The sequence below is a fragment of the Labrenzia sp. OB1 genome (assembly GCF_001624695.1).
Lineage (GTDB): Bacteria > Pseudomonadota > Alphaproteobacteria > Rhizobiales > Stappiaceae > Roseibium.
Genome location: NZ_JSEP01000001.1, coordinates 229931 through 287601, shown reverse-complemented (window position 1 = coordinate 287601; position 57671 = coordinate 229931). Strand labels below are relative to the sequence as shown.

At 59.7% G+C, this 57671-nt stretch carries 50 protein-coding genes (2 of these 50 running past the window's edge); 22 read left to right on the top strand and 28 right to left on the bottom strand.

Going from position 1 to position 57671, the window contains the following annotated elements; all coding sequences use genetic code 11:
* The 4 genes from OA90_RS01280 to OA90_RS01265 all read left to right on the top strand — a co-directional run.
* A protein-coding gene (locus OA90_RS01280; RefSeq protein WP_347876827.1) for a TRAP transporter substrate-binding protein crosses the window boundary here: on the top strand, positions 1–62 show its 3' end. Its footprint begins 838 nt before the window's first position; the window shows 62 of its 900 coding nt (coding positions 839–900); the start codon falls outside the window, past its left edge; its stop codon occupies positions 60–62.
* A gap of 125 nt (positions 63–187) precedes the next feature.
* Positions 188–1555, top strand: coding sequence for a glutamine synthetase family protein (locus OA90_RS01275; RefSeq protein WP_068405901.1), 1368 nt, complete (start codon positions 188–190; stop codon positions 1553–1555).
* 136 nt (positions 1556–1691) lie between these two features.
* A complete protein-coding gene (locus OA90_RS01270) occupies positions 1692–3080 on the top strand; it encodes an aldehyde dehydrogenase family protein (RefSeq protein WP_068405898.1) in 1389 nt (462 codons plus the stop codon).
* A gap of 306 nt (positions 3081–3386) precedes the next feature.
* Positions 3387–4550, top strand: coding sequence for an iron-containing alcohol dehydrogenase (locus OA90_RS01265; protein ID WP_068406594.1), 1164 nt, complete (start codon positions 3387–3389; stop codon positions 4548–4550).
* A gap of 108 nt (positions 4551–4658) precedes the next feature.
* Here OA90_RS01265 and OA90_RS01260 read toward each other — a convergent pair whose 3' ends face one another.
* Positions 4659–5693: an AraC family transcriptional regulator gene (locus tag OA90_RS01260; RefSeq protein ID WP_244274521.1), complete on the bottom strand. Its 1035-nt coding sequence runs from the start codon at positions 5691–5693 to the stop codon at positions 4659–4661.
* A gap of 144 nt (positions 5694–5837) precedes the next feature.
* On the opposite strand from OA90_RS01260, the gene OA90_RS01255 reads away from it, so the two are divergent.
* Positions 5838–6959, top strand: a complete 1122-nt coding sequence (locus tag OA90_RS01255) for an alpha/beta fold hydrolase (protein ID WP_156510346.1) — start codon at positions 5838–5840, stop codon at positions 6957–6959.
* Between the two features lie 118 nt (positions 6960–7077).
* On the opposite strand, the gene OA90_RS01250 is transcribed toward OA90_RS01255, so the two are convergent.
* The gene (locus tag OA90_RS01250; protein ID WP_068405893.1) at positions 7078–7590 is read right to left on the bottom strand and encodes a hypothetical protein; all 513 of its coding nucleotides are present in this window, start codon (positions 7588–7590) and stop codon (positions 7078–7080) included.
* Positions 7591–8036: 446 nt separating this feature from the next.
* On the opposite strand from OA90_RS01250, the gene OA90_RS01245 reads away from it, so the two are divergent.
* Positions 8037–10091, top strand: coding sequence for a methyl-accepting chemotaxis protein (locus OA90_RS01245; protein ID WP_156510345.1), 2055 nt, complete (start codon positions 8037–8039; stop codon positions 10089–10091).
* A gap of 241 nt (positions 10092–10332) precedes the next feature.
* Here OA90_RS01245 and OA90_RS01240 read toward each other — a convergent pair whose 3' ends face one another.
* The 4 genes from OA90_RS01240 to OA90_RS01225 all read right to left on the bottom strand — a co-directional run bounded on the left by OA90_RS01240 (position 10333) and on the right by OA90_RS01225 (position 14081).
* Positions 10333–10578, bottom strand: a complete 246-nt coding sequence (locus OA90_RS01240) for a hypothetical protein (protein WP_156510344.1) — start codon at positions 10576–10578, stop codon at positions 10333–10335.
* 13 nt (positions 10579–10591) lie between these two features.
* Positions 10592–12133, bottom strand: a complete 1542-nt coding sequence (locus tag OA90_RS01235) for a tripartite tricarboxylate transporter permease (protein WP_068405884.1) — start codon at positions 12131–12133, stop codon at positions 10592–10594.
* Positions 12134–12145: 12 nt separating this feature from the next.
* The gene (locus OA90_RS01230; RefSeq protein ID WP_068405881.1) at positions 12146–12577 is read right to left on the bottom strand and encodes a tripartite tricarboxylate transporter TctB family protein; all 432 of its coding nucleotides are present in this window, start codon (positions 12575–12577) and stop codon (positions 12146–12148) included.
* 514 nt (positions 12578–13091) lie between these two features.
* The gene (locus OA90_RS01225) at positions 13092–14081 is read right to left on the bottom strand and encodes a tripartite tricarboxylate transporter substrate-binding protein (protein ID WP_068406589.1); all 990 of its coding nucleotides are present in this window, start codon (positions 14079–14081) and stop codon (positions 13092–13094) included.
* A gap of 188 nt (positions 14082–14269) precedes the next feature.
* On the opposite strand from OA90_RS01225, the gene OA90_RS01220 reads away from it, so the two are divergent.
* The 3 genes from OA90_RS01220 to OA90_RS01210 are packed head-to-tail and all read left to right on the top strand — an operon-like array spanning position 14270 to position 17401.
* Positions 14270–14941, top strand: a complete 672-nt coding sequence (locus tag OA90_RS01220; RefSeq protein ID WP_068405878.1) for a response regulator transcription factor — start codon at positions 14270–14272, stop codon at positions 14939–14941.
* Between the two features lie 19 nt (positions 14942–14960).
* The gene (locus OA90_RS01215) at positions 14961–16331 is read left to right on the top strand and encodes a sensor histidine kinase (protein WP_208985931.1); all 1371 of its coding nucleotides are present in this window, start codon (positions 14961–14963) and stop codon (positions 16329–16331) included.
* On the top strand, positions 16328–17401 hold the full coding sequence (locus tag OA90_RS01210; protein ID WP_082836771.1) for an extracellular solute-binding protein: 1074 nt from the start codon (positions 16328–16330) through the stop codon (positions 17399–17401). Before OA90_RS01215 ends, OA90_RS01210 begins: the two co-directional genes overlap by 4 nt.
* 17 nt (positions 17402–17418) lie before the next feature.
* Here OA90_RS01210 and OA90_RS01205 read toward each other — a convergent pair whose 3' ends face one another.
* The 6 genes from OA90_RS01205 to OA90_RS01180 are packed head-to-tail and all read right to left on the bottom strand — an operon-like array spanning position 17419 to position 22602.
* Positions 17419–18546, bottom strand: coding sequence for an energy transducer TonB (locus OA90_RS01205; RefSeq protein WP_068405875.1), 1128 nt, complete (start codon positions 18544–18546; stop codon positions 17419–17421).
* Positions 18543–18944 carry a biopolymer transporter ExbD gene (locus OA90_RS01200; protein WP_068405872.1) on the bottom strand — a complete coding sequence of 134 codons (402 nt, stop codon included), beginning with the start codon at positions 18942–18944 and terminating at the stop codon, positions 18543–18545. Before OA90_RS01200 ends, OA90_RS01205 begins: the two co-directional genes overlap by 4 nt.
* Complete coding sequence (locus tag OA90_RS01195) at positions 18941–19327, bottom strand: biopolymer transporter ExbD (protein WP_068405868.1); 387 nt, start codon at positions 19325–19327, stop codon at positions 18941–18943. Before OA90_RS01195 ends, OA90_RS01200 begins: the two co-directional genes overlap by 4 nt.
* Positions 19317–20000: a MotA/TolQ/ExbB proton channel family protein gene (locus OA90_RS01190; protein WP_068405864.1), complete on the bottom strand. Its 684-nt coding sequence runs from the start codon at positions 19998–20000 to the stop codon at positions 19317–19319. The genes OA90_RS01195 and OA90_RS01190 overlap by 11 nt, the downstream gene beginning before the upstream one ends.
* Before the next feature lie 9 nt (positions 20001–20009).
* Entirely contained in the window at positions 20010–20450 is a 441-nt protein-coding gene (locus OA90_RS01185) for a hypothetical protein (RefSeq protein WP_068405861.1), read from the bottom strand.
* A gap of 55 nt (positions 20451–20505) precedes the next feature.
* Positions 20506–22602 carry a TonB-dependent receptor gene (locus tag OA90_RS01180; RefSeq protein WP_068405858.1) on the bottom strand — a complete coding sequence of 699 codons (2097 nt, stop codon included), beginning with the start codon at positions 22600–22602 and terminating at the stop codon, positions 20506–20508.
* A gap of 268 nt (positions 22603–22870) precedes the next feature.
* Between OA90_RS01180 and OA90_RS01175 the strand changes: the two genes are divergently transcribed.
* The 4 genes from OA90_RS01175 to OA90_RS01160 are packed head-to-tail and all read left to right on the top strand — an operon-like array spanning position 22871 to position 26819.
* Positions 22871–23959, top strand: coding sequence for a ChuX/HutX family heme-like substrate-binding protein (locus tag OA90_RS01175; protein ID WP_068405854.1), 1089 nt, complete (start codon positions 22871–22873; stop codon positions 23957–23959).
* Positions 23956–24852: an ABC transporter substrate-binding protein gene (locus OA90_RS01170; RefSeq protein ID WP_068405850.1), complete on the top strand. Its 897-nt coding sequence runs from the start codon at positions 23956–23958 to the stop codon at positions 24850–24852. The genes OA90_RS01175 and OA90_RS01170 overlap by 4 nt, the downstream gene beginning before the upstream one ends.
* An 8-nt stretch (positions 24853–24860) precedes the next feature.
* Positions 24861–25976, top strand: coding sequence for an iron ABC transporter permease (locus OA90_RS01165; RefSeq protein WP_068405844.1), 1116 nt, complete (start codon positions 24861–24863; stop codon positions 25974–25976).
* A 12-nt stretch (positions 25977–25988) separates the two neighbouring features.
* On the top strand, positions 25989–26819 hold the full coding sequence (locus OA90_RS01160) for a heme ABC transporter ATP-binding protein (protein ID WP_082836769.1): 831 nt from the start codon (positions 25989–25991) through the stop codon (positions 26817–26819).
* Between the two features lie 110 nt (positions 26820–26929).
* Here OA90_RS01160 and OA90_RS01155 read toward each other — a convergent pair whose 3' ends face one another.
* From OA90_RS01155 to OA90_RS01115, 9 genes are all read right to left on the bottom strand, one after another.
* Positions 26930–28399, bottom strand: coding sequence for a mannitol dehydrogenase family protein (locus OA90_RS01155; protein WP_068405841.1), 1470 nt, complete (start codon positions 28397–28399; stop codon positions 26930–26932).
* A 3-nt stretch (positions 28400–28402) separates the two neighbouring features.
* A complete protein-coding gene (locus OA90_RS01150) occupies positions 28403–29173 on the bottom strand; it encodes an L-iditol 2-dehydrogenase (RefSeq protein WP_068405838.1) in 771 nt (256 codons plus the stop codon).
* Positions 29170–30174, bottom strand: a complete 1005-nt coding sequence (locus OA90_RS01145) for an ABC transporter ATP-binding protein (protein ID WP_068405835.1) — start codon at positions 30172–30174, stop codon at positions 29170–29172. The genes OA90_RS01150 and OA90_RS01145 overlap by 4 nt, the downstream gene beginning before the upstream one ends.
* Positions 30175–30184: 10 nt before the next feature.
* Entirely contained in the window at positions 30185–31015 is an 831-nt protein-coding gene (locus tag OA90_RS01140; RefSeq protein ID WP_068405831.1) for a carbohydrate ABC transporter permease, read from the bottom strand.
* A 12-nt stretch (positions 31016–31027) separates the two neighbouring features.
* Positions 31028–31894, bottom strand: coding sequence for a sugar ABC transporter permease (locus tag OA90_RS01135; RefSeq protein ID WP_068405828.1), 867 nt, complete (start codon positions 31892–31894; stop codon positions 31028–31030).
* A 112-nt stretch (positions 31895–32006) separates the two neighbouring features.
* Positions 32007–33308 (bottom strand): sugar ABC transporter substrate-binding protein, encoded by a 1302-nt coding sequence (locus tag OA90_RS01130; RefSeq protein ID WP_068405825.1) that lies wholly within the window; start codon positions 33306–33308, stop codon positions 32007–32009.
* A gap of 165 nt (positions 33309–33473) precedes the next feature.
* Complete coding sequence (locus tag OA90_RS01125) at positions 33474–34430, bottom strand: sugar-binding transcriptional regulator (protein ID WP_068405823.1); 957 nt, start codon at positions 34428–34430, stop codon at positions 33474–33476.
* Between the two features lie 159 nt (positions 34431–34589).
* Positions 34590–36188 (bottom strand): EAL domain-containing protein, encoded by a 1599-nt coding sequence (locus OA90_RS01120; RefSeq protein ID WP_199823553.1) that lies wholly within the window; start codon positions 36186–36188, stop codon positions 34590–34592.
* Between the two features lie 311 nt (positions 36189–36499).
* A complete protein-coding gene (locus OA90_RS01115; protein ID WP_068405817.1) occupies positions 36500–37183 on the bottom strand; it encodes an HAD family hydrolase in 684 nt (227 codons plus the stop codon).
* Positions 37184–38017: 834 nt separating this feature from the next.
* Between OA90_RS01115 and OA90_RS01110 the strand changes: the two genes are divergently transcribed.
* From OA90_RS01110 to OA90_RS01090, 5 genes are read left to right on the top strand one after another with little or no spacing between them, the layout of a single operon-like run.
* Positions 38018–39169, top strand: a complete 1152-nt coding sequence (locus OA90_RS01110) for a helix-turn-helix transcriptional regulator (protein WP_068405814.1) — start codon at positions 38018–38020, stop codon at positions 39167–39169.
* A 22-nt stretch (positions 39170–39191) separates the two neighbouring features.
* A complete protein-coding gene (gene bcsA / locus OA90_RS01105) occupies positions 39192–41441 on the top strand; it encodes a UDP-forming cellulose synthase catalytic subunit (RefSeq protein WP_068405811.1) in 2250 nt (749 codons plus the stop codon).
* A gap of 20 nt (positions 41442–41461) precedes the next feature.
* Positions 41462–43732: a cellulose biosynthesis cyclic di-GMP-binding regulatory protein BcsB gene (locus tag OA90_RS01100; protein ID WP_068405808.1), complete on the top strand. Its 2271-nt coding sequence runs from the start codon at positions 41462–41464 to the stop codon at positions 43730–43732.
* A gap of 1 nt (position 43733) precedes the next feature.
* The gene (locus OA90_RS01095) at positions 43734–44840 is read left to right on the top strand and encodes a glycosyl hydrolase family 8 (protein ID WP_068405805.1); all 1107 of its coding nucleotides are present in this window, start codon (positions 43734–43736) and stop codon (positions 44838–44840) included.
* Entirely contained in the window at positions 44819–46606 is a 1788-nt protein-coding gene (locus OA90_RS01090; protein WP_068405802.1) for a tetratricopeptide repeat protein, read from the top strand. The genes OA90_RS01095 and OA90_RS01090 overlap by 22 nt, the downstream gene beginning before the upstream one ends.
* A gap of 146 nt (positions 46607–46752) precedes the next feature.
* On the opposite strand, the gene OA90_RS01085 is transcribed toward OA90_RS01090, so the two are convergent.
* The 7 genes from OA90_RS01085 to OA90_RS01055 form a co-directional block, all read right to left on the bottom strand.
* The gene (locus tag OA90_RS01085) at positions 46753–47508 is read right to left on the bottom strand and encodes an SDR family NAD(P)-dependent oxidoreductase (RefSeq protein WP_068405799.1); all 756 of its coding nucleotides are present in this window, start codon (positions 47506–47508) and stop codon (positions 46753–46755) included.
* Between the two features lie 41 nt (positions 47509–47549).
* Complete coding sequence (locus OA90_RS01080) at positions 47550–49001, bottom strand: aldehyde dehydrogenase (protein WP_068405796.1); 1452 nt, start codon at positions 48999–49001, stop codon at positions 47550–47552.
* A 49-nt stretch (positions 49002–49050) separates the two neighbouring features.
* Entirely contained in the window at positions 49051–49764 is a 714-nt protein-coding gene (locus OA90_RS01075) for an ABC transporter ATP-binding protein (protein ID WP_068405793.1), read from the bottom strand.
* Positions 49751–50485: an ABC transporter ATP-binding protein gene (locus OA90_RS01070; RefSeq protein ID WP_068406571.1), complete on the bottom strand. Its 735-nt coding sequence runs from the start codon at positions 50483–50485 to the stop codon at positions 49751–49753. The genes OA90_RS01075 and OA90_RS01070 overlap by 14 nt, the downstream gene beginning before the upstream one ends.
* The gene (locus OA90_RS01065; RefSeq protein ID WP_068405790.1) at positions 50485–51447 is read right to left on the bottom strand and encodes a branched-chain amino acid ABC transporter permease; all 963 of its coding nucleotides are present in this window, start codon (positions 51445–51447) and stop codon (positions 50485–50487) included. Before OA90_RS01065 ends, OA90_RS01070 begins: the two co-directional genes overlap by 1 nt.
* Positions 51444–52319 carry a branched-chain amino acid ABC transporter permease gene (locus OA90_RS01060; protein WP_068405787.1) on the bottom strand — a complete coding sequence of 292 codons (876 nt, stop codon included), beginning with the start codon at positions 52317–52319 and terminating at the stop codon, positions 51444–51446. Before OA90_RS01060 ends, OA90_RS01065 begins: the two co-directional genes overlap by 4 nt.
* An 82-nt stretch (positions 52320–52401) precedes the next feature.
* Entirely contained in the window at positions 52402–53619 is a 1218-nt protein-coding gene (locus OA90_RS01055) for an amino acid ABC transporter substrate-binding protein (protein WP_068405784.1), read from the bottom strand.
* A gap of 191 nt (positions 53620–53810) precedes the next feature.
* On the opposite strand from OA90_RS01055, the gene OA90_RS01050 reads away from it, so the two are divergent.
* From OA90_RS01050 to OA90_RS01035, 4 genes are all read left to right on the top strand, one after another.
* The gene (locus OA90_RS01050; RefSeq protein ID WP_068405781.1) at positions 53811–54722 is read left to right on the top strand and encodes an AraC family transcriptional regulator; all 912 of its coding nucleotides are present in this window, start codon (positions 53811–53813) and stop codon (positions 54720–54722) included.
* A gap of 337 nt (positions 54723–55059) precedes the next feature.
* The gene (locus OA90_RS01045; RefSeq protein WP_068406569.1) at positions 55060–56100 is read left to right on the top strand and encodes a TRAP transporter substrate-binding protein; all 1041 of its coding nucleotides are present in this window, start codon (positions 55060–55062) and stop codon (positions 56098–56100) included.
* A 68-nt stretch (positions 56101–56168) separates the two neighbouring features.
* Positions 56169–56756 carry a TRAP transporter small permease subunit gene (locus OA90_RS01040; RefSeq protein ID WP_068405778.1) on the top strand — a complete coding sequence of 196 codons (588 nt, stop codon included), beginning with the start codon at positions 56169–56171 and terminating at the stop codon, positions 56754–56756.
* Positions 56753–57671 carry the 5' portion of a TRAP transporter large permease gene (locus OA90_RS01035; RefSeq protein ID WP_068405777.1) on the top strand. It continues 398 nt past the right edge of the window, so the window shows 919 of its 1317 coding nt (coding positions 1–919); it begins with the start codon at positions 56753–56755; its stop codon lies off the right edge, out of view. Before OA90_RS01040 ends, OA90_RS01035 begins: the two co-directional genes overlap by 4 nt.

The following is a 57671-nucleotide window of genomic DNA, read 5'->3' as shown; positions in this document are numbered from 1 at the left end:
AGATCTTCAAGAAGTACAATCAGGACATGCAGAAGGCCGGACGGCCTTACCGCTACAGCTGATAAAGACCCGGGAATGCCGCCCCGATAGGGCGGCATGGCCGCACTTTCCGGTCCGGAGTTCAATGCTCCGGATCGGATTTTTCGGATTATAACGATACAAGACCCGCTCAACACGGACTCAAGCAATGCCAGGCAACCTGACCTTCGATACGTTGAAATCCCTAGTCTCCTCGGGCGAAATCGACACGGTGCTGACCTGCATCGTCGATATGCAGGGGCGGCTGATGGGCAAGCGGTTCCATGCCCGGCATTTCGTCGACAGCGCCTATAACGAGACCCATTGCTGCAACTACCTGCTGGCGACCGATCTGGAGATGTACACGGTCGAAGGCTATGCCGCGACAAGCTGGTCGGGCGGCTATGGCGACTATGTCATGAAGCCTGATCTCGCCACCCTGCGGCTGGTGCCCTGGCTGGAAGGAACGGCCATGGTGATCTGCGACGTGCAGGACCACCATACGCACGCGGACGTGCCGCATTCCCCTCGGGCGATGCTGAAGGCCCAGGTCGCCCGGATGGACGCACTTGGCCTGACGCCGGTCATGGCGACCGAACTGGAATTCTTCCTGTTCGAGAAAAGCCTGGAAGACATGCGCAAGGGCGGCTTCCGCGACCTTGAGCCGATTTCCGGCTACAACGAGGATTACCATATCCTGCAGACCACCAAGGAAGAGGATGTCATGCGCCCGGTGCGCAACTGTCTCTTCGATGCGGGTATCCCGGTGGAGAACACCAAGGGCGAGGCGGAGGCGGGCCAGGAAGAGCTCAACATCAAATACGCACCGGCTCTGGACACGGCCGAATATCACACCATCGCCAAGCATGCGGTCAAGGAAATCGCCTGGGCCAAGGGCCGCTCCGCGTCGTTCCTGGCAAAGTGGCGGCATGACAAGGTCGGGTCCTCCTCGCATGTGCACCAGTCGTTGTTCGACAAGGACGGCAACAACGTCTTTTGCGACGCCAAGGGCGAATACGGCATGTCGGAGACGATGCGCCACTATGTTGCCGGGCTGATCAAATACGCGCCCGACTACACCTATTTCCTGGCGCCCTACATCAACAGCTACAAGCGGTTCCAGAAAGGCACATTCGCGCCGACGAAGACCATCTGGTCGATCGACAACCGGACGGCTGGCTTTCGCCTGTGCGGGGAAGGTACGAAAGCCCTCAGGATCGAATGCCGCATTGGCGGGTCGGATCTCAATCCCTATCTTGCGCTTGCCGTCCAGATCGCCGCCGGGCTCAAGGGGATTGAGGAAAAACTGCCGCTCGATCCGCCGGCGACCGGGGATGTCTATGAGGCGCGCCGCGCGAAGGAAATTCCGCAGAGCTTGCGGGAGGCACGCGAGACCCTGCGCAAATCGAAATTCCTGCGCGAGACTTTTTCCGATCAGGTGATCGATCACTATGCGCGCGCTGCCGAATGGGAAATCGAGGAATTCGACCGGGCGGTCACGGATTATGAAATTGCGCGCGGCTTCGAGCGGGCGTAGCGGGAGAATTGCGGCGCGAGCTGCCTTGCTGCCCCTTGCCGGGTGTCAGAGTTCGCGGGCGTTCCCCGGTAATGTTCAGGTTCTGGAACCACACTAAACGAAATGCGCTTCATGAGGCGCGATAGAGGTCTTCAAAATGTCTGATGTGATCAAGCTGATCTCGCCGGTTGACGGATCGGTCTATGCGGAACGGCCGGCCCTCGATGGGACCGCGGTGGAAAAGGTGGTTTCGGCGGCGCGCACGGCGCAGCCCGGCTGGGCGGCTCTGCCGATTGCCGAACGGGTCGCCTATTGCGAGAAGGCGCTCGAAGCACTGAAGTCCATGAATGACGAAGTCGTTCAGGAACTGGCATGGCAGATGGGCCGTCCGACACGTTATGGCGGTGAGCTCGGCGGAACGATCGAGCGCACGGAATATTGCGCACGCACCGCCGCGGAAGCGCTGGCGGATATCGAGCGCACCGACAAACCGGGCTTCAAGCGCTATCTGAAGCGCGTGCCGCTGGGAATCGTCATGGTGATCGCTCCCTGGAACTATCCGTTCATGACGGCGATCAACACCATCATGCCGGCGCTGATGGCGGGGAATGTGATCGTGCTCAAACATGCCGCGCAGACCCTTCTTGTCGGCGAACGTCTCGCCAAGGCGTTCGAGATCGCCGGTCTGCCGAAGGGCGTTTTCCAGAATATTGTCCTGACTCACGCCGGTACAGAAAAGCTGCTCGGCTCGGGCGTGATCGACCACGTCAATTTCACCGGTTCCGTCGGCGGGGGGCGTGCAATCGAAAAAGCCCTGTCCGGCACTTTCGCAACGCTCGGCCTGGAGCTCGGCGGCAAGGATCCGGCCTATGTCCGCGCGGATGCCGATCTCGACTATGCGATCGGCAATCTGGTGGACGGGGCTTTCTTCAATTCGGGCCAGTGCTGCTGCGGCATCGAGCGCGTCTATGTGCATGAAAGCCTCTACGACCGCTTCGTCGACGGGTTCGTCGATCTGACCAGCCAGTACAAGTTGGGCAACCCACTGGACGAAGCCACGACGCTCGGCCCCATGGCCCAGGCGCGTTTCGCCGACTGGGTGCGCGAACAGACGCAGGAAGCGATGCGCAAGGGCGCGAAGGCGCATATTGATTTTTCGAAATTTTCCGAAGACAAGGAGGGCACGCCTTACCTCGCGCCGCAGGTGCTGACGAATGTCAATCACCAGATGTCGGTGATGCGCGAGGAAAGCTTCGGTCCGGTGGTCGGCATCATGAAGGTCAGGGACGACGAGGAAGCGCTGCAGTTCATGAACGACAGCCCTTACGGCCTGACAGCATCGATCTGGACGGAGGATGTCAACGCCGCCGCTCAGATCGGCGACAGGATCGAGACCGGCACGGTCTTCATGAACCGTTGCGACTATCTCGACCCGGCTCTGGTGTGGACCGGTGTCAAGGATACCGGCAAGGGCGCTGCTCTGTCGGAGATCGGCTTCCACAATCTGACCCGGCCGAAATCCTTCCACTTCCGCGTCGAGCATTAGGACCTGACTGAAAGTGACCGAGCGAGCCCGGACATCCTCAGCTTCAATTGAACCGAAGCGCCCGGGCTTGCTCCCCTCTCCCCCCTTGAGGGGGAGATGTCTCCGCAAGGAGACAGAGGGGGGTGTCGACCCTTCGGCAAACCCGGCACGGGAAAATGACGCACGGCCCGATACCCCCCTCTGTCCGCAATGCGGACATCTCCCCCTCAAGGGGGGAGAGGGGTGCGAGGGGCAATGCCGAGGACTGCAGCCGCTGTCGAACAGGCCTATTACGAACAACCAGAGCTTCAAACCCACGAGACACACATGAACGCACTTCCTTCCGTCAATTGGTCCTACCCCACTTCCGTCCGCTTCGGTGCGGGACGCATCAAGGAGCTGCAGGAAGCGGTCAGGGCCGCCGGCATGGCCAATCCGCTGCTGGTAACCGATCCGGGGCTTGCCGCCTTGCCGATGGTCGCGGACGCCATTGCGAGCCTTGAAGCGGCGGGCCTCAAGGCCGCGGTCTTCTCAGACGTCAAACCGAACCCGGTCGACAGCAATATTTCCGCGGGGGTCGCAGCCTACAAGGCCGGCGGCCATGACGGCGTGATTGCGTTTGGCGGCGGCTCGGGCCTCGATGCGGGCAAGCTGATCGCCTTCATGTGCGGCCAGAGCAGGCCGATCTGGGATTTCGAGGATATCGGCGACTGGTGGACCCGTGCCGATCCGGCCGGTATCGCGCCAATCGTCGCTGTCCCGACCACGGCAGGTACCGGGTCGGAAGTTGGCCGCGCGGGGGTCGTCACCAACGAGGCGACCCACACCAAGAAAGTGATCTTTCATCCCAAGATGTTGCCGGCCACGGTCATCTGCGACCCGGAACTGACGGTCGGTATGCCGCGTTTTATCACGGTGGGTACGGGCATGGACGCGCTGGCCCACTGCCTGGAGGCCTATTCCGCACCGATGTATCACCCGATGTCGGAGGGCATCGCGCTTGAGGGCATCCGTCTGGTTCTGGAAAACCTGCCGAAGGTTGCGGCCGACGGCGCTGACCTGGAAGCGCGCGGCCACCTGATGAGCGCGGCCGCCATGGGTGCGGTCGCCTTCCAGAAGGGGCTGGGCGCCATCCATTCGCTGTCCCACCCTGTCGGTGCGCTCTATGACACCCATCACGGCATGACCAACGCGGTGTTCATGCCCTATGTGTTGCAATTCAACCGGTCGGCCATCGAGCAGAAGTTCGAACGCCTCGCCGGTTTCCTCGGACTTGCGGGTGGTTACCAGGGCGTTCTGGAGACCGTCCTGAAACTGCGCGAGGACCTCGACGTGCCGCATACGCTGGCCGGTCTCAAAGTGGACGACAGTAAACGTGACCTGATAGCCGAGATGGCTATCGTCGACCCGACGGCCGGCGGCAACCCGGTTCCGCTGACGAAGGACGGCGCGCTGGAAATCTTCGACAAGGCGCAAAGCGGCACGGTCTGATTGCTGCACGAGGTGCTCAAGAACAGTCCCGGCCAGGCAATGCCTGAGCTGGGATTTTTTTGGCTGTGACAGCAGGACGGGCGCCGGTTGCTTGATCAGACGACGGCGTCAGGTCTCGGCTTTATCCGGTGCCCGGGCCGCCTTTCGCCAGGCGTCCGGGCTCTGGCCGGTGACGCGCTGGAACTCCTTGTTGAAGTTCGACTTGGTCGCAAAACCGGCCTCATACATGGCGGCCGTGATGGTCGAGTCTTCTTCGGTCAGTATCCGGCAGACCTCGCCGATCCGGAAATCATTCACGTATCGGGAAACATTCCCGCCGGTGGTGCGGTTGATTGCGCCGGAGACCTGCCGGGCGGGCAGTCCGGCGCGTCGTGCCAGCCGCGAAAGGTTCAGGTTTTCGTCCCTGAAGAGCTTCGCCTCCCGCATCAGGGCGTCGACGCGCTTGAGAATGTCGGCATCTTCAGCGGTGGAGACGGTCTGAGGTGCAGGCGGCGCGCTTGGGGAACCGGGCTGGCGTTCCTGTCCGGCCTGGCTGCGGGCAGCCACGGAAGCGGCAAGGCCGATCAGCAGCAACGTGAACAGATTGGCGTTGCTGACGAGGATCGCCGCGTTCTCTCCGCTGGTCCACTGGAAGTCCAGCAGGATCAGGATATCGAACAAGGCGGACAACAAGAGGCAGGCGGCCGCCAGGATCATCGCCCGGTAGGCGGATCCAGCGCTTTCCAGCCGCGCCAGATCCAGACCGTCCGGACCGGCATGGGCAAGCTTCAGGAGCGCTAGCGCATATCCGATAAAGAGCGCGATGATTGCAATGTCGATCAGCAACGGCTGAACAAGAAACAGGACGAAAACGGCGAGGGCAGCGAGCGGCGCCGCGGCGAGCCGGATGCGGCTTGTTTGCGCTTCATCCGCCAGACCCCGGAAGCATTCGTAAATGAGGGGAGGAAGTGCGACTGCCAGGACGGGAAGGACAAAGCGCAGCTCGGAGACGCCATAGCCCCAGCGCAGGCCGATGACGATGGACTGGATCGCGCACAGGCCGATCAGCATCAGGAAGGGCTTTGTCGACAAGGCGCCGCTGCTGCGCAGCAGATAGGCGAACAGCAACCACAGCAGCAGGGCGAAGACGAAGGGCAGAGGCACGAATATCAAGACGGTGGACCTGAAGCGCTGGTGAGTGGCGCGTCCTCGATCGCGTTCCAGGATGACTGGATCGCGATTCAGGACGCCCTTTGTGGAACCGTTAGCAAAACTGTCCGCAGTTCACCACCACTTGCAGGAGATGTCATGAAAGCCAAAGTCATTTTAGGGACGCTGGTCGTGGCTGCCGGACTGGCCACCCAGGCCCATGCCGGAAACGAGGTGCCGAAACAGTCCCTCAACGGGGCAGAGCAAGGGCATGCCGAGGGCGTCGGTGTCAGGCAGATCAAGATCGCGTCGCCGGCACGCGGCAGGGATCTTGATGTCACCGTCTGGTATCCGGCCGATGCTTCCGGTGAGGTCGTCGCGGTCGGTGCGGACAGGATTTTCGAGGGCACGGAAGCCTTCGCGGATGCGGCGCCCAGACCGGGCACCTATCCGCTCATCGTCTTCTCGCACGGGTCGGGTGCCTCGATCCACAAGATGAGCTGGGTGGCGACGGAACTTGCTGAAAAGGGGTTCGTCGTCGCCGGCCCAGATCATCCCGGCACCACGAGCGGGGACTCCACACCTGAGGACACGCCGAAACTCTGGGAACGCACCGACGACCTTTCCAACGTGATCTCGGCGCTGCTGGCAGATCCCGCCTGGGACAAGGTGATCGCGGCGGACAGGATCGGCGTTCTCGGGTTCTCTCTCGGGGGCGCGGCTGCGCTGGAACTTGCCGGAGCCCGTGCGGATCTCGAAGCCTATGCCCACTATTGCGAGGCCTATCCGGACATGGCGGATTGCGTGTGGTTCGCTGGTGGCAGGGGCTACAGGAACCGGGAGGCCATCGATGTTGACGTGTTGGACTTGCGCTCGGTCGACAAGGAACGGTTCGAGCAGTCCAATCTCGACCCGCGTGTCAGAGCCACCGTACTCGTCGATCCGTCTCTGGCCCTGGCATATGACGAGGCAAGCTTCGCCGGTATTCTCAGTTCCCTTCATTTCATTAACCTGGGCAATCCGGACACCGTGCCGGTCTCGGTCAAGGCGGACGGACTTGCCGGTCTTGCGCCTGATGCGACCCATACATGGATAAAGGATGCCGTGCATTTCAGCTTCCTGCCGGTTTGCGCGGAGGGGGCGGCTGAATTCATGAAATCCGTCGGCGAGACGGATGAACTGTGTACCGACGGCAACCATCGCTCGCGCGCCGATATCCACGCGGAGTTGGATCGTAACATCGCGGAGGCCTTTGACCGGATGCTGCAATCGCGCGACTGACACGTCTCGCAGTCTTCGGCAGGCCGCCGGGATGTTGAGCGACTTCCACGGGACGAGACACCCGCCCGCCTCAGGGGCGGACGGGTGCCTCGATTGAGGGGCAGGGTGTTCAAGGTGATCAGGCGTTCTGCCGATGCTCGATCAATTTGAGAACCGCGACCAGAACGATGCCATAGAGCACGTGGCCGACAAGGGCGACCCAGGTAATGCCGCTGAAGTTCAGGAAGAACGGCAGGCCGGCAACCGTCGTGATGCCACCGATGGCGAAGGCCCAAAGACCGAAGCCGTAGATCGCGGAAGGCAGCAGCCAGTGTGTGTTGCCGACCACCCGCTGCCAGAGCGGTGCGAACACGAACAACCAGCCGATGGGATAGCCGATCAGGCCGACGACATAGAAGTGGACGAAATAGCCGGCGAAATCACTGGCGGGCAGGCCCAGGCTGCCGAGCAGGCTGCGGGCCAGACCATGCGGGGACAGCGTGGCGAAGCCGAGTGCAGGGCTGAGGACCTGTCCCCACAGGTCAAAGGCAATGGTGGCAAAGAACCCGGAAATGAACATCAGGCCAAGCGTCCTGAAATTGACAGCCGGAACGCTGTGCGCCAGACGGGTTTCAGAAGGGATCGTAGTCATGACGGCGTCTCCTATTGAGGGAGTGAATATTCCTGTTGACGAAACGTGGGGCCTGCGACGATCACTTTGAAATAAATTGGGTCCCTGTTTTCCTGACGAATTTGTGAGGAGAAGTTTACCCGCCCGGCTTCGTGCGCAGCCTCGCCGAAGACTGGATTCAGAGGAAATTCCATTTCCCGCACGCGGAAATGGACATGCGCACTCATGGCACCGGTTCATCTCACTGAGGAATAAAACCTCCCCGGTTGGTCGATCATTTCAGTGGAGGAACACCGCATTGTTGAAATGCAGGATATGATCAAAATGCAAGATTCTACTGATAAATTACAATATTATATGGTTGAATATAACTATTTCTATCAGTTAAATTTCGAATATACTCGATTTATGGCTAATTATTAAAATGATTTCCAGAATACTCTTATTTATCTCTAATAGTTCAGGTTTTGTTTATTGTTGTTAACTATATTGAATTGAGATTTTTCAGAAATACTTGGAGGGTTCGTATGAGCGTCCGGATGCGAATTGGGCTTGGGTTTACACTTGTCGCTTTCTTGGTGGCATTCGTTGGTGGGTGGTCTTTGCTCAACTTTAATCGGGTTGGAACCGAAATTTCCCAACTTGAGGATATGAGCGGTGACGCTCTGCTCTCCTCCGAACTGAATGCCGATATGGCTAAGGTTCTTGTTAGTACGAACAATTATCTTCGATCAAGAAAACCGGAAGACTTTGCCAGGGCGGAAGAGTTTATCAGGCAGGTCTATGAAGGTGTGGAGCTGGCAAAAGTCGAGATAAACAAACCGGAGCGGGTTGTGTTCCGAGACAAGATTGCCACCGGTATCGATTTGTTCGAAAAATCTTTGCTGGATGTCTCGAAACTCTATAAAGAGCGTGACGAACTTGTACAGAATACTCTTGACAAGATTGGCCCGCAGGCGCGCAAGAAACTCACAGAAATTAACCAGACAGCGACCGCGGATGGTGACTACGAGACAGCCAATCTTGCTGGACAGGTTCAAGAGAACTTCCTTCTGGCCCGGCTGTATATGCTGAAATTTCTCGCGTCCAATGACCCGATTGATATTGATCGGCTTGAAGAAGAATTCGTGCAAGCGCGTGAGCGGCTGAAACTGCTTGACGACAGCATCGAAAATCCGATGCGCAAGAAGTTGCTGGCTGAAACCATTCCCATGGTGGATACCTATGAAAAAGCAGCGGAACGGGTACGGGATATCATCCTGGAACGCAACGAGACCCGCGACGGCGTCATGTTTGTGAATGGAGGTCTCGTGAGTGAAAACGCCACCCTGATGAAGGAAAGTGCAGGCAAGGACGCGGTTTTCCTCGCTGAACTTACCCAGGAACAAATGTCTTCGACCGAGTTGCAGGTCGGGATTGTATCGGGAATTGCATTCATTATCTCGCTGGTCCTCGCTTTCGTAATCTCAACAGGAATTACCGGGCCTCTCGGACGTCTGGTGAACGACGCCAACGAACTTGCAAGCGGCAACACGGAAGTTGCTTTCGCCGAGGCGAGGCGTTCCGATGAAATCGGGGCGGTCGCAAAGTCGATTGCCGGTTTCCTGGATACTGTCAAGGAACAGAAACGTCTCGAGGAAGAACAAAAACTGGCCCAGGAAGAGCGCGAAAAACGCAGCGCGCGGATTTCGGAGGCACTGACAGTTTTCGACAGTGAGGCCGGCGAAATGCTCAGGTCCATCTCGGATGCCTCGGGGAACCTGCAGTCAACGGCAACGAAGATGACGGCAACCGCCCAGGACACCAGTCATCAGGCAACCACTGTCTCAAGTGCTGCTGAAGAGGCGAGTGCCAATGTGCAGACGGTTGCAGCAGCAACCGAGGAACTGACTGCATCCCTGGTGGAAGTGAGCAATCAGGTCAATCATTCGACGACAATTGCCAGTAAAGCGGAAGCCGAAGCAAACAAGACGAACAAACAGATCGCCGGGCTTGCATCTGTCGCGGAGGATATCGGTGAGGTGATTGCGCTCATATCAAGCATTGCAGAGCAGACCAACCTTCTGGCGCTGAACGCAACCATTGAAGCGGCACGCGCCGGGGAGGCAGGAAAAGGCTTTGCTGTCGTTGCATCGGAAGTCAAGGAACTGGCTAGCCAGACAGGGAAAGCGACTGAGGAGATTTCGGCCAAAATTTCGTCGATCCAGGACGAGACCCGCGAAGCCGTCGACGGCATACAGGCCATTTCCGAGATCATCGCGGAAATGAACACGGTTGCGTCCTCGATCTCTGCCAGCGTGGAAGAACAGGCTTCGGCCACGACGTCAATTTCGTCGAATGTCGACCAGGCTTCCCGCGGGACCGGTGAAGTCAGTAAGAGTATCATCACGGTGTCGCAAGGCGCTGCGGAAACGGACACTGCCGCCGGCACCGTCGTGCAGGCCTCGGAGCTTCTGGCAAGTCAGGCGGCGGCTATGCGCAAGGTCATCGAAACGTTCCTGGGAGAGGTAAAGGCAGCTTAGTCCAACGTTCCCAGACTCAAAGCCTCCCTTTTGTTTCACAACTGGGGGGCTTTTTTCCGTTTCACCGGGCTCGGTCGGCCCTCACAGTCAATGCTCTTCGGGCGTAAACTCATAAATGAAGACGAAATGGCATGGGAAATGGCGCGGCTGGAAGCACCTGACAACGGCGCAGGTCGGATTTGGTTTCCGGTGCCGCGATGGTCCGGTCACCTGCCTAAGCGCCATCTTCGCTCAGGTTCCGTTACAGCGCGGTCGACGTGCTTTCGGGAGGCAGCCCGCACAGCCCGGCCATATAGTGAAGTCCCGCCTCGGCACAAAACACCCGCCCGCTTGGTGTGCGGACGGGCGTCTCGATTGGTGTTTGCGGTTGCTCCAGATCACCGGCGCTCTGCAGACGCCAGGTCAGTTTGCGAGCCGAGACCAGAACGATGCCGCAGGGAACGTGGCCGACCGGTGCGATCCAGGTAATCCCCCCGAAATTCGACAAGAACGGCAAGCCGTCAATCGATCGTCGAACCTTCCTCGTCCCTGGCCATGTGACGCATGCGGGCTTTCACAACCTTGCCGAAAATGATCGGCAGCAGGAAGCCGATGACGGCGAGGGTCCACAGGCCGATCGAGAGCGGGCTGTCGATCAGTGCGAACCAGTCGCCATTGTCGATGGTGATCGCGCGGCGGAGATTGTTTTCCATGGCGTTGCCGAGCAGGGTTCCCAGAATGATCGGCACCAGAGGCACGTCGAGCTTGCGCAGGACCCAGCCCATGACGCCGAAACCGATCATCACCAGCAGGTCGAAGGACGATCCCGATATGCCGTAGATCCCGACAAAACTGACCATCGCCACGATGGGCATCAGGATGCGCGGCGGGATCAGCAGGACCCGGGTGAACAGACCGATCATCGGGATGTTCATCAGGAGCAGCATGACGTTGGCGATGAAGAGCGCCGCGATCAGGCCCCAGACGACGTCAGGCTGCTGGGTGAAGAGCAGCGGGCCGGGGGTGATGTTGAGGGCCAGGAGAACGGCCAGCAGGACGGCCGTGGTGCCGGAGCCGGGAACGCCGAGGGCAAGCATCGGCACCAGGGCACCGCCTGCGGCCGCGTTGTTGCCGGCCTCGGGTGCCGCGACGCCGCGCGGATCACCGGTGCCGAAAGTGCCTTCCTTGTCCACCAGCTTCTTTTCGAATGTATAGGCAATGAAAGAGCCGAGCGAGGCGCCTGCTCCCGGCAGGACACCGGCGAGAAAGCCCAGGAAACTCGAGCGCAGCATGGTCGGGGTACAGGATTTGAGAAGAGACCAGCTCGGCATCAGGCGGCCGATGGTCACCTTGCTGCTGCTTGCGTCGGCTTTGCCGTGACGGTGTTCCAGAAACAGAAAGACTTCGGACAGGGCGAAAAGGCCGACAATCGCCACCAGGAAGTCGATACCGTCATAAAGATGCACCTCGCCGAAGGTGAAGCGCGGCACACCGGTCTGTGTATCGACGCCGACGGTGGCAAGACCGATGCCGAGCGCGGCTGCAAAGGCCGTCTTGGCCTGATTGGTGGAGGCAACGCCGCCAAGGGTCGCGAAGGCCAGGGTGAAGAGCGCGAAATACTCCGCCGGGCCGAACAGCAGGGCGATCTTGACAAGCTGCGGAGCCAGCAGGATCAGCCCCCATGTCGCCAGAAATGCACCGACGAAGGACGAAATGCCGGACAGTGACAGGGCTTCACCCGCGCGGCCGTTTTTTGCCATCGGATAGCCGTCGAGGCAGGTCATCATCGCCGGTTCGTCACCGGGAATGTTCAAGAGGATCGAAGAGATGCGGCCGCCATACATGGCGCCGTAATAGACCGACGTCAGAAGGATCAGCGACGGCGTCGCGCCGAGCCCGAGGGTGAAAGCCAGCGGGATCAGGATGGCAACGCCGTTGGAGGGGCCGAGACCGGGCAGGGCCCCCATCATTGTGCCTAGAAAACAGCCGAGAAGGGCCAGCAAAAGGTTCTGCCAGGTGAGGGCGATCACGAAGCCGTCGGCCAGCGAAGACAGGGTTTCCATGGAAGCGCTCCGTTAAAAGCCGAGGGGGCCACGGGCCAGCGAGAGGCCGAGGACAAGATGGAAGACCGCATAGATGCCGAGCGATGTCAGGCATCCGGAGACGACCGAGGAGACCGGTCTGGTGCCGAGGCGCCAGGTCAGGTAGGTGGCGGCGAGTGCGGTGGCGATGACGAAGCCGAGTTCCGGCAGCAGGATCGCGTAGAGGATCATGACCAGGATAGCGGCGCCGACTTCCATCAGGCGCGGCAGCGCGGGCCAGTGCGGCGCTGTGTCGGGCTTGAAGAAGATCACCAGGGACGACAGGCCCAGAACCGCCGCGATGATCAGGGGAAAGGCTTTCGGGCCGACGGCGTCGGAGAGAAAGCTTTCTTCGATGATAAGTGCGGCCCAGGCATATCCCAGCGCGAGGATCAGCCCGACCGCGCCAAAAATGCGGTCGCTCATTTTTCTTTCCTAACGGCGGTCCCAGCCGGGGTGCGGCAGACGCCTGAAACGGGATGTCAGATTACCAGGGCGTAAACTCATAAATGAAGATGAAATGGTTTGAGGCGAATTGGTCTTCATCAAGGAGCGAGTGCGCAGGAAATGTGGTTCATTTTCAAGCCTTTCGCGACGCAGAGGAGGACCAATTCGGTCAAATCCGAAGGACATGAAAATGGCTTCACCCCGTGTCGTCAGCGTGCTCGACCGGGCACGAAGCACGCTCCGCGCACGCTTCCTAACGGTGTTTTGCCATTTCCCATGCCATTTCGTCTTCATTTCTGAGTTTACGCCCTAGGCACTTCGGCGGTTCCCCTGAAAAACCCGGCAAGCAACACTGCCATCTTCATGAAAAGCCGGGCCACGGGCCCGTCTGAAAGCAGGGATGGCACATTAAAATTCGCGGATGGCTCTTGCCGGGAATAGAGCGGGGGCACATGACATGCACCCCCGCCCGGGAGACCGATGGGGGCGGCTGTTATTTAATGATGCCGATCTCTTTGGAAATTTTCTGGATCTGGGCGACAGAGTTCGCGACGAACTTCTGAAATTCCTCGCCCTGCAGATCGAGCGGCGCCAGACCGTTGGCGGCCATCACGCCTTTCCATTCCTCGCTGGCGTAAAGATCGCCGATCATGCCGACCCAGGCATTATAGGCATCGTCGGACATTTTCCCCGGCGCATAGAAACCGCGCCAGTTTGCACCGATGGCATCGATGCCCTGTTCCTTCGCGGTCGGGAAGACCTCGAATTCACCGGGAAGACGCTCGGGAGCGAGAACCGCGATCACCTTGATGTCGCCGCTGTCGACAAAACCCTTGGCTTCGGAGATGTCGCCGGTGAAGGCCTGAACCGAACCGGCGAGTAGCTGGGTAACCGCTTCGCCGCCACCGTCGAAGGCGATGTATTTGACCGAGCGCACGTCATCGATGCCGTAGGCGTTGGCCGCGATCAGCACTTTCAGGTGGTCCCAGCCGCCGACGGCGGAGCCGCCTGCAACAGAAACCGAGCTCGGGTCATTCTTGATCTGGTCGAGCAGCTCGGGCAGCGTGTTGACCGGGCTGTCGGCGGCAACGGCGATCACGCCGTAGTCCGCGCCAACGGCAGCAAGCCAGCGGACCTGGTCCATGGTGTTGCCCGGGTAGGCTCCCTGTGCCAGACGGGTTGCGGTTGCCGCTGAGGCCGCCACGATGAGGTCGTTGTCGTCATCGCGCTTGTTGACGACTTCGGCGAAGGCCACACCGCCGCCGCCGCCGGCGAGGTTCACAACCTGTACCGTGCTGTCGAGCAGTTTCTGGTCCTGCAGGGACTTGCCGACCTGACGGCAGGTGAAATCCCAACCGCCGCCCGGATTGGCCGGTGCGATGCATTCCGGGTTTTCCGGTTTGAATTCGGCTGCGGATACGCCGAATGCCGATGCGCCGAGAACGGCCGCCGCCAACAGAAGGCGGGTCGATTTGAATGCCATGATGTGTTTCCTCCACATGAGCCAGGCTTTTGGGTTGCCCTTGATATCCGCGAGACCGCACAAGCGGGTCCTCCCCACGGATGTCGGGCGAGCCTAGCGCCGAACCCTGTCACCAACCTGTCATGGGGCAGGATTGCTTGCATGGGGCGGAAAGCCGGGGCATGACAGAACGAGGGAGGACTTTATTCGTGCGTCTTTTGCTCGTTGAAGACACATTCGACATGGCGGAAGCGATCATGATTCGGCTTGAAAGGTCGGGCATCGCCTGCGACCTGGCCAAAACGCTGGAACAGGCAAGGGCCTGTGTTGAGGTGCAGCGTTATGACGTGATCGTTCTGGACATCAATCTGCCGGACGGGCTGGGGACCGCTCTCCTGAAGGAGATGCGCGCCGCCGGCGATCGCACGCCGGTGCTGATGCTGACGGCGGAGTTTTCCGTCGACGACCGGGTTTCATCGCTGAATTCCGGTGCCGACGACTATCTCGTCAAGCCGTTCGATCACAGGGAACTTGAAGCGCGCATCCGGGCGCTCTACCGCAGGGAGCAAAGCGACAAGGCGGAGGAGCTGACACTCGGCAACCTGACCTTCAACGCCTCGGCGCGGGTCGTCCGGCAGGCCGACAGTCCGATCGACCTGACCCGCCGCGAGTTCTCGCTCCTGGAAATCCTGATCCGCAACCGGGGCAAGACTGTCAGCAAGGAACGTTTGTTCGAGGGGGTCTTCAGCTTTCAGGACATGGATGTCGGTATGAACGCGCTGGAACTCTATATTGCCAGATTGCGCAAGAAACTCGCCGGTTGCTCGGTCAGGATCGAGACCCAGAGAGGACTTGGTTACAAGCTGGATGCCGATGCCTGACCTGATACGCAGACTGGAAATGACGTCGCTTACAGCCCGCGTCGCTCTCGGCGTGGCCGTGCTGCTGGTCATCGGCGGCGTCATCGTTTCCATCGCGGCCTTTGCCTATGGCCGGGAAGCGGCCCGCAGCGCCTTCGACCGTCTGTTGCTCGGCGCCGCCCACGATATCGCCTCGGCGATAACCGTTCAGGATGGAAAACCGGTGATCGAGCTTCCCGTCTCGGCGTTCGAACTTCTGGCATTTGCTCCCGATGACCGGATCGGCTACCGCATAATCGGACCTGACGGAACGACGCTCACCGGCTATGAAGAGATCGCGCTGCCGGAAAACCGCCGCGATCTGCGGGACGGTTATTTCGACGGGGCGTTTTTCGGCGAACCCGCGCGCTATGCCATCGTCTCCCGCCGCTTGGCCGAACGCACGCTCAACGGCACGATCAGGGTTATCGTCGGGCAGACGGTGCTGGCCCGCAATTCCATGGCCTATGACATCACACGCAAGGCGCTTTACGTGCTGGCCGTGTCCGGTCTGGCAATGATTCTGCTTGCGGTAGTGGTTGTCCGCTCGGTCCTCACACCACTGGAGAGGATCGCCGGGAGCCTGTCGGCGCGCGATCCCCATGACCTCACGCCAATGGATACCGACGTTCCCCGGGAAACCGCCGTCATGATCAACGCGCTGAACGGTTTCATGGCGCGGCTCGACCGGCAGATGAACTCGATGCGTCATCTGATTTCCGACACGGCGCACCAGCTCAGAACTCCCGTCGCGGCGCTGCGGGCGCAGGCGGATCTCTTTTCCGATGAAGTCGATCTTTCCCGCAAGGAGAAGATCGTCGAACGGATCCAGACCCGGTCGGCCGGGCTTGGCCGTCTGCTCGACCAGATGCTGAGCCAGGCGCTGGTCATTCATCGCGGCGACAGCGCGCGCAGGGAACGGGTGGACTTGCGCGATATCGCGCTCGATGTCTTCGAGGAGGGCGATCACGCGGTGCTGAACCCGGAGATGGATGTGGTTCTCGATATCGGTGAGAACCCTGTAGAGATGCTGGCGGACGCACCGTCCTTGAAGGAGGCATTGAAGAACCTTTTGAGTAACGCACTCAAACACGGCCGCGCTCCGGTCAGGATCGGGGCGTCACTGAACGACGGCAAGGCCGTGATCTGGGTGGAAGACGCGGGGGAGGGGCCGGACCGGCAGACGCTGGACGAACTCGGCTCCAGGTTCAACAGGGGCGGGCTTGCCCGGCAGGCGAGTTCCGGGCTTGGACTGGCGATTGCCCATTCCGTCGCTGTGTCCTTCGACGGGGAACTCGTTCTGGAGCGGACGGACCGGGAGCGGTTCCGTGCCGCCTTGCTGTTCGAAGCCGCGCCGGTGAGAGCGGCATGAAGACGATAACCCCATCCTTGCGAATTCTTCTGACCGGCTTCCTCGTGCTGCTGAATTGCGGTCCGGTCGCCGCGCAGGAAATGGTGGCCGACTTCGGGCCAGAGGGAGCCGGACAAACCCTGGTGCTGAGATCCACCACCGATATCGCGGTCTTCGGCCCGGTCGTGGAAACGTTTCTGCGAGCGCGTCCGAACGTCCGGCTACACTATGAGCAATGGGGCTCCAACGAACTCTACCGGCTGTCGCGGAGCGACTGCCGCAGCGGTGAGGCGGGCGCCGACATCGTCATCAGTTCGGCCGTTCACCAGATGGTGCAACTCGTCAACGAAGCCTGTGCGAGCGACTACCGCTCGCTGTTGACGGAAGAATTGCCGGGGGCGCTCAGATGGCGGAACGAGCTGTGGGGCATCACGCGGGAACCCGCGGTCATGGTCTACAACCGTGACCTTGTTCCTCAGGGGGACATTCCGCAGACGCGCTTCGACCTTCTGGATCTTTTGCGGCCCTCGGACACCCGGTATGCGGGGCGGGTCGCGACCTATGACATCGAGGAATCCGGGCTCGGCTATCTCTTTGCCTTTGCCGATGCCCAGGAGGCCTCCACCTTCGGCGCCTTGCAGGAATCCTTCGGGCGGACGCAGGCGATTTCCACCTGCTGTTCGGCGGACATCATCCGGGGCGTTGCCGAGGGGCAATATCTGATCGCCTACAATGTGCTCGGTTCCTACGCGCAGGGCTATCAGCAGCAGGACGAACGGATCGGCATTGTCCTGCCGTCCGATTATACGCTGGTGCTCTCGCGCGCCTTGATGATCCCGAAGGAGGCCGGGCAGAAGCCGCTGGCGGAAGCGTTTCTGGATTTCCTGCTGTCGCCGCAAGGCACCCTTGCGCTCAGAACAGCGCTGCTGATCAGTCCGCTGCTGGAAGCGGAAGACGGTAACGAGGGCGAGAGCCTGAGTTCAACAGCCCTGCGGCCTATTGGCCTGTCGCCGGCCCTCATGGTTGCCCTCGACGGCCTGACCCGCGAGACCTTCCTGCGCCGCTGGCGGGCGACCTTTCCCGGGCCTTAGCACGGACGTCCCAGACGTCACCTCATCGCGACCGGCAGCGTAAACGTCCAGCTGCTGCGTCCTGCGGCACCGGGTATCGGCGGGAAGGGCGCCGCCCGGCTGACTGCCTTCAAGACGGCCTGATCGAAGGGTTTGGAGCCGGAGGAGCTGGCCAGGCGAACGGATCCGACCGAGCCGTTCTTCCGCACCGTGAAGCGAACTTTCGCCTCGCCCTTGGCGCGCCTGCCACCCTTCGGTGCGCGCAGGGATCTCAGAATCTTGCGATGGACCTTGGCAGGGTAGTTGGTGACGTCCGAATTGCCCGCGGTTTTCGACTTCCCCTTGCGCTGCGATCCGCCTTTCTGGGTGGTCTGGTTCGATTGCCCGCCTGCGCCGCTTTTGGTCGCCTGTTCCGCCCGGGGCAGAGGCTTGACCGGTTTTTTGGTGGTGGCTGGCCTGGTTTTGGCCGGTTCAGCCTTGGCATTCTTTTTTGGAGGCTCGGGTTTCGACCGGGGCGCAGGCGCATCGGTTTCGGCTTTCAGAACTTCCTCGCTGCGAACTTCGGTCGCTTTTTCCGGCGGAGGAGCCTCGGAAGCATTTGTCTGCACGGGAACTGCTGCCGCGAGGACAGGCTTTTCCGGCTGGATCGGCGCTTGCTGACTCTTGATGCTTTCGGCTTCAGCGATTTCAACTTTTTCGACTTGCTGAACGGCCACCGGGCTTTCCGGCTGCTGCTCATGGGTGACCGGTATGGCAAGAGTGGAGTTTGGTGAAACGGGAAGACTTGCAGATACCGCGGTTTCAACAGGCTGAACCTCTGTTGCCGCTTCCACCGTCTGTGTCGTCACAGGCTGGGTCCGCTGTACGGGTTCGAGGGGTTCCACTCTGGCTGCCTTGGCGGTTTCCACCGGCTTGGCAATTGCCTGTTCCGGTTCGACAGGCGTTTGAACCTCGTGGTCCTCCACAGGCTTCTGTATTTCCGACTGTGCAGTGGTGCCGGCCACAAGCGTGTGGAACGGCGACTGGCCGAGCACGGCGTGAAGTACTTCGCCCGCGCCCTCGATTTCAAGGTCCGGACGGCTTTGCAGTGTCATTGCCACTGCGATCAGATGAATGGCAAGCGATGCGGCAAGGGCGATGATCAAAGGTTTGCGGAACGTCTTCATTCCGATTGCGTCCTGGTGACGATGACAACGCGCCCCGCGCCTGCCCGGTAGAGAGCGCCGACATGGCGCAAAAGGTCTTCGGCCTTCAAGCTCTCGTCGGCGGCGAGCCTGACAAGCGGATTGGGCGTTTCTTCCGCCGCCGCGTGCCGTGACATGTAGTCTTCCGCGCTAAGCGGCTGCTCTCGGTAATGAAGCGTGCCGTCGATCCGCGCGTAGAGGGCGTCAGGCGGCGGCAAGGGGTCTGCCTTTTCAGCTTGCGAAAGAGTGACTTCCGGATCCTGCGGCGGCGCCAGCCTGCCTGCGACCAGAAAGAAGATCAGCATCAGGAAGACGATATTGATCAGCGAGATCGTCGTCTCCAGCGGCCGTTTCGCCGGTTTGCGCGGTACCTTGATCATTCGTTGCCGGCAACCGTAACGCCAAGCTCCGGAATGGCCTTCAGCCGACTGACGACCGTCACCAGTTCCTGGGTGGTTGTGCTGCCGCGCACCAGCACGAGGAGGCTGTCGATATCGCGCTCAACCAGCATGCGCGCTTCATCTTCGAGATTTTCGGACCCGATTTCGCTGCCGTTCAGAAGCAGCCTGTCGTCCTGCAGGACCAGCAATGCCTTTGGCGCGGCACCACTGCCGCCGGCACCGGCGGGGGCGCCGATCTCCACCTGGCCGAAGGTGGTGAAGGTGGAAGACAGCATGAAGAACAGCAAAAGGAGGAAGATGACGTCGACAAGCGGCGTCAGGGAAATAGGTTTCTGTTTTCTGACCGGCCTGTCAACGCGCATAGGAGAGGTTCTGGCTCCCGAATGATGACGCTTCTTGCGGTTCCGGCAGTTTCTGAAGCAGCAGGGAAGAGGTCAGCGTCTCGACACACACGCGCTCTGACTCAAGCCGTCCTTCAAGCCACGTGACGGCCAGCGATACGGGCATCGCGACGCCGAGCCCGGCAGCGGTCGTCATCAGCGCGACCCAGATACCGCCGGCAAGAGCGGACGGATCGACGTTGCTTCCAGACGATTGCAGGGCCTGAAAGGCTTCGATCATGCCGAGGACCGTGCCGAACAGGCCGATGAGAGGCGCGATCTGTGCGATGGCTTCGAGGGCACGGACGCCTTTCGAGAAATGATGCAGGTCACTTGCCGCCTGGACGCCGATACGCTCCTCGATTTCCGCCTTTTCCTTGCGCATATCGAGTAGGACAAGTGCGGTCGCGACCGCTTTTCCGGCCGCGCTTTTCGGCTGAGCCTGGGTCGCTTTCGCTCTGGCCAATTGTCCGGCCTGCCATTGACGGATGGTTTTTTCCGCCTTGCTGCTGTCGCCGATGCCGCAGGACAGGAATTCGAAGACCTTGACCAGTATCAGCGCGGTTGCCACCACGGACAGACCCGCGATGACCGTAACCACCGGGCCGCCGAGTTGGAGGAGCGAGGCGACATGCGCCATGACTTCAGAAACCATGATGCGTTCCTATTGGCTGAGAGTGAGGCCGGTACGGCTGGAGAGCGTCAGGGGCGCTGTACAATGCGCGGGTGCCTGATCCGGTCCGCAACCGGTCGGGCCGTTGATCAGAAGGTTTCCCGCTTGTGCGCAACCCAAACTGGGCAGCTCGAATTGTCGTACAACTGTCTTGCCCTGAGGCAGGGCGCCGAAATCGAACACGGACATCTGGCTGATGACGCCCTCGGGCGTGAACAGAACAAGCTCATAGGCGGCCGCTTCGATGCTCTTGCCCGTACCGTTGGTCATGACGAAGGACAGGCGGCAGTTCTCGCCGGTGTCTTCCGCCTTGTTGAGTTCAAGGGTAATTGCCGGCCCTTCGGTCTGGGCCTGTACGGGGCATGCGGTAGCCAATCCAAGGCCCCCTGCGAACAAAGCTTTCAGGACCGGTTTCGATTTACGCACTGCCATCGATGCAAAACTCCAGTGAGTCCGCCGCCCGTGGGGACGGGCGGCGGGGTTAGGGTCAGAACTTCTTGGCGAAGCTCAGCTTGAAGCTGCGGCCAGCACCTTCGTCGTCGCTGAGGTGGTTCCGGAAAGACTTGTCGAACACGTTGTCGACATTGAAGCGGAACTCGCTGTCGGCGAGATAGCCTTCCGTCGGCTTCCAGGCCGCGTAGAGGTTATGCAAGGCATAACCGGCGGTTTTTTCCTCGTCGTCGCCGACCAGATCCTGAGACGCGAAGAAGTCACCCTTCCAGCCGAAATCCAGGTTCCAGGGCCGGTAGACATAACCGATCTTCAGGAAGGCGCTGTCAGCGGGTATGGCGTTGAGATGGCCTCCGGTCGTGACGTTCTTGCCCCGGATAAGAGATGCGCCGACGGTTCCGTAAACGCTGTCCGTCCAGTAGGACGCCTCAAGTTCAAGACCCTCATAGCGCGCCTCGGGAATGACTTCGGTCACGACAGTGGTGCCGTCCCAGTAGCTCGCATAGAAGTTGGTGACATTGTTGCGGAATGCGGTTGCCTTCAATCGGAAAGCGTCGCCTTCCAGAGCCAGATCGTCGAAGGATAATGTCACGCCGGCCTCGAAGTTGTTCGACAGCTCCTTCTTGACGTCATTGACCGTATAGTTGGTGAAGACCTCGTCCAGGGACGGGAGACGCTCCGTGTGGGCAACCGATCCGAAGACACCAAACCAGTCGGACATCTTGATCATCGCCGCGAGCTTCGGAGAATAGCCGATCTCGCTCTTGTCCTCGTTCAGGTCGATGGTATCGCCACTGCTGTTGACATAGCTGTCGACCGAAACACTGGAGTAATCGATACGCATGCCCGGAATGAGGGTGACACGGTCGTTCCAGACCAGTTCGGCCTGGGCGTAACCGCCGACATTGGTGGTTTCGCCTTCCGGATGGATATTGGAGCCGCTTTGAACGTAGGTGCCGAAATCACGCGGATTGCGCCGTTCCTGATACTGTCCGTCGATACCCGTCGTCAGATAGGCCGCCCATGTGTCACCAAGTTGGAAGGTCGCCACGTTGTCGGCCTTGCCCTGCCAGGTCTGGTAGGAATATTCGGAGTTGTCACCAAACGGGTAGTAGCAGATGGGGGGGAAACCTGGGCGGCAGATCTCGTCCTGGTTCTTCTGTTCCACGCGGGTGTCCGACCAGCTGACCTGGGCCTTCATGTCCAGAAGGTCGTTGTCATAAAACGAGTTTTCGTAGCCGATGATGGCGGTCTGGTCGGTTACCGTGCGGTCGACTGTACCGAAGTCGGGACCCCATGTGATCTGGTCATAGTTCTGGTTGTCTTCGTCGCTCGACCAGTTCTCGTAGCTGGCGAAGACGGACTGATCCTCGTTTTCTCCGAATGTATAGCGGGCCTTGATCAGACCATTGACCGAGGTGAAGTCGGTGTCTTCGATCTTTTTGCCCTGGCCGTCCGTTATATCCTGAGACTGCCGGTAGTTGAGATTGCCGAGCAGTTCGAGGTTCTTGATCGGTTCCGCCGCGATGATGCCGCTGCCGAGCCAGCCATTGCCGTTGGAATCCCAGGAGGTCTTCAGGCGTCCGCCGATCAGGTCGCCGGGGTCGAGGAAGTCGCTTGCATCCTTGGTCGTGAAGGTTACCACGCCGCCCATGGCGCCTGACCCGTACAGTGTGGAAGAAGCCGGTCCGCGCAGGACTTCAACCTGCTTGTAAAGCTCCGGATCGGAGAAGAACGAGCCCATCCGGTATTGTTCGTAGAACTTGTTGACACCATCGACCTGAATGATGATCCGGGTCTCGTCACCGGAAAGTGCTTCGCCGATGCCGCGAATGTTGATGCTTTCCCCGAGTACCGAGTTGCTGCCGATTGGCGTGATGCCGGGTATCTCGCTGAAGAGATCCCCGATCGTGCGCGCCTGCTGGGCGTCGATTGCGTCCTGATCCAGCACTGTCACAGCTTGCGGCGTATCGATTGCCACCTTGTCGATACCCGTTCCGACCACGATTCGCTGAAGCGGAGTTACCGACGCATTCTGCGCCGTGTCCTGCGCGGCGGCGCCGCCGTTGAAAACCATAACCCAGAGAGCGACACCACCCATCAGTTGAGTGTGTCCGGTTATTTTGAGCCCCATAGAATTACTCCAAAATGCGCGTTGTTCGCGTCCTTTATCGCTGCCTCTCAAGCAGCGTTATAAACATGAGCCGTCGACTCAGGTATTGCAGTCAATATGAAACGTGATTATAGGAGTCAAGTAATAGATCGCGGCCGACGCGGTTTTCGCCTTCTTTGGAATAGTTCCAAATTATTGTTCGTTGCCAGCAGGTTATCTTTACCGGGGCGCAGCAAAGGCCAAGCGGCGGCAGCGGTGACGCAGACCATGATCAACGAAGGCAGGACGCATGAGCGCCGAACAGATTTCCAACGAAGACAGACCGACCGCTGCCGCCATTCGCGAAGCGCGTGCTCAAAATCCAAAAATGAGAGAACGGGATCTGGCGAGAATTCTCGGCGTGAGCGAGGCGGAGCTGGTGGCCAGTTTCGTCGGACACGGTACCCGGAGGATCGAGCCACGATTTGACGATCTTTTCCCCGGTTTGAAAAAGGTCGGTGAAGTGATGGCGCTGACCCGCAACGAAAGCGCCGTTCACGAAAAGATCGGCCCCTTCGAAAAGTTCGTCCATGGCAAGCGGGCTGCGCTGATGCTGGGTGAGCAGATCGACCTGCGCATGTTTCCCGGCAGCTGGGTTCATGGTTTTGCCGTTGAAAAGGTGGATGGCAAGGATATCCGCAGATCCCTGCAGTTTTTCGATGCGCATGGAGACGCCGTCCAGAAAATTCACGCTCGCCCGGACACAGACATGGCGGCCTGGGACCAACTGGTCGACACTCTGGTTCTGGAGGACCAGTCCCCGGACGTGCTTCCCGCGGTAACCCCGGCTGAGCCTTTTGCCCGCAAAACCCCTTCTGACGGTGTCGAAGTGACACTGCGTGAACGCTGGCAGGCGATGAAGGACCCTCACCAGTTCCACGGATTGCTCAAGGATCTCGAGCTCGACCGCGTCAGCGCCTTCGAACTTGTCGGGGAAGAATGGGCCTGGCCGCTGGATAACGGTGCCGTTACGTCTCTCTTGCGTCTCGCGGCTTCGGAAGAGGTTCCTTTGATGTGTTTCGTCGGCAACCGTGGCTGCATCCAGATCCACACCGGTGCAGTGGAAACGATTATGGAAAAAGGCCCCTGGATCAATGTCATGGATCCGACCTTCCATCTGCACCTTCGAACCGACCAGATCCACGATGTCTGGCTGGTTCGCAAACCGGCCGATGTCGGCCATGTGACTTCGGTCGAGGCCTTTGACAGCGACGGCCAGCAGGTCATCCAGTTCTTCGGTGTGCGCGGGGAAGGGAATGCCGAGCGTGATGTTTGGCGGAACCTGGCGGAAAACCTGCCGAAGCTGGACCGCGCCCTTGCTTTGGAGGCAGGGGAATGAGGGAGATCTTGTATTCCCGGTTTTACGGCGTTGCCGTCGCGACGGCACTGACCGCGGCGGCTCTCGTCACGCCTGCCAAATCGCTTTTCGCCGAAGGAACGCAGCAGTCAGCCGCAAACCGCATCGTCGCAGTCGGCGGTTCGGTAACCGAGGTGATCTACGCGCTCGGCGAAGGAGAGCGTCTGATCGCGCGGGACAGCACCAGCATCCATCCGCAGGAAGCGCTGGATCTGCCGGACGTCGGCTATATGCGGGCGCTGTCGGCGGAAGGTGTGCTGTCGATCGATCCGGAGCTGATCCTGATGCTGGATGGCAGCGGCCCGCCCGAGACTGTTGACCTTCTCCAGAAATCCGGGGTCGCCATTGCGAACATTCCGAATGCTTTCACGGCCGAAGGCATTGTGGACAAGGTGCGCGTGATCGGCGAGGCGATCGCCGTGCCGGGCAAAGCTGAAGAGCTTGCCATCAAGCTGGAAACCGACCTTGAAGCAGCCCGCAAGCAGGCGGCCGACCAGACATCCGGTGTGCGGGTTCTGTTCATCCTGTCGACCAATGGTGGCCGCATTCTCGCGTCCGGCTCCGATACGGCTGCCGACGGCATCCTGAAACTGGCCGGGGCGGAAAATGCAGTGGCCGATTTCTCCGGCTACAAGCAGCTCAGTGACGAGGCGATCATCAGTGCAGCGCCTGATGCGGTGCTGATGATGTCACGGGGCGGGGATCATGGCGCCAGCGCCGACGAGTTGTTCAGCCATCCGGCTATGGCGCAGACGCCGGCGGGCATCAACAACCGGCTCATCAAGATGGATGGCCAGTATTTGCTTGGCTTCGGGCCCCGAACCGCCGATGCGGTCAAGGATCTTGCCGTGGAACTGGCAAGCGTCCGGAACTGACCGATAGCATGACCGGCATAGTCCTCCCCGAACGAGCCGCCCGGCGGTTTGCCTCGTCAGGCGGCAACCGCGAACCTCTTGCCCGCGCCGCACTGGTGCTTCTGGCTGTTGTCGCCGTGTTGACGATGCTCGTCAGTCTGGCGATCGGTCCGATCGCCATTCCCGTGCTCGATATTCTGCCACATGTGCCGGGGCGTGTTCTTGCGGCAAGCGCCGGCGCACCGGAAGGGGTTTCCGTGCGCGACTGGATAGTCGTCACGGAAATCCGGCTGCCTCGTGTGGTTCTCGGGGCATTGGTCGGGGCCGCCCTTGCGGTCGCGGGTGCCGTCATGCAGGGCCTGTTCCGCAATCCGCTTGCCGACCCCGGCATCGTCGGAGTTTCTGCCGGAGCCGGTCTCGGGGCGGCGCTCTTCATCGTTCTGGGCAATACGGCGCTGGCTCCGGTGATGGCGGTCCTCGGTATCTACGCCGTGCCGCTTGCAGCCTTCATCGGCGGTCTGATCACGACATTGCTGCTTTATCGTATCGGCACGCGGGGCGGCATCACGTCTGTTGCAACGCTCCTGCTTGCAGGGATCGCGCTGGGTGCTCTCACAGGGGCCTTGACCGGTCTGCTGGTCTATGCCGCCGATGATCAGCAACTCAGGGATCTGCAGTTCTGGGGGCTGGGTTCGCTTGCCGGATCCAATTGGGAAAAGGTGGCCTCTGCCGCTCCCATCATCGGGGTCATGCTTGTCAGCGTGCCGTTCCTGGCTAGAGGGCTGAACGGGCTGACCCTTGGAGAGGCCGCTGCCGCCCACATCGGCATCCGGGTGCAGCGGCTGAAAAACATCAGCATCCTTCTGGTCGCGGCTGCGACCGGAGCCTCGGTTGCCGTCAGTGGCGGGATCGGCTTCGTCGGCATTGTCGTGCCGCATCTGCTGCGGCTGACAATCGGACCCGATCACAAGTATCTACTGCCCGCATCGGCGCTTCTGGGTGCAATTCTCCTGATCGCCGCCGATACGCTCGCCCGTACCATCGTCGCTCCCGCCGAGCTTCCGATCGGCATCATCACAGCCTTTGCCGGTGCGCCGTTCTTTCTCTGGATCCTGCTGCGCAAACGCGGCCTTACCGGCCTTTGAAGGGAGCTCAAGTTGAACCAGTTCAAGCTCGCGGAGGAGCCGTCCTCATCCGAACTCCGCGTTGAGCGCGCTTGCATATCCATTGGCCGCGTCCAGATCGTTCAGGATGTCTCCTTCAACGCCCAGGCAGGCGAGTTCGTGGCGATCATCGGGCCGAGCGGATCTGGCAAGACAACGCTGCTGAAAGCGATGACCGGTGAGTTGGCCTATTCCGGTTCGATCCGGCTCGCGGGGATGGAGACCGGAAAGCTCTCAGCGGAATATATGGCACAGATGCGCGGGGTCCTGCCGCAAGCGAGCCAGATATCGTTTCCGCTCAACGTTGCGGAAGTTGTCGGTCTGGGCGTGATCGACAGGCGGCAGGGACGGGACGCGCGCGCCCGGCGGATCAAGGATGCGCTGGCGAAAGTCGGGCTACACGGGTTCGAGGGACGGGGCTACCAGGAGCTTTCAGGCGGAGAGCAGCAACGGGTGCAGCTTGCCAGGGTGCTCTGCCAGGTCTGGGAACCGGTGGCTGACGATGGCAGTCCGCGCTGGCTGTTTCTGGACGAGCCGGTCTCCAGCCTCGACATCAAGCACCAGTACCAGATCATGCAACTTGCGTCCGGATACGCTGCCGCCGGAGGCGGTGTGGTCGCGGTGATGCATGATCTCAACCTGACCGCAACCTTCGCGGACCGTATTCTGGTCATGAAAGCTGGCAAGCGCCTGAGCTTCGGGAGGCGGGATGACGTGATGCAGGCGGATCTCCTGTCGGATGCCTATGATTTTCCGCTGGCGCTCACACGCTTTGGACAATCCGGCGTCCCTCTCGTTGTGCCGGGAGCCGACACAGCCGGATAACCGGATGCCTGCCATCACCGAGGTGAAGGCCTGAACCGGTTGCCCATGGCGGCCGGAAACGTCCTGCCGGATCAGCCGCGACCACAGGTGACCGGAAGCCAGCGTCCCAGCTAACCCCCGATGTATGCTCTCAGTGCATTTGCGACCCCGCGCGCCGCGATGCCCTGTGCAGCCTTCCCGAAAGCCTGGAGGAAGTCCGGTTCGGAAGCCAGATTGCCGAGCAGGTCCGGCATTTCGTAGTCTCCGGACGAGTTGCCGTAGACACTCTCGGCCCAGGTTTTCAGCTTGCCGGCATTGTCGTCTTCCACCCGGATAGCGTTTCCAGCTTCATCCGTTCCCAGACAATAGCGGCACCAGAGAGCGGTTTCGAGAGCGAGGCCCTCGATGGGCAGGCCTTTGTCGAGCCGGTCCTGGATGGTCGGAAGGATGAATTTCGGTTGGCGGTTCGATCCGTCCAGGCAGAGGCGGGGAATGGTGTCGCCCACCGCCGGGTTGGAGAAGCGCTCCATGACCGTCGTCAGATATTTGTCGAAGCTCACGCCCGGGATTTCCGGCACTGTGGGCAGGACTTCGTCTTCTTCCAGTTTCCTGAGGAAGTCGCGGATCAGCGGGTCCGCCATGGCGTCATGTACGAAGTAATGGCCCAGAAGCGCACTGGCGTAGGCGATGGCCGCATGGCCGCCATTGAGGATGCGCAATTTCATCAGTTCGTAAGGCGCAACGTCGCGGACGAATTCGACGCCGACCTTCTCAAGCGCCGGGCGCCCCGTGGGGAAATCGTCTTCAAGCACCCATTGCCGGAACGGCTCGCAGACGACCGGCGCGGCATCCTCGATGCCGAAGGTGTCGCGCACGAGATTGCGTTCCCGGTCCCCGGTTGCCGGAGTGATGCAATCGACCATGCCGTTGGGGAACGCGACGTTTTCCGCGATCCAGTCGGCCGTTTCGCCCGACAGGGCGCGTGCAAAACCGACGACTGTCTGCTTTGCCATATGCCCGTTCTCGGGAAGGTTGTCGCAGGACATGACGGTGAACGGTGCCGTGCCCGCGGCCTTGCGTTTCACAAGGGCGGCGACCAGCACCCCGAACACGGTCCGGGGATGATCGGGATCTTTCAGATCGGCCTGGATTTCCGGATGGCCGGCGTCGAAGCCGCCCGTATTGGGATCGACGTAATATCCGCCCTCGGTGATGGTCATCGACACGATGCGGATGCCGGGTTCCAACAGACTCCGGAGCAGCGCCGCGGGATCGACGTCGATGAAATCGATCATCGAGCCGCAAATCCGTGCGCTCAGCCCTTTCGGGTCGAGTTCGACCACGGTGGTGAGCCAGTCCTGGGTCTCAAGTCGCTCCCGCATGGCCGTGTCATAGGGCTTCAGCCCTGCGCCGACTATCGCCCAGTCGTGACTTTCTCCGAGCGTGAACAGCCTGTCCAGATAGATAGCCTGATGGGCGCGGTGAAAGTTGCCGACACCGATATGCATGATACCAGGTGACAAAGCCGCGCCGTCATATGCGGGTCTGCTGATGGTCTCGGGGAGTGAGTTGAGCACAGTCTTATCGAGTTTTTTGGTCATTGGTCAGCTCATCCAGTTGCCGCCGTCGACGTTGTAGGTCTGCGCCAGAATGTAATCGGCCTCACCCGACGCCAGGAACACGGCCATGCCGGTCAGGTCATCCGCGGTCGCCATCCGGCCGTAGGGCACGGCCGCGCCAACCTCGGCCTTCTTCTCTCCGGGCTTCAGACCCTCGTATCGGGCAAAAAGTGCGTCGACGCCGTCCCAGTGATCGCCATCCACGACACCCGGCGCGATGGCGTTGACGTTTATGCCGTGACGGATCAGGTCGAGTCCGGCGGACTGGGTAAGGCTGATAACGGCTGCCTTGGTGGCGCAATAGACTCCGACCAGAGCCTCGCCGCGACGGCCCGCCTGGCTGGCCATGTTGATGATCTTGCCGCCTTCGCCACGGCGGATCATGGACTTCGCGGCCGCCTGCATCATGAACAGCGTTCCGCCGACATTGATGTCGAACAGACGCTGATAGCTGTCTGTGGTGATGTCCACGATCGGCGCGAGGTCGAAGAGGGCGGCATTGTTGATCAGAATGTCGATGCCGCCGGTTTCCGCCTCGACCGCCGCGATGGCCGCGTCAATGGAGGACCGGCTGGTAACATCCAGTTCCACGGCCCAGGCGCCCGGGCCGATCTCGGCCGCGGCAGCTTCAGCGCCGGCAAGGTTGATGTCGCCGATCGCCACACTCGCGCCTTCCTGGACGTACCGCCGCGCAAACGCCTTGCCGATACCTCTGGCCGCACCGGTGATCAGCGCGGATTTGCCTTTCAGTCTCATGGAATCCTGAGATCCTGCTTGTCGAAGCGGTGGATCTTGCTGGCATCCGGTGTGAGGTAGACGTTATCTCCGTGACGCACACCGATTTCCCCGGTCGAGCGGACCGTGATCGGTTCGTCAACGCCGTCGATATCGACATAAAGAAATGTGTCGGAACCGAGATGCTCGGAGACCCCGACCCTGCCGGACCAGGTTCCCTCGCTGGAGGAGACCGAAATGTGTTCCGGCCGGACGCCGATGGTTGTGGCATCATATCCGGCGGCGTATTGACCGGTGAGAAAGTTCATCTTTGGTGAGCCGATGAAGCCGGCAACGAACTTGTTGCGCGGTGTGTGATAGAGGTCGAGCGGCGAGCCGACCTGTTCGATCAGACCGGCCTGCAGCACGACGATCTTGTCGGCCATGGTCATGGCCTCCACCTGGTCGTGGGTCACGTAGATCATGGTGGTCTTGAGTGTCTGATGCAGTTCGGAGATTTCCAGGCGCATGTTGACGCGCAAGGCCGCGTCGAGGTTCGACAGCGGTTCGTCGAACAGGAAAGCGGCCGGTTCACGCACGATCGCCCGGCCAATGGCGACGCGCTGGCGCTGGCCGCCGGAAAGCTGGCCGGGACGGCGGTCGAGATAATCGGTCAGGTTCAGCACCTTTGCCGCCGCATCCACCTTGGCGTTCTGGGCTTCCTTGTCGAGACCGGCCATGCGCAGCGGGAAGGCGATGTTCTTGCGTACCGACATGTGCGGGTACAGCGCGTAGGACTGAAACACCATGGCAAGGCCGCGTTTGGCCGGTGGAACCTCCGTGGCGTTCCTGCCGTCAATGGTGATGTCGCCGCTGGTGACATCCTCCAGACCCGCGATCAGGCGCAGCAGAGTGGACTTGCCGCAGCCGGACGGACCGACAAAGACAACAAACTCGCCATCGTCGATGCGCAGATCCAGGGGCGGGATGACCTGAACGTCGCCGAAACTCTTGGTAATCTGGTTGAGGGTTATCTGACCCATGATCTGGCTCCTATTTGACCGCGCCGAAGGTCAGTCCGCGCACAAGCTGTTTCTGGCTGAACCAGCCGAGAATGAGAATGGGAGCGATCGCCATGGTGGAGGCGGCGCTCAGCTTGGCGTAGAACAGACCTTCCGGGCTGGAATAGCTGGCAATGAATGCTGTCAGAGGAGCGGCTTTGGCCGCGGTCAGGTTCAAGGTCCAGAATGCCTCGTTCCAGGCCAGGATGATGTTCAGCAGCAAGGTGGATGCGATGCCGGGCACGGCCATTGGCGTGAGGATGTAGAGGATCTCCTCTTTCAGGGCGGCGCCGTCCATGCGCGCTGCCTCGAGAATTTCGCCGGGGATCTCCTTGAAATACGTGTACAGCATCCATACGATGATCGGCAGATTGATCAGCATGAGAACGATGGTCAGGCCGATACGGGTGTCGAGCAGCCCAAGCTCGATGAAGAGCAGATAGATAGGGTAGAGAACGCCGACGGCCGGCAGCATTTTTGTCGACAGCATCCAGAGCAGGATGTCCTTGGTGCGTTTGGAAGGCACGAAGGCCATCGACCAGGCCGCGGGCACCGCGATAATGATGCCTATGACGGTGGACCCGCCGGCAATGATCACCGAGTTCCAGAGAAACCGCATATAGTCCGATCGTTCCTGAACGACGGCGTAGTTCTCGAGTGTCCAGTCAAAGAAGAGAAACAGCGGCGGGTCGTTGATCGCCTGTGCCTCGGTCTTGAAACTGGTCAGGATCGTCCAGAGAATGGGAAAGAATATCAGCAGGCCGACACTCCACGCGACGAGCGTGTTGAGAGCCTTGCGGCGATTAGTGACTGCGCGGGCCATCGTCTCTTCTCCTCACGAGTCCAGATTTTTGCCGACAATGCGCATCAGGAAGATCGCGACAATGTTGGCAAGAATGATTGCGTACACACCACCCGCAGACCCCAGTCCGACATTCTGGCTTTCCAGAACGCGCTGGAAAATCAGGTAGGTCAGTGTCCGTGTGCCGAAGGATCCCTGCGTGGTCACGAAAATCTCGGCGAAGACCGCCAGCAGAAAGATCGTCTGGATCAGCACCACGATCGTGATGGCACGCGAGAGGTGCGGTAAAATGATGAAGCCGAAACGGGCGAGAGGTGGCGCGCCGTCCATCTCGGAAGCTTCCAGTTGCTCACTGTCGAGAGACTGGATCGCCGTCAGAAGGATCAGTGTCGCGAAGGGCAACCACTGCCAGGACACGATCAGGATGATCGAGAAGAGAGGGGCGTCGCTCAGCCATTCCACCGGCTGTGCGCCAAAGAACTTCCAGAGATGGGCGAAAAGACCGTTCACGGGATCCATGAACATGTTCTTCCAGACCAGAGCGGAGACCGTCGGCATGACGAAGAAGGGCGCGATCACGAGAATTCGGACGATGCCCTGTCCCCAAAGCGGCTGATCCAGCAGGATCGCGAGCAGCACTCCGAGCATGACGGTGATCACGAGCACGCCGCCGACAATGATGAGCGTCGTCTGAACGCTGGGCCAGAAGGCGCTGGAGGAGACGAAGCGGACGTAGTTGTCGAACCCGACCCATCCAAGGTCGCCGCCGCGCAGCGGCAGGAACTTCTTGAAGGAGAAGTAGAGGGTCATCGTCAGCGGGATGAGCATCCAGCCGAGCAGCAGGACAACGGCAGGCGCCATCATGATGCGGGCGGCGGAGCGGGAATGCTGGGTTGCCATGGGTCACACCTGATCTGACGACATGCCCTGCCGCCACTGATGGGTGAAAACTTTCCGAGAAGAAAAGGGAGGGCGGGGCGATGCCCGCCCTCCCGAGTGAGGGAGGAGTTCCCTAGTAGCCTGCGGCTTCCATTTCTTCGGCCGTCAAGGTCTGGGCCTTTGCCAGGGCTTCGTCGACCGTTTGCTGACCGGCCAGAGCGGCGGAGAATTCCTGACCGACCTGGGTTGCGATGCCTGCAAACTCGGGGATCGCGACGAACTGCACACCGATATAGGGAACCGGGTCAACAGTCGGATTGGTCGGATCGGCCGAGTTGATGCTGTCCAGGGTCATCTTGGCGAACGGAACCTTGGCATATTCCGGGTTTTCGTAAAGAGAGGTCCGTGTTCCCGGGGGAACATTCGCCCAGCCTTCCTTGGAGGCGACGAGCTCAAGATATTCCTTGGAAGTCGCCCATTCGATGAACTGTTTGGCGGCGGCTTCCTTCTGGGTGCCTGCCGGGATGGCGAGCGCCCATGCCCAGAGCCAGTTGCCGCGTTTGCCCAGACCGGTGTCCGGTGCGAGAGCAAATCCGACCTTGTCGGCGACTGTGGAATCGGCAGGGTTGGTCACGAAAGATGCCGCGACGGTGGCATCGATCCACATGCCGCACTTGCCCTGCTGGAACAGCGACAGGTTTTCGTTGAAGCCGTTGGTCGAGGCGCCCGGAGGACCCGCTTCGTTCAGCAGATCGATATAGAAGGAAAGGGTTTCCTTCCACTGGGGGCTGTCGAACTGGGGCTTCCAGTCCATGTCGAACCAGCGGGCCCCAAAAGCGTTGCCTGTTGCTGTCAGGAACGCCATGTTTTCGCCCCAGCCGGCCTTGCCGCGAAGGCAGATGCCGTAGATCTCGTTGTCCTTGTCGGTCATCTTGCGAGCCGCGTCTGCAACGAATTCCCAGGTCGGCGCGTCGGGCATTTCCAGCCCGGCCTTTTCCATCAGATCTGTGCGATACATGATCATGGAGCTTTCGCCGTAGAATGGCGCCGCGTAGAGCTTGCCGTCGAGGGACAGACCGCCGCGCATGGCGGGCAGGATGTCGTCGGTGTCGTAGCTTGCGGGCAGGTCATCGAGTGCGACGAGCCAGTCCTGCTTGCCCCAGATCGGCGTTTCGTACATGCCGATGGTCATGATGTCGAACTGGCCGCCCTTGGCGGCGATGTCTTGCGTAACACGCTGACGAAGAACGTTTTCTTCAAGCGTGACCCACTCGACATCGTGGCCGGTCTTGTCGGTGAAATCCTGCGTCAGACCCTGCATGCGGATCATGTCGCCGTTGTTCACGGTTGCGATGGTGAGTGTTTCTGCAGTCGCCGGAACACACAGTGCCGCGACCGCACATGCGCCGAGTAGCGCACGGGTATGAAATGCCATGATTATCCTCCCAAGCGAGATTGGGCATTTGCCATTCTTGCGAGCAAATAATCACAGCAATTACTGACGCGAGTCAAGGAGTGAGACGGGAAAAAAGCAAAAGGCTTTTTGCTGCATCGCAAAAAGCCTTTTTATTTCAGTAATTTAAAGTAGATGAGAAAATGCTCAGTACTTGAGCAATTGCTCAGATGTGAGCTCATTCGTGATCAGGCAGTTGACGAACCCGCCCGCGAGAGCGCCCAGAATTGCCGGTACCTTGAACTCGCCGGCGGCAACGCCGTAGACCCGTTTTTCTCCATTGGAGACAAGAGGGGCACTTGCCACAAGGTCGTTGGTGAGGCCGTTGATCAGGTTTCCTCTTCTGTCATAGACCCAACTGGTTATTTCGCCGATCGCTCCCGCCCGTTCCAGGGCGCGCATCTCGTCCAGGCCGACGAAGCCGTCAAGTGCAAGCGGAGCCGTCGGGCCCATGTTGCCGATCCCCACGAATGTCGCGTCTGCCTGGCGGATAAGATCCAATATGCTGTGAACAGCTTCCTGATTGTGCAGCAGGTTCAGCTCTTCGCGGGATCTGGCGAAGACAGGCAAAGGCATCGGATAGTGCCGGGCATTGATCCGGTCGGCCAGGCGAATGATGACGTTGTAGGCCGAAGCCGAGCCGTCCGACATCATGTTGCCCAACAGGGAGACGACGCGGTGCTGTGGACAGTCCATGGAAGGGATCTGGTCGACAGACGTTCTGAGGGTCCGGCCGGTTCCGAAGGCGATGATCTTGGGTTGCTGGGAACTGAAATGGCGTTCCATTTCGGCGGCCGCCGCCTGGGCGATGCCGACCGGGGAGGACGGTGCGTCCGGATCGCTCGGAACAACCTCGCAGCTCTGCAGCTTGAAACGGTCGATCATTCGCGCGCTGAGTTCCATGCACCGGGCAATTGGATGATCGAGCCGCACCTTGACCAGCCGTTCACTGACCGCCAGGGAGACCAGGCGCTGTGCGGATTGCCGAGACACGCCGAGTTTGCGGGCGATTTCATCCTGCGTATTGCCGGCTACGTAATACAGCCATCCCGCCCGGGCAGCGTCATCGAGACGGGAGGTCTCGGCAGTGTTTTTCTGTTTCATGTCAGCCGTCACCAAGTCTTGAATTTGGCCCAAGCTGATAGAATTCCCTGAAATATGCAAATGCCCAGAAGACTTCCGCAGCGGCTTCCGTGCAATTCATCCGGGAAACCGGTGTTGTGCCGCCAACATCAGGCGTCAGAAGGGGATGCGCTTGCAAGCTCAGATCCGCTTCAGGCTGACGATTGTTCGATGCGCATTGTTCCGGTCTGTTTGCACGAAGTCCCTGAAGGCATCGGTTTCAAGGGGCTTTGAGAGGAAATACCCTTGGCCGAAACGTATCTTCAAGTCCTTGATCTGCGACAGCTGGGACTTTGTTTCAATGCCTTCGGCAACGACATCGACATCAATCGACCGGGCGATCTCGACCATCGGGCCGACGAGAGAGGCGCGCATGGCCGGCAGTTTCCGGTCGAGTTCCTGAACAAACGACCGATCGATCTTGATGAGGTCGACGCGACTGTCCCTGACCTGGGAGATGTTGGAGTAGCCGGTACCGAAATCGTCGATGGCGATCAGGAAACCGCATCGTTCCAGGAATCTCTGGACTTTCTGCATATGGTCCGCGGAAAGTATGCCCGTTTCCAGAATTTCGAAGCACAGCCGGAATTTGCTCCGGGCAGCCCACTGGAGCGATTGGTTTGTGCTCAGCCGCTCCATATGGATGTCGTCGAGATCGCCGGGAAAGACATTCACCGAGACGTTCAGCTCCGGATGCTTGTCCAGGATCGGTTCCAGGTCCTTGAGCGCGCGGGCGAGCACTATTTCCGTGAAAGCCCAGGTCAATTGCTGCCGTTCGATTTCGGGAATGAATTCACAAGGCGAAAGCGGTCCGAACTCGTCTTCGTAGCGGGCCAGAACCTCGCATCCGGACAGCCGGTCCGAACGCAGATCGATGATCGGCTGGTAGACGCAGCGGATCTGGGCGCCGCCGGAGCGGATCGAACGCCGGATCCGGCCACCGACAGAACTGCGGTGCTGCAGGTGAGTACTCAGTTGAAGAAAAATGAGGACGGCCATGGCGCCGTTGACAAGATTGCCCGTGACCAGCAATGGCCATTCGCTGGTGACCAGCTCGCCCAGTTCCGCCTTCATGTAAAGGCAGATGATGCCGCTCTCGAGCTCGCAGGTGCGAAGGTAGAGGAGTGACATAAAGGGATTCCATCTCGACCATTGGTAGTCGTCAGAAATCCCGGGTTTGCCCATGACCGCCGTTTTCCTCCCGCTGTCGGGAGAGATTGCGGTAATCTCCCAGCCGCGATGATCCGGAAGACCGTCGGGCCATGTCGGATAGCTGATGATTGCGAGCGGGCCTTCCCGGAACAGCACAAGGTTCGCGGAAACGGGATAGTCAAGGCCTTCCGGGTCGAGCCAGACGAATCTTCCCTTCCTGGGCGTCGGCAGACCTGCCTCGGGTTTCAGCAGTACGGGCTGTTCCAGGTCGCCAAGCAGGGCCGTACACAGGATCGCGTTCGCGTCATCGTCGAGAGTGGCAATGTCGCGGATGGCGTCGTGATCGAAAAGGGAGCGGCGCATTTCTCGCTGCAACGTGTCGGAACACCCCTTGTTCGCCCGGTCCGCGAATTCCAGAAGCAGCTCATCGCGATGGTGAAATTCCAGGTTGATCTTCTGGATGACGGCACTCTTCTGATCGCTCAGAACAATGTGCAGCTGCGCGGCAGCGATCAACCAGACGGCGATGCCGCCGATCCCGAACACCGTCAACGCCACGGCCAACGGAACGACTGTATTTATCGACACTCTTGACCGCATTTGCGGGGCACCTTCCGGTTCCGTCCGGAGCACTGTATCCGATTTTATCTAACGCAACGTAAGAATTGTGCCAGATACAATCAGTCAGCGGGCGAGATATCCGCCGGTCGTTCGATCTCACCGTCAGATCTCGGGATCGACCATCTGGTGGCCTGGCCCCAGAATTTGGTCCCTGAGCCAAGGCCTCTTCCGCAAATGCCGGGAGCCCTGAAATTTCCAGGCAAATATATGTTTTACTTAATTTATCTGATCTCAACATTGGATCGGGGGCGGATGTAAACCAGTGTGGAAGGTAGAAATCAATCCACTTGTCTCAAATCCGGCCTGAGCCGATAGAACTCGTCGAAAGAAGTGAATACGCGCGCGGCTCCGGCGGAGGCGTCATTGGTATTCACAAGGTTTTTCAGGTGCGAGCCGCCGATGAACCGCCAGACCTGCATTCCGGCGGCAAGGCCGGCCTTCACACCGTTTTCGCTGTCCTCGATGACAAGGCAGTCCACCGGATCGATCCCCCGCTTTTCCGCCGCAAGCAGGAACAGGTCCGGGGCAGGCTTGCCATGCGTGACCTCGGAAGCTGTTGTCGTGCGGTCCGTGAACAGATCCTTCAGCCCGGTGATCTCGAGCGACTTCGCCAGCCTTGGCGGGCTGGAGCTGGTTGCCAGACAATAATCCGGTTTCAGCCGCTCGATCACCCCGCGTACTCCGGAGATCGGTTTCAGACCTTTCTCGAAGGCGTTGAGCAGGCTTGCTCGATAATGCGTCTCGAATTCCGGAGGCAGGTCGATCCCGAATTCCTTGCGGATCTGTTGCAGGACAACAGGGTAGCTGCGGCCGAGAAAATGATGGGCGACGTAATCCATGGTGATGTGCACGTCGCGGTTCGCAAGCTCGGCGACCAGCATGCGGGCGCTGATCACCTCGCTGTCGATCAGGACACCGTCGCAGTCGAAGATAACAAGTTGGACAGACTTTTGACCGGACATCGGAGACCTTCGGATTGCGGACTTCAAAAACTTCACCGTCAGGGTGTGTATCCGGTGAACGGCAGACAGAAAAGTCCGTTTGTACTCACCTGGTCGGTGGCGGAGAAGAGGCGCCTACTCCTATGAGTCTGACGGTTCGACGGCAGATGCCTGGCTTCTCGGGCTTCAGGTCGCTCTCATATTGCGCTGCGATATGGAGATTTGCTTTCAATTCGATTGCGTAAATTTATCGTTGAAGAGCCTTTTGGGGTTGCGTGCGCGTCAGTCAGCTTCGATACAACAACGTAAATGGAAGTAGCTTGCACAAAATACGAGATTTTTATGCCTAAAAAACACGCATGAATTATGAAATCTTCAGCGCAGTATATTTTAAATAAATCACGCGTACCTTGTTGCTTTTCGGAGTTTTATAAAGTTATTCTGTCTCATTTTTTTAATATTTTATATATTCACGTATTTATTTTAATTTTTTACTCTCTATTTTTCTGGAAAGGCAATCAACCACAACATGTAGTGCCGGGTGTACCAGTGTTTTTCGTTCAAATCTGGGCCTGCTGGCCGTGCGTTACGTATGCATTAATCCATAAATATATTATGCAGATAAATAACAATAAGTAAAATTACTTAGTTAACCATGACTGTGATGACTCTTAAAATTGGTGCAACGGTACTAAAGTAATTTCTGTAACTCTGATCTATAAAATTCTTAACAGATTATTAAACGGCATTCTAATTGAGTGTTTGGCTTGTTGGATACAGATAATGTTTCTGATCTTATTCAATAATAATTTAACGTAAAGTCATTCGCTTAGTATATATAGGAAGGGCGTCGTAATGTATTTCGGTGCTAGCAGATTTACTGAAGGTTTCAGCTTCGGTCGGTATTTCAAGGAGCGGCGCTCCCGAAGCGGCCGGGACTTTCCTTTCACGTTGGCTCAACGATTTGAATACCTTGTATTCAGCGTTTTTGTTTTGGATGTCGGCAATAGTAAAGTCGAAGTTTCTTTTACTTTCGACGATAGCGGGCGCCGTTGGGATGCGGATGATCTTATCGCGCAGGAGATCGCGACATTCTCGAGCTTCCGCGGCGATGCCTGTATTCCCGTATATTACGATTCATCCGTGCTGCAGTGCACAAGTTTCAAATCCTCCGGTTCGAGTTCGAAATCGATCCTGGAAACCGACCGGGCCGCCGTTCTGACGGTAGATCTCGGAAACGGCCTGCGTCTCTATCTGGCGGCGCATGTCCCCAGCGGGTTTTCGGAAATCCTGTTCCAGGGGGTTGTCGCCTATTTCGAGGATGTGGCTGGCGGCTTCCGAACCTATGGGGAGGAACTGGTCCACGGGCAGGGAAAGATCGATTTGGTGAGTGCCGAGTACTGGATCAAATTCATCAAGTACCCGGCGTTGGTGATCTACGGGCCGGGACACGTGCTCACGTGTAACCCGGCTGCGCGAAAGCTACTTGAAGGCTCGGTGGAATTTCATGTCACGGAGGGGCGGCTCGTCCTTCCGGACGAGCTGCAGGCCAGTATTTTTTCGTCCTCTGATGTTGTGAATTCGGTTGAGCCGCATGACGACGGATTTACCGGAACTGCCGGCTCCCGCGTTCCGCGGAGCGCAAACGGCGTCCAGTTCTTTGTGGAAAGGGTCCCGGACCTTTCAGGCGAGGACGAACGCTCGGATCCTGTCAGAGACTATTTCAGAAAAAGAATTGTCGTTGCCTCATCCATTTCGGTCATCGACGTGGATCCCTTGCTGATCAAGTCGATGACTGGAGTGACATTGCAGCAGGCAAGAATAATAAAGCATATAATTTCAGGTAAATCATTGCGAGAATCGTCAAAGTTGCTTGGTATTAGCTACAATACCGCAAGAAATCATATCGCGCTTGCGCAGCAAAGACTGGGAGTCAATTCACAAATCGAGCTTGTCAATATTGTTCAGGGTGCGATTTCAATCGCTCCTGATCATGAAAAGAAATAAGTACACCTCAGGAGCATAGGCGATGCTAAAGTATACCGTATATTCGCTGGCTGCGATGGCGACTATCGTGATGTTCTTCATCATCACGCTTCCCCTGTCCGTCGAAGTGCAGCTTTTCCTCGGGCTTTCCGTTCTGCTTGTCATGCATGTGGCGAAGGCTTTCCCGGGCACTCTGGGTCGGGTGATTTTCTTGTCGCTCGGCGGCATTCTGGTCGGAAGATACGTCTTCTGGCGTGTTACCCAGACAATTCCTCCCGTCGAAAACTTTTATGATTTTGTTCCCGGCGTCGTTCTTCTGGCTGCGGAGCTCTTCTGCATTCTCATGTTCTTCCTTTCCGCGCTCATCGTGTCCGACCGGTACGAGCGACCGCGCCAGGTTCAAGCGACGGATGAGGACGCTCCGACAGTGGACGTCTTCATACCGAGCTACAACGAGGACCCGGGTCTGGTTGCCTGCACGATTGCGGCAGCCATGAGCATGGATTATCCCCAGCACAAGTTCCGGGTGTTTCTTCTCGATGACGGCGCGACCGGGCAGAAGCTGAACTCGCCGGACCGCTCTGTCGCCCGGGCGGCATATTCCCGGCGCGAGGCGATGCAGCGCATCTGCGAGGATCTGGGCGCGACGTATCTTGCCCGCGATCGCAACGAGCATGCCAAGGCCGGAAACCTGAATTACGGACTTTCCAAGTCCGTCGGCGATCTGGTTGTCGTCTTCGACGCTGATCATGCGCCGTCACGCGAATTCCTGCGCGAAACGGTTGCCTATTTCCGCGACCCAAAATTGTTCCTCGTGCAAACGCCGCATTTCTTCCTCAACCCGGATCCGGTCGAACGCAATCTGCGCACCTTCGACGTCATGCCGTCGGAAAACGACATGTTCTACGGCATGATCCAGAAGGGGCTCGACAAGTGGGATGCGACCTTCTTCTGCGGATCGGGCGCCGTATTGCGCCGCGCCGCACTCAATGAAGTCAGCGGCTTTTCGGGTGTTTCCATCACCGAGGACTGTGAAACGGCTCTGGAGCTGCATTCACGCGGCTGGAAGAGTGCGTATGTCGACCGCCCGATGATTGCCGGGCTTCAGCCGGAAACGATCGCCTCGTTCATCGGCCAGCGTTCCCGCTGGTGCCGCGGCATGATGCAGATCCTGCTGCTGAAGAGTCCGCTCTTCAAACCGGGACTGAATTTCATGCAGCGAGTCGCGTATATGTCCAGCGCCATGTTCTGGCTGTTTCCGTTCCCGCGCCTGGTATTCATGCTGGCGCCGATGCTCTTCATCCTGTTTAACATGAAGATCTATATCGCCTCGCCGCAGGAATTCCTCGCCTACACGATGACCTATATCCTGGCGGTCATTTCGATCCAGTCCGGTCTCTACGGCAAGCTGAGATGGCCATGGATTTCCGAGCTTTACGAGTACATTCAGTCGATCTTCCTGTTTCCCGCGATCATTTCCGTCCTTCTCAATCCGAGGGCACCTAAATTCAATGTGACGTCCAAGGGGGAAACCCTGGAGGAAGAGCAGCTTTCCGTCCTTGCCTGGCCGTATATCCTGCTCTTCGCCGTCATGTTGTTCGTCACCGGCGTGTTGATCTGGCGCATCGAACACGATCCGGGCCAGAGCGTTCTGCTGACCGTCGTCGGCGTCTGGCAGGTGTTCAACCTTCTGATTTCGGGAGCTGCTCTCGGCGCGGTCCTGGAACGCAAGGAGGTCCGGACGGCACCGCGCATACTGACCAACAGAACCGCCGTCCTGCAGCTTCACAATGAATCCATTCCGGTCGTGCTGAGGGAAGCCAACACCAACGGCGTCCTCATGCAGCTGGAGAAGCTTCCCGAGGGTGGTAACATTCTCGGCGATACCGGCCTGCTCAAATTCACGCCTTCCCAAAAGGGACAAGGCGGTGCGCTCAAGGAAAGCCGGGAACTGATGCCTGAACATGCTGTCCGGGTTCGCATCGCTTCGCAGCGTGCAGGTGCAACCGGTTTGATGCTGGGGGCGGGTTATGCGGACAGTGTCGCCAATTGTGCGATGGCCTCAGGTGACCTGATTTACTCCGACCTGACCATTCCCAAGGCGTTGCACAACCGTAAACTCTCCGGGTCGTCGGTCCTGTCGGGAAGCCTGCGCATCGCACGCTGGGCATTGAGCGCGGGGGTCCGTATTCCGATACTGGCCGTCCTGTCTCTCCTGAGATCCGGGCTGCGCCGCAAGCCTGCGCCGACCGCGCAGGAACTGCCTGAAACCCTGCTGACGCCTGCAGAGTGAGACATGTCATGAAACACCATATGTTTGCAGTAAAAACCATGCCTTTGGTAAAGGCCGCCCTGTTGGCAACCGCGATGATGATTCCGGCGCTGCCCGCAGGCGCACAGGAGGTGGATCTGTCCATCCTCGAACCGCAGGCGGTCCGCCCGATGGCGATCCGCCGCCTGTCGGCGACCACTGATCAATTGCGCCTGGAAGGCGAAATGGCTGAAAGGACCATGGCCATCTACGCGCCGCGCGACGAAGTGCTCAAGTACAGGAAGCTGCAGGTCGACTACCTGACCGCAGTCTCCGCCGCCCCGGAGAGTTCCAATCTGGCGGTCTTCGTGAATGGTCAGGTGATCGGGGCAATGGAACTGAAGGCGGGTGAGCAGAACACCCTCCGCAGCTTCGACCTGCCGCCCGGGCTGCTTGTCGAAGGCTTCAACGAAATCCGTTTTCTGGCCCAGCACCGGCACAGGGTCGATTGCACGATTCCGGCCACTTATGAACTGTGGACGGCACTTAATCCGGCCAATACCGGCCTGGTGTTCGATCCGGGGCCGGGCAGTCAACCGCAGGTGCTGAGCGATCTCGACATCCTCAGGTCGATCCCGACCAATGAAAACGGTGCGACGAATATCCAACTAGTCCAGATCGGCAGCACCGCCATCGGCAATATCGACCGTGCCCTGGCTGTTGCGCAGTCCATTGCGGTGTTCGGCAAATATCAGAATCCTGATGTCAGAATTCAGGGCCGTCCCGGGACAAGTGCCGGTCTCGACATCATCCTGGGAACAAGGTCTGAACTTTCCCAGGCTGGTTATGTCATCGGCAGCTCCCGCTCGGACATACCGGGCCTGGCGCTGGTGCGAACGCCTGTGACGGGCCGGATTGCCCTGATCATCTCGGCCGACAACCGTTTGGCGCTGGATCAGATGATCGAAACACTGGCCTCCCGTCTTGCAGCGCTTCCCGTCACCGGATCGAGAGCGGGCGTGGCGGCATTCGCGAACAAGTTCGGACGGAAGGTCGATACCGGAAGGGCCATCACTCTTTCCCAGCTCGGTGTCACCAGCAAGCGTTTTGACGGGCGTTTGCTGCACCAGGATTTCTCGCTCAACCTGCCGAATGATTTCTTCGTCGGGGATTATGGCAAGGCGACCCTGGGTCTCAATGTCGACGCGCTTGGAGATCTTTCGAAAGCCAACAAACTGCAGGTATTCGCAAACGGAGCGGCGCTTGCTTCCGCCGATCTGACGCGAACCGGCATAAGCTCGCGCAATCCGCTCAACATTCCGCTCGGTGGGTTTTCGCCGGGCTACAACGAAGTCAGGATCGAAGTTTCCGCGCTCACCGATGGCGATGCCGTGTGTAACGTGGCGGAGCAGGTTTCCGGTGACAGGCTTTATCTGAGTGCCCAGAATTCGGCCATCGAGTTCGATACTTTCGCGCGGATGCGGGTGACGCCGAATGTCGCGGTCAAGAATCTGCTGGCATCTGCGCCTTCAGACACAAGGCCGACCCTTGTTCAGGTTCCGGCGGATGATCCGGCAAGTCTCGAGACGGCGGTCCAGCTGGTCGTGGCTTCAGCCGCTCTCAACCAGGAAGTCCGTCCGGTGTCCCTTGTTCTGTCCTCGGCGCCGGTCGGCACCCGGCCGGGTCTGATCGTGGCTCCGGTCGACAGGTTGTCCGGAGCCGCGAAGGAAGCCTATCTGGAAACGATCAACCAGGGGCGCCGGGCCCGCAGCGGCGGCATTACGGGGCTGCTCGGCCTCGATGCGATCAGCGAAGGCGATGACAGCCTTTGGGCCGACATGCGCCGTTATGCCGGATCGCTGTGGCGGAGCATGGGCTTCAGGCTCAGCCCGGGTGCGAACCCGGGACAGGAATTCCACCTGGAACAACAAGACGTGCTGTTCGCGCAACGGACCACCAGTCTTTCTCCGGACGAACGCTGGGTGGCTTTCATGGGAGCCCCGGTAAAACAGGACGCCTGGACGGTGGTGACCGGTCTTGGCAGCGAAGACATCAAGACCGGCGTAAGCGCGCTCCTGGAGAAGAACCGTCTGTCCTGGCTGAACGGCGACACCTCGCTCTACAMGGCGTCCACGGGTCAGGTCGTGTCGGAGCGGTTCTCCGAGCCCGACTACTTCGCGACGGTGGCCAATCCATCCGACTGGCGCAACACGCGGCTGGTGGTTGCCGGTGTGATTTCGCACAACATGCTCTCCTTCGTTCTGTTCATGGCGGCATTCTGCGTTTCGCTCGGGTTCGTCTATTTCATTGCGCTCAAGAAGTCGGGCCGGTGAGATGGCAAAGATGCTTTGCGCGGCGGTGATTGTCTCCATGATGGCGGCCGGCGGGGTCTTCCCCGCCGTGGCTACCGAGGTTATCGGCCAAAGCGCCCGCGACAACGAAGCTGTTTCGCTCTGGCTGAAGTCGGCGTGGCGCGAATACGCGAAGAGGTTCGTGACGGCTGATGGTGCCGTCATCGACGATGGCAATCAGGGGATCAGCCACAGCGAAAGCCAGGGCTACGGGATGGTTCTGGCGGTTGCCGTCGATGATCGCGAGCTTTTCGAGCGCATTCGGGATTACACGTTCGAAACCCTGCAGGTTCGCAAGGACCACCTTTTCGCATGGAAAGTTGAGCATACAGACAAGGGACCGAATGTCGCCGATACCAACAATGCGACTGATGGGGATCTTCTGATCGCCTGGGGGCTTGTCGAAGCCTACAAGAGCTGGGGCGAGAACGAGAATTTGAGTTCGGCCAGGCTTGTGCTGAAAGACATTGCGGAAAAGCTTGTCCGTGACACCGGCTTCGGCCCCGTCCTGCTGCCTGGCGAAATCGGGTTCAGCTCCGGGAAAGGGCAGGAATTCACGCTGAATCCTTCCTACTGGGTCTATCCCGCCCTTGAGGCGGTTGCCCGTTTCGATACATCCGCCAATTGGGAGGAAATCGCTGTGGTCGGCGAGGAAGTGCTCGACCTTTCGCAGCGCGCCCCCAGCTATCTGCCGCCCGACTGGGTCGATGTGTCGGGGATAAAACTTGATCCGGCGGAAAAGTTTCCGCTGGAATTTGGTTACAATGCAATCCGCATCCCTCTTTATCTGGCTCTTTCGACAAATGCGTACCGGGAGAAAAAGGTCGCGGACTTCGCTGCCCTGAAGGGCTTTGACGCGCCCGGAGGCCCCTACGTGGTGCATGTCGTTTCCGGGGAGACGCAAAGCGTCATGGGGGGCAAGGGTTTTGCGGCCGTTGCGGCACTGACCCGCTGTATGGACACGTCCGAGCCCTTTCCTCCCGAACTGCTGCGCGTCGGCGCAGACCCCTACTATTCATCGACTTTACAGATTTTCACTGTTTTGGCTTTAGCTGAGAGGTATCCACAATGCTTATCTCAAGAAGGATAATCACCGCCGTTGGCCTGGTGCTTGCTGGAAGCGCTGCGCAGGCGCAGACCGCACCCTGGGACACCGTCCCGTTGCAAACCAGCAATTCACCCTTCGTCCTGTCGCTTCCGGGAAGCGCGGAAACACCCCCGCCGGTCCAGAAGGCCGAACCTTTCGCGCTTGGATCGGCCGGGTTCGTGCAACCGGCGAATGTACAGGTCGTGGCTCCCGCCAGACCCCTGGTGGATGAATCTGCCCTGCGTTACTACGCACATAATGGTGAAATTGGCCGAGTTTCGGCAGAAATCAACCGGTTGAAGAGCCTGCACCCGGACTGGGAACCGCCGGAGGACATATTCGACTCCAACAAGACCGCGGTGAACGAGCAGCCTTTGTGGGACCTGTTCGCGGCCGGCAAGTCCCAGGAACTCTACGCAAAGATCCGGGAATTCATCAAACTGTATCCCGGTTATGCTCCTACCGGTGAATTGCGGCGACAGATCATGAACGCGGAAGCCCGCAAAACCGTCCTCAGAGCATCGGAGGTCGGAAACTACCCCGATGTGGTCAAGACGGTGGCGAAGAACCCGACGCTGCTGGTTTGCCAGGAGATGGACATGATCTGGCGGACGGCTGAAGCCCTGTACAAGACAGGACGCGAGGCGGAAGCCTTTGCCGCTTACCAGTATATTCTGGCCAATTGCTCCAATCCGGACGAGCGCGTCGCCACTGTGCAAAAGGCCGCGGAAATTCTACCGCGTCAGGCCGTTGAAAAACTGGTCACGTTCGGCCGGACCGGGATCGACGGGCAATCGGAATTCAACGATATCTTCCTGAATATCGTGCGCGGCGAAGTCGGAAAGGCGGCAGCCGACGAAATGCTGCTTGTCGAGCGGGCCGATCTGGAAACTCTCACGCGGTCAGCGAAACTGCAGCAAAATCCAGGCGATGCGGAACTTCTCGGCTGGTACTACTATTCCCGCCAGGACTATGAACAAGCTGCGGAATGGTTCAATGCCTCGCTTAAACTCAGGCCTTCAGTAAAAGCGATAGAGGGGATCGTTATCTCACTGAAGGGGGCGGGCGCTTACGAAGAGGCAGAAAACCTCGCCTACGAGAACCGCCGCAAAGATCCACTCATCCTCAAGGCTTATCTGGAGGTGATGTCGATCCAGATCCTGGACGATCTCGATCGGGAGCTCGATTTCAAACGCCTGTCCAGATTCGCCAACTCCATCGAGGAAGCAGAGTCCGCCAACGGGGCGCAAGTTCTGGGCTGGCATTTCTACGAGCTCTACGATTTTGATGAAGCCGAAACCTGGTTTGACAAATCCATGAAGTTTCATCCCAACGAAGCCGCTGTTGTAGGTCTCATTCTGGTTGCCCAGCGCAACAAGCAGACAAAGCGCCAGAACCAGCTCATCGCTGACTGGTCGGGGGATTTCCCGGCTGTAGAGGCCCTTAATCGCGTACGGAGGGCGTCTGCAAGCTCAACGCAGAAGAGGTCGAGCGGTGGGAGTAAAAGTTATTCGAACTCCTCACTGGCTTCAGCCCGTAATGCCTTCAATTCCGGCAACTACAAGGAGGCGGTCGCTCTGCTGGAGCGCAACGCCCTGCGTGGCCGTGAAACCCGCACTTCACAGCTGCTGCGAGGGTGGGCGCTTTTCAACAGCGGCAGAAGCAAGGAAGCGCACAAGATCTTTGCCGCGGCGGATGCCCAGCGCTCTACCAAGGAGACCCGCCAGGGCAAATGGTTCTCCGAAAAGGCCATGTACAAGTACCAGTAACGGCGGCTGAAATGCCGTCGGCGCGAACCAAAGCCGGGCTCTGTTGTTGCTCTCCCCGTGGTTCCAATCCGGTACCGGGAGGATCTACAGAGCCCGGTTTTTTTCGGAATCGAGTGTTCCGAAGTTGCCGGTATCAATCCTGCCTCTCAGGCGCTCATGCCGCCGTCGGCCATGAGCATCGTACCGGTGGTGAAACTGCTGTCGTCGCTGGCGAGATACAGTACCGACCGTGCGACTTCCGTCACTGTTCCGTGACGGCCCAGGGGGATCATGTCGTTGAACATTTTCGTTCCATCGATGCCAAGCGTCTCGCCGATACCGTCTTCCACCGCTTGCTGGAACGAATTGTCGAGCGGGCCGGGATGGATCGTGTTGACGCGAATGCCTCTTGGGGCCAGCTCCTTCGACAGGCAGCGCATGAGGCCGACCTGGGCGTGTTTGGCGGTGATATAGCCGTAGACGCCAGGGTCGCCGCGTGTGCCCGCCACACTGGATGTGATGATCATGCTGCCACCGTCGCGCATGGCGGGCGCGGCGTATTTCGCGGTCAGGAAGGCACCGGTGACATGCACATTCAGGACGCTTTGAAACACTTCAAGCGGGTAGTCGGCGATCGGTTTCACCTCGCCGAAATTTCCGGCGTTGGAAAACACGATGTCAATGTCTCCGAAGAAGCCTTGCGCGGTTTCGACGACGGTTGCCATTTCCGGCTCTGATGTGACATCCGCGGTCAGGAACAACACCCGATCGGGCGGCAAAGCCTCCGATGCCCTGTCGAGAGAGACACGGTCGCGGTCCATGAGGACCACGCGCGCGCCTTCTTCGACGAAGAGCCGGGCCGTCGCCAGGCCCAGGCTTCCCGCACCGCCGGTAATCAGGGCGGTCTTGTTTTCCAGTTTCATCTGCAGTTTCCGCGATAGGAGTGTTGCGATCTGTCCTGCGATCAGATCGGGTAATGGACAGGCCCATCCTGAATGGTGATCCAGCGCAGTTCGGTGAATTCCGCAATACCGGCCTTGCCTCCGAAGCGGCCGTAACCGCTGTCCTTGACGCCGCCGAACGGCATTTGCGCCTCGTCGTGGACGGTCGGCCCGTTGATGTGGCAGATGCCGGATTCTATCCGGCGGGCAACGCGCATGGCGCGGTTGATGTCCTTGCTGAAAACGGCAGAGGACAGACCGTATTCGGTATCGTTCGCCACCCGCACGGCTTCGTCCTCGCCGGAGACGCGCACGATGATCGCAACCGGACCGAAACTCTCCTCGTTGTAGATGCGCATGGACGGGGTCACACGGTCGAGCAGTGTGGCATCCATGACGGCGCCGTCCGCGCCGCCGCCGGTGATCAGGACGGCGCCCTTGCTGACGGCGTCCTTGACCAATTCCTGGATCCGATCCGCGGCACGCACATCGACCACGGCTCCAAGCGGCGTTTCACCTTTTCTCGGATCGCCCGCCTTGAGCGACTTCACCTTGGTGGCGAGTTTGCCGATGAAGGTATCGGCGATGGCGTCATCGACAATGATGCGTTCCGTCGACATGCAGATCTGACCCTGGTTCATATAGGCGCCGAAGGCGGCTGCGGAAACGGCCGCATCCAGATCGGCATCGTCCAGAACGAGCAGTGGCGCCTTGCCGCCAAGTTCCAGTAGGGCGGGTTTCAGGTTCCGGCCGCACATTTCCGCGATGACCCGTCCCACGCGGGTGGAGCCGGTGAAGTTCACCCTGCGGACCGCCGGGTGGGAAATCATCGTCTCGACGATTTCCGGTGCGTCCTCGGGGGCGTTGGAGATCGCGTTCAGGACCCCGGCCGGAATGCCGCCCTCGCGCAAGGCATCGACGATCAGCCGGTGGGTGCGCGGGCAGATTTCCGAGGTTTTCATCACCACCGTGTTGCCACAGGCAAGCGGCGTGGCGAGAGACCGTACGCCGAGAATAACCGGGGCATTCCATGGCGCGAGGGAGAGGACGACACCGACCGGCTGGCGCACGCCCATGGCCAGGCTGCCGCCACGGTTTGAAGGAATGATTTCTCCGCTTATCTGGGTGGTCAGGGCAGCGGCTTCACGCAGCATGTCGGACGCCAGGTGAACATTGAACCGTGCCCAGCCTTCCGTCGCGCCGATTTCGTCGGCCATCGCGGCAACGAAATCGTCCGCGCGCGCTTCCAGTGCGGCCGTTGCTGCCAGGAGCAGTTTCCTGCGCGGGCCGGGGCCCATGTCGGCCCACTCGGGAAAGGCGGCAGCAGCGGCGTCACAGGCCTGCCGGGCGTCTTCCTTCGTTGCGGCGGCGACGCGGCTTGCGACTTCGCCGGTGATGGGGTTGAGGCGTTCAAACACCCCGCCGTCGGCGGCTTGCGTGTCTTCGGGGCCGATCAATAGTCCGAGTGTATCCATGTCAGTCATCCCAGTTGTAATTTTTGTTTTTCACAAAGTTCGTTCGGCTTCAGTCATTGAGGCCGAGGAAGGCTTGCCTGACGGCGGGGTCTTCCTTCAACTCGGCGGCGCTGCCTTCTCCGACCACGCGTCCGACTTCCAGAAGGTATCCCCTTGCGGCGAGTTCGAGGCTGATGGTCACGTTCTGCTCCACAAGCAGGAGAGCCACACCGGACGCGCCGATCCGGCCAAGGGCATCGAAGAGTTCGCCGACGACGACCGGTGCGAGGCCGAGGCTCGGTTCATCCAGCATCAGGAGCCGCGGATCGGACATGAGCGCCCTTGCGATCGCGACCATCTGCTGTTCCCCGCCGGACATGGTGCCGGCGACCTGTCTGCGCCGCTCCGCAAGGCGCGGGAACAGATCGAAAATGAAGTCCCGCTGCCGTGCCTCTCCAGCACGGGCGCGTCTGGAATAGGCGCCAAGGGCAATATTTTCGTCAACGGAGAGCGCCGTGAAGATGCCTCGGCCTTCCGGCACCAGTGCGATCCCCTCATCGGGTATCCGGTGTGGCGGAACTCCAGTCAGTTCGCGGCCGTCGAGAGAAATGCGTGCACCCGGTTCCGGCGTCACCAGACCTGAAACCGCCTTGAGAAGGCTGGATTTTCCGGCGCCGTTCGCACCGAGGATCACGACCGTTTCGCCGGGGTCTACGCGCAAGTGTACATTGTCCAGCGCGATGTGCTTGCCATAGCGCACGGAAAGAGCTTCAAGCGACAGCATGGGCGCCTCCCAGATATGCTCGCACGACTTCCGGATCCCTGAGCACCTCGGCGGTCGCGCCATCGGCGATCTTGCGTCCGGCGTTCATGACAACCGCACGCGGACACAAGGCCCGGATCGCATCCATGACATGCTCGACCAGCAGGATGGTGATGCCTTTCTCGTTGAGATTGGAGATCAGCCCGATACCGATGGAGAGCTCGGAGGGATTGAGGCCCGCGAGCCATTCGTCGAGCAGCAGCAGCTTCGGTTGAGAGGCCAGGGCGCGGGCAAGCTCCATGCGCTTCTGGTCGATATAGGTGAGTGAAGCAGCATTTTCATTGGAGCGTCCCGCCAGGCCGACTTCCTCAAGCAAACGCTGAACTTCTTCTTTCGCGGTCTCTTTGGCGGGCGGTTTCTTGCGGAACATCACAGCTGCCAGAATATTATCCTCCACATTGAGGGATGGAAGCACGCGCACGAGCTGGAAGGTGCGCGCGACCCCGGCATGAGAGATCCAGTGCGCCGGCCTGCCGGTCAGCCGTTTGCCGTCCAGCAGCACGGTGCCGCCGGAGACGGGTTGAAATCCCGAGATCATGTTGAGCGCCGTTGTCTTTCCCGAACCGTTCGGCCCGAGTAGCGCGGCCACTTCGCCTTGCCTCAGGCTGAAGGACAGATCGTTGACCGCGGTCAGTCCGCCGAAGCGTTTGGTGAGTTTCCGGACGTCCAGAAGGGTCTCCATCATCCGGCCTCCCTGTCCTGGGACAGCTCGGTTCTGCCCGCTGATCCGCGTGCGCGCAGCCGGTTCCAGTGCTCTTCGAAGAAGCCGAGCACACCGTTGGGAAGAACGAATACGATGGCGATGAACAGCAATCCCAGGATGATCGAATAATGATCGGGGAAATTGGCTGACAGCCACTCGAACAGCAGGAACAGCGGCACGGCTCCGACGACGGGTCCCCACAGTCTTCCAGCACCGCCAAGGAGCGCCATGATCAGCGTCAGAAACGAGATTGTCGGATTGAAGACAATCGTCGGTTCGATATAGGTCCAGCGGGGCGCCTGGATGGCGCCGACCAGCGTGATGATAACCGAGCTTGCCGCGAAGAGGGCCAGCTTCACCCGGGCGGTTGGCAGTCCGCAATGCTCGGCGACCACTTCGTCGTCACCGATCATCTTCAACGCCAGGCCCCAGCGGCTGCGCTTGATGAAATAGCCGATGGCCAGCGTGACGGCGCAGAGCGCAAGGAGTTTCCAATAGACGACCTCGGGTCCGTAATCCACGAAGAGATAGCGTCCGAGCGTTCCGGTGACGTTGACCTCGTACCAGGTGACGAGTTGGCGGATCAGTTCGGCCAGGCCAAACGTGAAGATAACGAAATAGACGCCGGCCAGACGCAGCGTCGACAGGCCGACGAGAAGGGCGACGAAGAGCCCGATCAATGCCGCGACCACAAGAACGAGCCAGGAGGGCAGGGTCTCGTAGAGTACGGCCACCGTATAGGCGCCGATCCCGAAGAAGGCGACGGTCGCGAGTGAAACGTATCGCGTCGGCCCCGAAAACAGCGCCCAGGCGCTTGCGAGCGTCACGTATCCGACAAGCCCGAGTAGGAACCCTATGCCGTATGTGCCCAGAAAGAAGGGGGCTGCGGCGAGGGCGGCGAAGACGGCTGCCAGCGCGGCAAAGGAGAATGCCGTTATCATCGCACGCGCCGTCCAAACAGGCCCTCTGGGCGCCAAAGCAAAACGACGAGAAAGATCGTGTAGGTCGCGGCCAGCGTGAGGCCCGGATCCACATAGGTGGAGACGGTTGTCTCCACGATGCCGAGTACGAGACCAGCGGTCAGCGCGCCCAGAAGATTGCCGACACCCCCCATGATCACTACGATCAGGGCCTTCATGGTGAAGACGACACCGCCTGTGGCGGTGAAGGTCTGGTACATGGAAATCACGGTGCCGCCGGCAGCGGCAAGGGCCGTGCCCATTGCGAATGCAACGGCGGCGGCGCGGTCTGTATTGATGCCGACGAGCTGCGCCGATTGCGGTGAAACCGCAACCGCCCTGAGGGCTGTGCCCCAGCGCGTGCGAGTCAAAAGGGCGTAGAAAAGAAGCCCGAAGGTGAGCGCCAGGACAAGGGCGATCAGCCGGTTGGCGGCAACGGTCGTGCCGAAAATCGAGACAGGCACATTGAGGAATGTGTAGCTGGTGTAATTGCTGCCGAAGAGCACCAGCAGCACGCCCTGGATGACGAACAGGAGGCCGAAGGTGGTCAGGATGGAGTCAACTTCCAGCGTCGCCTTGTCGGGTGCGCGCTTCACCAGCGGTGAGAGAAGAAACACATAGACCAGATAGCCGAAAACGAATCCGCCGGGGACGACAATGGCCAATCCGATCAGAGGGTTCATCGACGGCAGGGCCTGGACGACGAAGGCGGCGAATGCGGCGGTAATGATCATGTCGCCATAGGCGAGATTCATGATGCGGGCAATTCCGTATTGCAGGGTCAGCCCCATGGCGACAAGCGCGTAGGTGCCGCCGAGCACGAGGCCCGCTATCAGCGTGGTGGTCAGTGTCATGTGTTCCTGCCGAAACCGTTGATCTGTCGGGCAAGGGAGACCGGCGGCGGTTTTCCGCCGGTCTCCTGTCCGTGTAGATGTCTTACCAGGGCTGTTTCGGGAGCTTCGCGTCGGAAGCGCCCTTCCGGTCGGCGGGCGCCACACCGGCGAGCGTGCCGTTCTGCCACTGGCCAACAAACCACAGGTCGCGGAGCTGATTGTCCTCAAGACTGGTCTCGCCGAGAACGGTCTCGAAGGTTCCCGTCGACAATTCCTTCGAAACGGCCTCCCGGTCGAGACCGACACGTTTGATGGCCTCTTCCAGCATCTGCAGGCTGGCATAGGTTATAACGCTGCCCCACAGATCCGGGTACTGGCCGTTCACCTCGTTGTGGCGCTCGCGATAGGCCTTGTTGCTCTCGTTGGCAGGATCGATGCCGCCGAGCGTCATGATCCCTTCGGCCTTCTCGCCAAGGTTCGCGCCGTAGGGCGGAAAACCGACGCCGACACCGAGATAAAGAACCTTCGGATTGAAGCTGTTTACCTGCGCCTGCTGGGTGAGGGCGAAGGTGCCCGGGGGGTAGGAAAAGGCGACGAATGTGTCGGCCCCGGAGGCTTTCGCCTCGTTGAGGATGGTGGTGAAGTCCTGGGTCCCGACCGGATAGGTCTGGTCCATGACGACATCAAGACCTGCTTCCTTGAAGGAAGGACGGGCAGCGGTGACGAGATCGATGCCAAAGCCGTCGGCCACGGATATCATCGCGACCTTCGGATTGATCACACCGGCCTTGACCTGGTCGGCCAGAAGGGTTGCCAGCGCATTGGTATAGTCGTGGCCACCGCCAAGGAACCAGAAGCTCTTCGGCCAGCGCTTGACGAAGTCCGGCGCCTTGTCGGTCACGGCGGACACCGCGAGCTGAGGATAGCCGTAGCGGTCGAAGAGTGGTGCGACCGCAAGGTTGAAGCCGGTGCCCCAGGGCGGGAGAATGAAATGGGCTTCATCCTGTCCTGCCAGACGCTCGACGGCGCGTACGACTTCCTCGGCGCTGGACCGGTCGTCATATTCGATGAGCTCGACCGGAATTTTCGTGCCGTCCGGCATTTCCAGTCCGCCCTTGGCTTCCAGGTCCGAGAGCCAGAGTTTGTAATTCGGAATGGTGGTCATTGCGGCGCCGCCGGCATTGGCGCCGGTTTTCGAGACGGCGTATCCGATCTTGATCTTGTCCGGATGGTCCTGTGCGGAGCCCGGCAGTGCGGCAAGTGCGAGCGCTGCCGTGCCCGCGAGTACGGTCAGGCTGAGCCTGCGAAATGTTGTGAACATGTTTTCCTCCCAATCGGCCGAAATCGCGTGTGCGACAGCGGCGGGGCCGGTTCTCCACGACCGGCTCCGTCATTACACTAGCCGGGAAAGTCCGGATAAAAATGTACATTTGGTGGAAAGAAATGTACAAATAATAGTAAATTACGGGCAATTGAGCTTCCATCTGAATAGATCGCCGGACGCATAATCACATGAGCCTCTTCGGCGCCTCTTCCGGCAACTGGCCTTCTCCCGGTTCCGCCCAGCACCAGATCGAAATCCTGCCGGATACCGAAGCCGGAGTGATCCGGACCGCTTTGACGCCGACGAGCTGGACGTTGCGCGGCCGGCGCAACCGGGGCTTTGTGCTGGTGTCCGGCGAAGGGCAACTGGAATTCGAAAGCAGCGAGCTTCCGTTCGTCAGCCCTTGTGCGGTCTGGCTGCCGGCGGGCAAGACGGCACGCCTGACGCTGAAGTCCGGGTCGCGCGGCGCACTGGTGTCAGTTTCGGAACTGGCCTTCGGCAGGGCGGTTCCCGCCGGGCTCGTCGGGCGGCAGGTGAAGGATGCCCTGCTGCATCCCCTCATCGGAGCCCGCCTGCAAAAGCCACAGGCGCTGGAATTGATGAGTGCCATCGAGGCGGTCGAACGGGAACTGCGCAGCGAGCTGCCGGGTGGCCAGGAGGCGGCGCGCCATCATCTCGTGCTGGCGCTCATGACACTGTGGCGGATATCCAGTCCCCAGCCGCAGCAGGTGCAGGCGGCTCCCAGAACAATCGTGCGGAATTTCCTTCATCTTCTTGAGCTTCACCTTCGCGATCACTGGACGATCGCAGCCTATGCAGGGGCCTTGAAGGTGTCGCGGACGCGGCTGACCAGCGCGGTCAAGCGGATCACCGGAAGAGCGCCACTGGAACTTATACACGAGCGCCTTGTGATCGAGGCGGAAGCGCTGCTGGCGGAGTCCAATCTCCAGGTCGCGGAGATCGCCGATGCGCTGGGCTTCAAGGATGCGGGTTACTTCAACCGCTTCTACAAGAGGGAGACCGGCATTCCGCCAGGCCGGACGCGCAAACGCGGGGCGGAGCGCAAGAAGTCCTTCCCGGGCTTCCATGAGTGGCCATGACACCGGCTGGTTCCATGAGCTGATATCTTAACCTGAAGGAACGGCACAAGTTTAGTTTCAGGTGGATTTTCTTTCGGGAGAACAGTGATAAGGTGCCGGCCGGGGGACATGCGTTGTAAGAGGACAGGGTGATGCGCGGATCCAGTTTAGCTCCGGAAAACCAGCCGGAACGGCGGCGCAGCTCATGCTTCGTGCAATCTTGCGGCATTTCCCCGCCATCATTTCATGATGGACAGGACCTCAAAACAGGTTATACGATATAACTATTATAGTTCATTACATGATCGAGGGGAGGACTCCGGTCAGTTTGTAATGTTGATCTGAAAGGGAGGACATGATGATCAACTTCCACAAGCAGCTCGCGACATTCGCGGCAGCTGCAGCCGTTTCGGCAATCGCACTTGCCGGAACCGCATCGACGTCGCTGGCGCAGGAAGTCACACTTCGCATGCACCAGTTTCTGCCCGCGCAGGCAAACGTTCCCAAGAACGTTCTTGACCCGTGGGCGGACAAGGTTGAGGCAGAATCGGGCGGGCGTATCAAGATCGAGCGCTATCCCGCCATGCAGCTTGGTGGCAAGCCGCCGGAGCTGATCGACCAGGTCGTCGACGGCGTTGTCGACATCGTCTGGACGGTCGCCGGTTACACGCCCGGCCGGTTCCCGCGTACCGAAGTGTTCGAGCTGCCCTTCACGATGACGGACGCGGAGACGGTATCCGAGGCGTACTGGAAGCTCGCCGAAGAAGAAATGATGGATACGGAATTCGCGCCGTTCAAACCGTTGGCCCTGTGGGTGCACGGACCGGGCGTGATCCATTCCAGCGAGCCGATCACGGAGCTTTCCGACCTGAACGGTGTCAAGCTTCGTGCGCCGACACGGGTGACGAACAAATTGTTCTCCAACCTCGGCGCGACGCCCATCGGCCTGCCGGTGCCCGCCATTCCCGAAGCCCTGAGCAAGGGTGTGGTGGATGCAACGGTCATCCCGTGGGAAGTCGTCGGTGCGCTCAAGGTGAACGAACTTGTTAAAAATCACACCGAGTTCCCCGGCAAGGCGATCTACACGACCACTTTCCTGTTCGCCATGAACAAGGACAAATACGAGTCGTTGCCTGATGACCTTAAGGCCGTGATCGATGCGAATTCCGGACTGGAGTTCTCCAAGTTCGCAGGCAAGCAGATGCAGGCAGACGATGCCGGTCCGCGCCAGGCTGCGGTCGACATGGGCAACAACATCATTACCCTCACGCCCGAACAGGCTTCGCAATGGGAAGCTGCCGCCCAGGGAACGATCGAGGAGTGGACGGCTGAAATGGACGAGAAGGGTCTCGACGGTACCGGCCTGCGCAAGCGGGCGGCGGAACTGATGAGCAACTGATCTTTCCGACCAACCGGTCTCCCGGAAGATTGTCTTCCGGGAGACATTTCCCGCAGGAACCCTGAATAATGCTGTTTACCCTGGTGGAGCGCCTCGCACGCTTCATGGCAATCCTCGGCGGATTGGTGCTGACGGCGCTGATCGCCCTGACATGCGTGAGCGTACTCGGGCGCGGGCTCAATACATTCGGGCATTCCGCGTTTCTGACGTCGATGTCGGAATCTGCCGCGAAGGCGCTGATCGCCACAGGCGTCGGACCCGTCTTCGGGGATTTTGAGCTTGTCGAGGCGGGGATCAGCTTCACCATCTTCGCGTTTTTGCCGATCTGCCAGCTGCGCAAGGCGCATGCGACGGTGGATGTGTTCGCAAGCCATTTTCCGCGCGGCCTGAACCGTTTCCTGTCGACCTTCTGGGAAGTTCTCCTCAGTGCCGTCATCCTGCTCATCACATGGCGTCTGTTCGTCGGGATGGAGGACAAGATGCGTTATTCGGAAACCACGTTCATCTTGCAGTTCCCCATCTGGTGGTCCTACGCGCTCAGTTTCGGTGCCGCGGCGGTCGCATCTGTGGTCGCGATCTACTGCGCTGCCGCCAGCGTTGTCGAACTGATTTCGGGACGCCAGTTGATTGACGATATGGAAGGGGGAGTCCATTGAGCCTGCTCGAACTCGGGTATCTCTCGTTTCCCGTGCTGCTGGTCCTGATATTCCTGCGCGCACCGATCGGCTTGGCCATGTTGTTGTGCGGCCTCGGAGGGCTATATCTCGCCACCGGCAATCCGAACATCTTTCTGGCCAAGCTGAAGAGCGAAACCTACACGACCTTCTCCAGCTATTCGCTGACCATCATTCCGATGTTCCTGCTGATGGGGCAGTTCGCGACTCATTCGGGCATGTCAGCATCGCTGTTCAAGGCGGCCGAAAGCTGGCTTGGCCACCGCAAGGGCGGCGTCGCGATGGCTGCGGTCGGTGCCTGTGCGGGCTTCGGCGCGATCTGCGGTTCGTCACTCGCGACAGCAGCCACCATGAGCCGCGTGGCGCTTCCCGAGCTGCGCCGTTACGGCTATTCCGGCGGGTTTTCAACAGCGACGCTTGCAGCCGGCGGCACGCTCGGCATTCTCATCCCGCCCTCCGTCATTCTGGTTATCTACGCCATTCTGACGGAACAGAATATCGCCAAGCTGTTTCTGGCGGCATTCGTGCCGGGTATTCTGGCCGCCATCGGCTACATGATCACGATCTCCATCTATGTGCGCCTCAACCCAAAAGCGGCCGGCACGCGTGAGCCTGTTCCCTATTCCGAACGTGTCAGGGCCTTGATGGATGTCTGGCCGGTTCTGCTGGTCTTCGGCCTTGTCGTCGGCGGGATTTACAGGGGCTGGTTTACCCCCACCGAGGGCGCCGCCGTCGGGGCCGCGGGAACAGGGCTGCTCGCCCTGGTTTCGGGCAATCTCACGCGCAAGATGTTTCTGGACAGCATCATCCAGACGGCGCTCAGCACGGCGATGATCTTCTTCATCGTTCTTGGTGCGGCGTTCTACAACAGTTTCCTGGCGTTGAGCCAGCTGCCGC

Coding starts and splice junctions, on each gene's coding strand:
- OA90_RS01275 (WP_068405901.1), top strand. CDS start 188: ATGCCAGGCAACCTGACCTTCGATACGTTGAAATCCCTAGTCTCCTCG.
- OA90_RS01270 (WP_068405898.1), top strand. CDS start 1,692: ATGTCTGATGTGATCAAGCTGATCTCGCCGGTTGACGGATCGGTCTAT.
- OA90_RS01265 (WP_068406594.1), top strand. CDS start 3,387: ATGAACGCACTTCCTTCCGTCAATTGGTCCTACCCCACTTCCGTCCGC.
- OA90_RS01255 (WP_156510346.1), top strand. CDS start 5,838: ATGAAAGCCAAAGTCATTTTAGGGACGCTGGTCGTGGCTGCCGGACTG.
- OA90_RS01250 (WP_068405893.1), bottom strand. CDS start 7,590: ATGACTACGATCCCTTCTGAAACCCGTCTGGCGCACAGCGTTCCGGCT.
- OA90_RS01235 (WP_068405884.1), bottom strand. CDS start 12,133: ATGGAAACCCTGTCTTCGCTGGCCGACGGCTTCGTGATCGCCCTCACC.
- OA90_RS01230 (WP_068405881.1), bottom strand. CDS start 12,577: ATGAGCGACCGCATTTTTGGCGCGGTCGGGCTGATCCTCGCGCTGGGA.
- OA90_RS01225 (WP_068406589.1), bottom strand. CDS start 14,081: ATGGCATTCAAATCGACCCGCCTTCTGTTGGCGGCGGCCGTTCTCGGC.
- OA90_RS01215 (WP_208985931.1), top strand. CDS start 14,961: ATGACGTCGCTTACAGCCCGCGTCGCTCTCGGCGTGGCCGTGCTGCTG.
- OA90_RS01210 (WP_082836771.1), top strand. CDS start 16,328: ATGAAGACGATAACCCCATCCTTGCGAATTCTTCTGACCGGCTTCCTC.
- OA90_RS01205 (WP_068405875.1), bottom strand. CDS start 18,546: ATGAAGACGTTCCGCAAACCTTTGATCATCGCCCTTGCCGCATCGCTT.
- OA90_RS01200 (WP_068405872.1), bottom strand. CDS start 18,944: ATGATCAAGGTACCGCGCAAACCGGCGAAACGGCCGCTGGAGACGACG.
- OA90_RS01195 (WP_068405868.1), bottom strand. CDS start 19,327: ATGCGCGTTGACAGGCCGGTCAGAAAACAGAAACCTATTTCCCTGACG.
- OA90_RS01190 (WP_068405864.1), bottom strand. CDS start 20,000: ATGGTTTCTGAAGTCATGGCGCATGTCGCCTCGCTCCTCCAACTCGGC.
- OA90_RS01185 (WP_068405861.1), bottom strand. CDS start 20,450: ATGGCAGTGCGTAAATCGAAACCGGTCCTGAAAGCTTTGTTCGCAGGG.
- OA90_RS01180 (WP_068405858.1), bottom strand. CDS start 22,602: ATGGGGCTCAAAATAACCGGACACACTCAACTGATGGGTGGTGTCGCT.
- OA90_RS01175 (WP_068405854.1), top strand. CDS start 22,871: ATGAGCGCCGAACAGATTTCCAACGAAGACAGACCGACCGCTGCCGCC.
- OA90_RS01170 (WP_068405850.1), top strand. CDS start 23,956: ATGAGGGAGATCTTGTATTCCCGGTTTTACGGCGTTGCCGTCGCGACG.
- OA90_RS01165 (WP_068405844.1), top strand. CDS start 24,861: ATGACCGGCATAGTCCTCCCCGAACGAGCCGCCCGGCGGTTTGCCTCG.
- OA90_RS01155 (WP_068405841.1), bottom strand. CDS start 28,399: ATGACCAAAAAACTCGATAAGACTGTGCTCAACTCACTCCCCGAGACC.
- OA90_RS01150 (WP_068405838.1), bottom strand. CDS start 29,173: ATGAGACTGAAAGGCAAATCCGCGCTGATCACCGGTGCGGCCAGAGGT.
- OA90_RS01145 (WP_068405835.1), bottom strand. CDS start 30,174: ATGGGTCAGATAACCCTCAACCAGATTACCAAGAGTTTCGGCGACGTT.
- OA90_RS01140 (WP_068405831.1), bottom strand. CDS start 31,015: ATGGCCCGCGCAGTCACTAATCGCCGCAAGGCTCTCAACACGCTCGTC.
- OA90_RS01135 (WP_068405828.1), bottom strand. CDS start 31,894: ATGGCAACCCAGCATTCCCGCTCCGCCGCCCGCATCATGATGGCGCCT.
- OA90_RS01130 (WP_068405825.1), bottom strand. CDS start 33,308: ATGGCATTTCATACCCGTGCGCTACTCGGCGCATGTGCGGTCGCGGCA.
- OA90_RS01125 (WP_068405823.1), bottom strand. CDS start 34,430: ATGAAACAGAAAAACACTGCCGAGACCTCCCGTCTCGATGACGCTGCC.
- OA90_RS01115 (WP_068405817.1), bottom strand. CDS start 37,183: ATGTCCGGTCAAAAGTCTGTCCAACTTGTTATCTTCGACTGCGACGGT.
- OA90_RS01110 (WP_068405814.1), top strand. CDS start 38,018: ATGTATTTCGGTGCTAGCAGATTTACTGAAGGTTTCAGCTTCGGTCGG.
- bcsA (WP_068405811.1), top strand. CDS start 39,192: ATGCTAAAGTATACCGTATATTCGCTGGCTGCGATGGCGACTATCGTG.
- OA90_RS01095 (WP_068405805.1), top strand. CDS start 43,734: ATGGCAAAGATGCTTTGCGCGGCGGTGATTGTCTCCATGATGGCGGCC.
- OA90_RS01090 (WP_068405802.1), top strand. CDS start 44,819: ATGCTTATCTCAAGAAGGATAATCACCGCCGTTGGCCTGGTGCTTGCT.
- OA90_RS01085 (WP_068405799.1), bottom strand. CDS start 47,508: ATGAAACTGGAAAACAAGACCGCCCTGATTACCGGCGGTGCGGGAAGC.
- OA90_RS01080 (WP_068405796.1), bottom strand. CDS start 49,001: ATGGATACACTCGGACTATTGATCGGCCCCGAAGACACGCAAGCCGCC.
- OA90_RS01075 (WP_068405793.1), bottom strand. CDS start 49,764: ATGCTGTCGCTTGAAGCTCTTTCCGTGCGCTATGGCAAGCACATCGCG.
- OA90_RS01070 (WP_068406571.1), bottom strand. CDS start 50,485: ATGGAGACCCTTCTGGACGTCCGGAAACTCACCAAACGCTTCGGCGGA.
- OA90_RS01065 (WP_068405790.1), bottom strand. CDS start 51,447: ATGATAACGGCATTCTCCTTTGCCGCGCTGGCAGCCGTCTTCGCCGCC.
- OA90_RS01060 (WP_068405787.1), bottom strand. CDS start 52,319: ATGACACTGACCACCACGCTGATAGCGGGCCTCGTGCTCGGCGGCACC.
- OA90_RS01055 (WP_068405784.1), bottom strand. CDS start 53,619: ATGTTCACAACATTTCGCAGGCTCAGCCTGACCGTACTCGCGGGCACG.
- OA90_RS01050 (WP_068405781.1), top strand. CDS start 53,811: ATGAGCCTCTTCGGCGCCTCTTCCGGCAACTGGCCTTCTCCCGGTTCC.
- OA90_RS01045 (WP_068406569.1), top strand. CDS start 55,060: ATGATCAACTTCCACAAGCAGCTCGCGACATTCGCGGCAGCTGCAGCC.
- OA90_RS01040 (WP_068405778.1), top strand. CDS start 56,169: ATGCTGTTTACCCTGGTGGAGCGCCTCGCACGCTTCATGGCAATCCTC.